This is a genomic window from Devosia neptuniae (assembly GCF_025452235.1).
GTDB lineage: Bacteria > Pseudomonadota > Alphaproteobacteria > Rhizobiales > Devosiaceae > Devosia.
Window position 1 is genome coordinate 2,302,539 of sequence record NZ_CP104965.1, and the last position, 56,808, is coordinate 2,359,346.

Here is a 56,808-nt window from a genome sequence, read left to right on the forward strand (position 1 = left end):
AATATGGGGCGACTATTGCTGACAACGTGGCCGAGATTGCCGATGCGCTCTCCGCTGCGTGGGATGCTGATGATGGCACGGCCGCGCATTTGATGGCGCCGAATGAAGCTTTTGCCGATTATCGGACCAAGACCGAGGCGGTGGAGGCGCTGGTCGGGCTGGTCTCGCACGGCATCGAAGGACTGCGCGATACGCGGATCAATCCGTTCATCGGGCAAGGCGGCAAGGCTGCGGCACCCAAACAGGCCTTGTTCTGGCGCTCGGGGCTGACCATGGCGATGGCGCAGGCCAATGTGGAGGGGTTGGAACAGCTGTTCAGCGTTTCGGGCATGGCGCGGATTGGTGGGGCGGCGGATAGCGGATTGGACAATTCGATCCGCTTTGAATTTTCCAATGCCAAGCGGGCGATCGGGCTGGTCAATGCGCCGGTGGAAGAGGCCGTGGCCGATCCCAAACAGGCGCAGGCGCTGGCTTATCTGGTGATCGTCACCCAATCGCTGCAGACGCTGGTGGGCGAGCAATTGTCCGCTGCGCTGGGGCTGAGCGTCGGGTTTTCCTCGCTGGACGGAGACTGAGCATGTGGCAGCGGCGCGCTTTCCTCAAGGCGGCGGGCGTTGGCTTTGCCGCGAGCCTGATGCCGCGGCAATTGGTGGCGTTGGAGCGGAATGAACTGGTGTTTGCCTCCTCGGTGCAGACCAGTTCGGGCGGCTATGGCGCGGTGCTGCTGGGCGAGCGCGGCGATCTGATCGCGCAGATCGCGCTGCCCGATCGGGGGCATGACATTACGATTAGTCCCGAGGCGGGGCGCGGCGTGGTGTTTGCGCGCCAGCCGGGGACGTTTGCATTGGTGTTCGACCCGGCCGGGCGGGAAGCGCCGGTGACGCTGACCTCGATCGAGGGGCGGCACTTTTTTGGTCACGGGGTGTTCTCGCCGGATGGGCGGCTGCTTTATGCGACCGAGAGCGATTTCGAGGCGGCCAAGGGTGTCATCGGCATTTACGACGCGACTGACGACTATAAGCGTGTCGGGGAATTTCCGACCTATGGCACGGGGCCGCATGAAATGCTGCTGATGCCTGATGGGGTGACTTTCGTTATCGCCAATGGCGGCATCGAGACCCATCCCGATTATGGCCGGGCCGAGTTGAACCTGGATACGATGGACCCTTCGGTGGCTTTCGTCGACCGCCGGGACGGGCATTTGGTGGGGCAATTGCGGCTCGATGCGGGGCTACATCAGCTCTCGATCCGCCACATGGCGATCGATGCGCGCAGCCGGGTGTGGTTCGGCTGCCAATATCGCGGCGCGCCCAGCGATAGCCCGCAATTGGTCGGCTATGCCACGGCCGATGGCGAGATCAGATTGATCGAATTGCCGCTCGATACGCTGCGCGACCTGCGCAATTATGTCGGCTCGGTTGCGGTTTCTGCCGATGGGACGAGCGTTGCGGTGTCATCGCCGGAGGGGGATCTGCTGGTGGCCATCGACGCCGAAGGCGGGCGGCCGGTATTGGTTGAGACGCTGCGCAATGGCTGCGGGTTGGCGGCTGATGGCGCGGGGTTTGTAGCCACCAGTGGGATGGGGGAGATGATCGGGCTGGCGGGGGCGGAGCGGGACCGGCAGAAGTTCGATTTTGCGTTTGATAATCATGTGTTGCGGGTGGGGTGACCTGGCCGCTGTTCTTACTCCGGTATCTGTAAACAGAGGTTCCCGCTTTCGCGGGAATGACATTGTGGGGGAGGGTGGTTTGGGTGCAGAAACGCAGCCTCTCGGTGTCATTGTTCACTCGATACTGCCCCCACTCGGTGTCATTCCCGCGAAAGCGGGAACCTCCGTTTCGCAGGGCTAACCAAGCAAATCCGAATAGAGATCATGCCACTCTGGATTGGCTTGCTCGATCAGATCGATCTTCCACTGTCGCCGCCATTTCTTGAGGCGTTTTTCGCGGGTGATCGCCGCATCAATGTCGTCGTGCTACTCGAAATAGACCAGATTATGGATAGCGCGAGGATTGGCCGGGCAGGATGTCTTCGCGATGGATATAGGTGCGGGCGATTAGGTCATTGGTGACGCCGATATAGAGCGCACCATATTTGCGGCTGGCGAGGATGTAGACGAAATAGCGGCCGAGGGTGCTCATGGCTGAGTTTTGCAGCTCATCGTGGGTCAGTAAACAGAGGTTCCCGCTTTCGCGGGAATGACATTGTAGGGTCAATGGCATGGTGGGTGGCCACGGTCAGCCTCAGGCCCCGCGCCCCTTGATCAGATAATCCGCGCGAATGCTTGGATTGGTCTGCAGGTAGAGCTCGACGCTGGGCATGAACAGGTCGCGCCATTCGTGTTCCCAGTCGCCGACGCCGCGCTCGAGTGTGGCGGTGAGGGTGGTGGAGGCATCGCTTTGCACCCAGAGGCGCAGGTCGTAGAGCGGAGCGAGGGCGGGGTGGAGAGATGACACGCCTTCGATGATGATGGGCCGATCCCGGGTGATGGTTCGAGCGGTGGCGCTGGCTTGGCCTGTTGCCCAGTCGTAGGGGTAGTAGGTGCAGTGTCCGTGCTGTGCGAGGCTGGTCACGGCGGCCAGAAAATCGTCGTAGCGGATATAGGCGAAGGGGAATGACGGCAGCACCTTGCCGCGCCAGTCCGCTTCGGGCCGCACGAAATCATCGAGGGAGATGGTTTGGGCGCCGGTGGTTTGCTCCAGCCGCTCGGCGAGCGTTGACTTGCCGCTGACGGGCAGGCCGTCGATGGCGATGAAACGGGCGCTGGTTTGGGTGACCAGGGTTATGGTTGCGTCGAAGTCGAGAGTTGGCGGGGTCATTTCGGTGCTGGTCCTAGCCGGTCAAGCAAGCTGAGCACATTGCAATGGCGGTGTCATTGCGGCGAGAGGGGGCGCTGTTTTTTAGCGGGTGGTAGAAAAAACAGAGGTTCCCGCCTTCGCGGGAATGACATTGTGGGGAGGTGGGCGAGCGCGTTGAGGCTTGGATGCCACGACCTCGTCCTTCGACAAGCTCAGGATGAGGTCTACTGGGGGAGGGTGGATGTCGGCGGCGTTTAGAGCGCGGGCGCCGGGCCTGAACTCTCGCGCAGCACCAGTTCTACCGGCCATAGCTCATGCACGTCTTCGATGGGTTTGCCGGCGAGGATTTGCAGGATGAGTTCGGCCATGCGGGTGCCGGCCTGGCGCATGGAGGAGCGGGTGGTGGACATGGAGGGGTACATGTTGTCGGCGTTGAGATAGGGGAAGACGTCGTCATGGGCGATCATGGAGACGTCTTTGCCCAACTCAAGGCCGGCCTGGCGGATGGCGCGGAAGATGCCGAGCGCGGTCATCATTGAGCCGGCGAGGAAGGCGGTGGGGCGGGGGCGCAGTTCGAGCATGGCCTGGGTCATGCGGAAGGCGATTTCGTCGGTGAAGACGGAATTGCCCATCAGGGCGGGATCGAAGGAGACGCCCCGCGCCGAGAGGGCGGCGAGGTAGCCGATTTCGCGGTGCTCGGCAAAGGTGCGGCCCTTGATGCCATTGAGCAGGGCGATGCGGCGATGGCCCAGATCGAGCAGATGGCTGGTGGCGCGCTCGACGGCGCCGGTATTGTCGATATCGAGCCAGGCGACGGGCTTGCCGATATTGGTGCGGCCATGCAGCACGAAGGGCACTTTGAGATCGAGCAGCAGTTCGGCGCGTTCGTCATGCAGGGTGGGGGAATGGAGGATGAAGGCATCCACTTTCTGGCTGGCAGCGCCGCGCTTATAGGCGGCCACTTCATCCTCGTAGCTCTCGACGGTGGTGAGCAGAATATCGATTTCCTCATCGGCCAGGCGTTCGCCAATGCCGCCGAGAAATTCGCTGGTATGAGGACCGAATTCATAGGAGCCGCGCAGCACCATGCCGATGGCGCCCGAGCGGCCGGTGGCGAGCCGCAGCGCGCTGGCATTGGGGCGGTAGCCCAGCCGCTTGGCGGTTTCGGCGACGCGCAGGCGCGTGGCTTCGTTGACCTCGGGATAGCCATTGAGCGCGCGGCTGACAGTGGTTTGCGACAGGCCGAGATGTTCGGCGAGGTCTTTCAGTCTCATTGGCGTTCTGGCCCGGGGCAAAATACGGCAGCCTGGGCCGGACAAATCCGGCGCAAAGCCTTAAGCCGCATAGGCTTTAGGGCGAGCAGGCCGCTTTGACCAGCGGTTCCTGCGATCCTCCTCCAATGGCATTCAAAGCGATTTCAAATTTTGATGCAAGAGTGGATTTTTTCGCGTCTTGCGATGAGGTGCGTACATCAAAGCAAATTGGGGTGTTAAAAGCCTCTTACGCATTTCACTTGGTTCAACCCATTGAATAATAACGGATAAATATATTTCAGTTCGCAAAGTCGTGCGAATCTGGCGCGGGGCTGCTTGACAGAAGTCCGGGCCTCTGGTTGTTTTTCATTCAAAGCGCTTTGAAAATCATGCGGTTCAGCCGCTGGCGAAGAGCTTTTCGGGGGAGGAATGGACTGGGCGGCGCGTCAGGCGTGGGCCCGGTTGGCATGCTTCCTCATGAATCTGGTTTCATTCGGGAGGATTGTAATGAAAATCAACACACTGCTCGTTGGTCTGCTGACGAGCGTGACGCTGGTCGTGGGCTCGGCCCAGGCGGCCGACTTGTCGATCGTGTCGGGCGATACCGGCAATGGCCTGGCATTCCTGCGCAGCCAGCTCGACAAGTTCGAGGCCGAGACGGGCAACAAGGTCACCGTGGTGCCGATGCCCTCGTCGACCTCCGATCAGTTCGGGCAATATCGCCTGTGGCTCGCCGCCGGCAATACCGATATCGACGTGTACCAGACCGACGTGATCTGGGCGCCGCAGCTGGCCGATCAATTTCTCGATCTGACCGATGCGGCCAAGGATGTGGTGGGCGCGCATTTCCCATCGATCATCGAGTCGCAGACGGTGGACGGCAAGCTCGTTGCCCTGCCGGCCTTTACCGACGCGCCGGCGCTGTTCTACCGCAAGGACCTGCTGGAAAAGTACAGCAAGCCCGTGCCCACCACCTGGGACGAAATGGCGGCGACCGCCAAGGAAATCATGGATGCCGAACGCACGGCCGGGAATCCGGACATGTATGGCTTCGTGTTCCAGGGCAATGCCTATGAAGGGCTGACCTGCAACGCCTTGGAATGGGTCAAGTCCAGCGGCGGCGGGCAGATCGTGGAGGCCGATGGCACGATTTCGATCAACAATCCGCAGGCTGCGGCCGCCATCGATCGTGCGGCGACCTGGATCGGCACGATCTCGCCGGAAGGCAATCTGGCCTATCAGGAAGAAGAAAGCCGCGGCGTGTGGCAGCTGGGCAATTCGGTGTTCATGCGCAACTGGCCCTATGCCTATGCACTGAGCGGTGGTGACGATTCCGCCGTGAAGGGCAAGTTCGACGTGGCGCCGCTTCCCGCCGGTGAAGGCGAAGGCGCGGGCTCGGCGGCAACGCTGGGCGGCTGGAATGTCGCGGTTTCCAAGTATTCGCCGGACCCGGAAGAGGCGATCAAGCTCGCTTTGTTCCTGGCTTCGCCCGAAGTGCAGAAGGAACGCGCGATCAACCAGTCCAACCTCCCCACGATCGAAGCGCTCTATGATGACGCCGACGTGCTGAAGGCTTCGCCCTTCATGGCCAACTGGAAAGAGATCTTCCAGAATGCGGTGCCGCGTCCGTCCGCGCCCACGAAGGTGAAGTATAACGAAGTGTCCTCGCTGTTCTGGAGCGCCGTCCACAATACCCTGTCGGGCAATGGCACTGCCGCCGAGAACCTCGAAGTTCTCGAGGCCGACCTGTCCGACCTCAAGGGCGACGCCTGGTAAGACCTCCCGATAGCGCCATGGCACGGACGGCGGTTTGCCCCGCCGCCCGTGCCGCTGAAGGACCCAGAGAAACGGGAGGAGTAGTGGATGGCTACCGATACCATCGCGTCCGCGGCCAGCGTGGGCCGGCCCAAGATCAAATCCGAATTGATGCAGCAGAGGGTGCGCGCCGCGCGCTGGTTCCTGCTGCCCATGATGATCGCGCTGGCTGTGGTGGCCGGCTGGCCGCTGCTTCGCTCGATCTATTTTTCGTTCACCGATGCCTCGCTGACCAATCTTTATGGCGCGGAATGGGTGGGCTTTACCAATTACCTGAGCTGGCGCACGCTCGATAGCGGCCGCACCATCTACCGGGGCCTGCTGGTCGATCCGGCCTGGTGGAATGCGGTGTGGAACACGGTGCGCTTCGCGTTCTGGTCGGTGCTGTGGGAGACCGTGCTGGGCATGATCGTCGCCCTGGTGCTGAATGCCGAATTCAAGGGACGCGGCCTGGTGCGGGCGGCCATTCTCATTCCCTGGGCTATCCCCACCATCGTTTCGGCCCGCATGTGGAGCTGGATGCTGAACGACCAGTTCGGCATTCTCAACGATCTGGGGATGCGGCTGGGTCTGCTCAGCCAGAAGGTCGCCTGGACCGCTACGGCGGAGACGGCGATGACCGCGGTGCTGGTGGTGGATATCTGGAAGACCACGCCGTTCATGGCGCTGCTGATCCTGGCCGGATTGCAGATGATCCCCAAGGATATCTATGAGGCCGCCGAAATCGATGGCGTGCATCCCATCAAGCAGTTCTTCAAGATCACGCTGCCGCTGGTGCGGCCGGCGCTGATGGTGGCGATCATCTTCCGCGTGCTCGATGCGTTGCGCATTTTCGACCTGATCTATGTGCTGACGCCCAATAGCGCGGCGACCAAGACGATGAGTGTGCTGGCGCGGGAGAACCTGTTCGATTTCGACAAGTTCGCCTATGGCTCGGCGCAATCGACGCTGCTGTTCCTGATCATCGCCGCCTTCACCATCCTCTATATCTGGCTGGGCAAGGTGAATTTCGACGGGGGAGACCGCTAATGGTTGGCACGCTCAATCTATGGGGCCTCACCAAGACGGTGCTGTTCTATGCGCTGGTGGTGTTCATCGTCGTGGTGTCGGTGTTCCCGTTCTACTACGCGATCCTGACCAGCTTCAAATCGGGTACGGATCTGTTCCGCATCACCTATTGGCCCACCTCGTTCAGCTGGAACAATTACCTGGCGGTGCTCAATACCGGCAGCTTCCCGCGTAACCTGCTGAACTCCATCTTCGTGGCGTCGGTTACGGTGCTGTTGGCGCTGTTCCTGGCGGTGACGGCTGCGTTTGCGCTGAGCCGGGTGCGGTTCCGGGGCCGGAGCCTGTTGCTGATGACGATCCTGGCCGTGTCGATGTTCCCGCAGATCGCGGTGCTGGCGGGGCTGTTCGAGGTGATCCGTGCGCTGGGTATCTACAATACGCCCTGGGCGCTGATCTTCTCCTACACCATCTTTACGCTGCCCTTTACCGTGTGGGTCCTGACCACCTTCATGCGGGACCTGCCAGTGGAGATCGAGGAAGCGGCCATTGTCGATGGGGCCTCGCCCTGGGTGATCATCACCCGCGTCTTCCTGCCGCTGATGTGGCCGGCTTTGGTGACCACGGGGCTGCTCGCCTTTATCGGGGCGTGGAACGAGTTCCTGTTCGCGCTGACCTTCACCTCGTCCAACAATACCCGCACCGTGCCGGTGGCCATCGCGCTGCTGTCGGGTGGGTCGCAATATGAAACGCCGTGGGGCCTGATCATGGCTGCCTCGGTCATCGTTACCGTGCCGCTGGTGATCCTGGTTCTGATCTTCCAGCGCAAGATCGTGTCTGGCCTGACGGCCGGCGGCGTCAAGGGTTAGGGAGAAAAACAATGGCAAGCATCGAGCTTCGCAAAATCCGCAAGGCCTTTGGCGCGGTGGAAGTCATCAAGGGGGTGGACCTGGAGGTCCGCTCCGGCGAATTCATGGTGTTCGTCGGCCCTTCGGGTTGCGGCAAATCTACGCTTCTCAGGCTGATTTCGGGGCTGGAGGACATTACCTCGGGCGAAATGCTGTTTGACGGCAAACTGGTCAACGCACTGGCGCCGTCCAAGCGGGGCATCGCCATGGTGTTCCAGTCCTACGCGCTTTATCCGCATATGACGGTCTACGAAAATATGGCGTTCGGGCTAACGCTCGAAAAGGGCCATGGCAAGGAAGAGATCCGCCAGCGGGTGGAAAAGGCCGCCGACATGCTGCAGATCCGGCAATATCTGGACCGGCTGCCCAAGCAGCTGTCGGGCGGGCAGCGCCAGCGCGTGGCCATTGGCCGCGCCATTACGCGCGACCCCAAAGTGTTCCTGTTCGACGAGCCGCTGTCGAACCTCGACGCGGCTTTGCGTGTGGCGACCCGGATCGAAATCGCCAAGCTGCATGAGAGCATGAACAACGTCACCATGATCTATGTGACGCATGATCAGGTGGAGGCCATGACGCTGGCCGACCGTATCTGCGTGCTGCGCGACGGGGTGATCGAGCAGGTCGGCACGCCGATGGAGCTTTATGAAAAGCCCAATTCGGTGTTCGTGGCCGGCTTTATCGGTAGCCCCAAGATGAATTTCATCTCCGGCGAAAAGGCCGCTTCCTTCGGCGCCGACACGGTGGGTATTCGCGGCGAACACATTACCATCGTGCCGGACAATGGCACCTGGAGCGGTACGGTGATCCATACGGAAAACCTGGGCGCGGATAGTTATGTTTATCTGGAAATGGGCACCGAGGAGCCGGTCGTGGTGCGGCTCGATGGGGCCAACACCTATCACAGCGGCGACGTGGTCCACATTTCGCCGATGGACGACAAAATCCACCGCTTTGACGGCGCGGGCAAGCCGCTCGCCTGAATCATAAAAAGGCCGGATAGAAGTCCGACCTTTTTCCATCCACTGCTGCGTCATTCCCGCGAAAGCGGGAACCTCCGTTTCGGCAAACAGGGGTTCCCGCTTTCGCGGGAATGACGCAGGGTCAAGCCAAACCATCGGGTCCGCACCAGCGACCCGGACTTTTAGGAGACTACAAATGCCGATCCGTACCCTGGTGTGGGGTGAAAATGTCCACGAGCAGAAGAACAAGATCGTGGCCGACAATTATCCCACCGGCATGCACAACCAGATCGCCAAGCTGCTGTCGAGCGACAGCAATATCGTGACCAAGACCACGACGCTGCAGGAGCCCGAGCATGGCTGCAGTGTCGAGGCGCTGGCCGAGACCGATGTGCTGGTGTGGTGGGGCCATGCGGCGCATGGCGAGGTGAAGGACGAGATCGTCGAGCGCATTGCCAAGCGGGTCTGGGAGGGCATGGGCCTGATCGTGCTGCATTCGGGCCATTTCTCCAAGATTTTCAAGCGCCTGATGGGTTCGCCCTGCGCGCTGCATTGGCGGGAAGCCGGTGAGCGCGAGCGGCTGTGGGTCACCAATCCAGGCCACCCGATCGCCAAGGGCCTGCCGGCCTATTTCGAACTCGAAATGGAAGAAATGTATGGCGAGCCCTTCAGCGTGCCTGAGCCGCTGGAAACCGTGTTCGTTTCCTGGTTCCAGGGCGGGGAAGTGTTCCGCTCGGGCCTGACCTATCGCCGCGGCGCGGGCAATATTTTCTACTTCCGCCCCGGCCACGAAACCTATCCGACCTATCATGACGACACGGTCGGCCTGGTGCTGCGCAATGCGGTCAACTGGGCGTATAACGCCAATCAGTTCCCGCAATTGCTGGATGCGCCGAATACGCCGGTGGATGAGGCGATCGAAAAGATCGTGGAACGCGGGCCGAAATTGCACCACGGCCGCGAAGAAGGCTTTAAATAACAGAGCGCCAGACGCCGTTATCTACCACTGGGTCATTCCCGCGAAAGCGGGAACCTCCGTTGTGCGATGGCGCAGTCAAACAGGGGTTCCCGCTTTCGCGGGAATGACCTGGTGAATTGATAGTGACTCAGCGATCACCGCGGTGATCCATCAAGGAATAACGAAGATGCGGTTGCTCATTCTGGGTACCGGCGGCATGGCCAATCAACATGCCAAGCATTTTGCTGCCATCGAGGGCGTGACCCTGGCGGGTGGCGTGGACGTGGACCCGGCGCGGGTCGAGGCGTTCTGCGCGGCGCATAATATGGAGCGCAGCTTTGGCTCGCTCGACGCGGCGCTCGCCTGGGGCGAATTCGACGCGGTGGCCAATGTGACGCCCGATAGCGTGCACCATCCGACGACCATGGCCGCGCTCAAGGGCGGCAAGCACGTGTTCTGCGAAAAGCCGCTGGCGACCGACCATGCCAAGGCCATGGAAATGACCGAGACGGCCGAACGGCTTGGGCTGGTCAACATGGTCAACCTGACCTATCGCAATGTCAGCCAATTGCAGAAGGCGCGCGAAATCGTGGCTTCGGGCGCCGTCGGCAAGGTCAAGCATTTCGAGGCGAGTTACCTCCAGAGCTGGTTGGTGAGCAAAGCCTGGGGCGATTGGCGCACCGAGAGCCAGTGGCTGTGGCGGCTGAGCAAAAAGCACGGCTCCAATGGCGTTTTGGGCGATATCGGCGTGCATATTCTCGATTTTGCGGCCTATGGGGCGGGCAGCGATTTTTCCAAGGTGTTCTGCCGCCTGGAAACGTTCGACAAGGCCGAGAATAACCGTATCGGGGAATATGACCTGGACGCTAATGACAGCTTTGCCATGACGGCACAGCTGGAAAACGGCGCGCTGGGCGTGATCCACGCCACGCGTTGGGCCACCGGGCATTTCAACGAATTGCGGCTGCGCGTTTATGGCGAGCTGGGGTCGGTGGAAGTGCAGCACCGGCACGATTGGTCCAAGCTGTTCACCTGCCTCGGCGCGGATGCCGAAACCGGCACCTGGACCGAGGTCGAGGTCGATACTGTGCCGACCAATTACATGCGGTTCGTGGAAGCGGTGCGGGCGGGGAAGAATCTCGAGCCCAGCTTCCGGCACGCCACCAATATCCAGAAGGTGCTGGACCTGGCGGTGGTGACGGACCGGGACCGGAGCGAGCATAAGGTTTGAGGGGTCGGTTCTCGATGAGGTGAGGGGCCAGAGCCAGTTCCTTCCTCAAGGGAATTGTTCATCTCATCCCAACCACGGCGTCATTCCGGCGCAGGCCGGAATCCATGCTGTGTTCTCTCCGCGCATAGGGCGTTCGGATAGCCTTCAGCATGGATCCCGGCCTGCGCCGGGATGACACCGCATTCTTGAACGCGTGCGGGGTGAACACTGCCCCTCAAAAGGGGGAGGGAGGCGGATCGGCTCTGACCCTTTCCTTTGCGGCAGACTCCCCATCTTGCAACCGGAGCCCGTTCATACAACTTATGCTCCTAGCCAAATATGGAGCGTCGTCATGAGTATTGTCTGGGCCATTATCATCGGGTTTTTTGCGGGGCTGATTGCCAAGTGGATTACGCCGGGGGATCGCAAGCCGAGCGGGTTTATTCTGACCACAGTGCTGGGCATTGTCGGCTCGGTGCTGGCGACGTGGCTGGGGCAGGCCATGGGCTGGTATGGGCCCGGCGATGGCGCCAATTTCATCGGGGCCATTGTGGGCGCGGTGATTATTCTTTTGGCCTGGGGGCAGTTGGCAAAGCGGGTTTAGTGGCAATTTACCCACCCCACGGTGTCATTCCCGCGAAAGCGGAAACCTCCGTTTCCCGGGCTCTCCAAGCAAACAGAGGTCCCCGCTTTCGCGGGGATGACATTGTGGTTGGGGGCGAGCATTGAAGCGATGGGCGGGTGCAGCACCCCTCACCCTGATCATTCTTCTGAACGAAGAATGATCGGTCCCTCTCCCTCAAGGGGAGAGGGGAGGGCGTCTCAGCTGGCTAATAAAAAGGGGCACCCAATGGGTGCCCCTTCCTCGTTCATAACCACGAAACCTACTTGATTTCGGTGATGCGGCCGTCGGTGTAAGGGGTGTATTCGCCGCCCAGTTTGGCGATGTAGTCGGCGACGACTTCTTCGAGCGGGGGGCCGAAATCGTAGGGGTTTTCGCCGTTGGCGAAGGCTTCGTAGCCGTCGCCGCCGCCGCGGACGTAATTGTTGGTGACCACGGTGTAGTTGGCCTCTTCGTCGATCGGCACCCAGGCGTCGCCATCCTTGACCTGCACGTCGCTGACGCGGCTGCCGGCGGGTTGCTTGAGGTCGAAGGAATATTTGAGGCCTGATACCTGGGCGAAGCGGCCGGCGCCGTTTTCGACATCGCTGACGCCGTTTTCGAGCGCTTCGATGACGTCGCCGCCCGAGACCTGCACGGTGGCCAGCGTGTTGGAGAAGGGCAGCACGGTGATGACATCGCCCACGGTGATTTCGCCGGCATCGATGGAGGCGCGGATGCCGCCGCCATTCTGGAAGGCGATGGTGGCGCCCTGGTCGGCGACACGGTCAAGAATGGCGTCGGCAAGCAGATTGCCCATCGAGCATTCCATGGCGCGGCAGACTTCGCGGGAACCTTCGAGCGGGGCGGTGGCGGAGCCGATGACCTCGCCCATGGCCTCTTCGATCGGGCCGGCCAGTTCGGCCAATTGACCCTTGAAGTCCTCATTGCCCTTGACCGAAGCGTCGATCAGGAAGGGTTCGCCCTCGGCCTTGGTGACCACGCCATTGTCGTCCCAGGTGATGGCGATATCGCCCAGATATTTGCCGTATTGGTTGGCCTGCACCACGGGGACTTCGACGCCCTCGGGATTGGTGACCATGGTGGGATAGGGGCCGGCAGCGCCCTCGGCGGTGTTGGAGAGCAGGGTATGGGAATGCCCGCCCACGATCACGTCCACCAGCGGCAGGGCGGCGGCGACCTGCTGGTCTACCGTGTAGCCGATATGGCTGAGCAGGATGATCTTGTTGACGCCGGCGGCGTCGAGCGCTTCGGAGGCGCCGCGCACATATTGGATCACGTCGGTGAATTCGATATTGGGGCCGGGCGAGGCGATATCGGGCGTGTCCTCGGTGGTGGCGCCGATAATGCCGATCTTTTCGCCGCCCACTTCGATGACGAAGGAGCCCTTGATCTTGCCGCGCAGGTTTTCATCGCGGCTGACGTCGAAATTGCCGCCAATGATGGGGAATTTGGCCGCTTCGATGAATTTGAGGAATTCTTCGGGGCCATCGTCGAATTCGTGATTGCCGGTGGCGACCACGTCAAAGCCCATCTGGTTGAAGAAGTCGGAGACGACCTTGGACTTGTAGGTGGTGTAATAGAGCGAGCCCTGGAAATTGTCGCCGGCCGAGAGCAGCAGCGAATTGCCGGCGGCGTATTTGGCGCGGGTGTCATCGATAATGGTCTTGAGGCGCGCAATGCCGCCAAAGCATTCCCCGGCGGCGTCGGTTTCGGCGTCGCAATTGGAATCGGTGCCGGTGATCGGGTCGAACCGGGAGTGGAAATCGTTGATGTGCAAGATATTGAGCGTGAAATCGGCATAGGCCGCGCTGGAAAAACCGGCGCAGAGGGTTAGCGCCGTGGCGCCCAGAAGTAGCTTTTTCATCCCTGTTGTCCCTTTGATTGCTTTTGACGGCGACCCCGCGACCGCCTTCCCGCCGGCCGCGATGAGAGAGCAGTTAAACAGGTCTTCGTGACGGGCGAAAGTGGACCTTTTGGTCAATTTTCGGCGGCGTTGCCGAGGGTTCCAATCAGAACGCATTGCGATAAGCTCCGCCGCGTTTTGATTTGCGGGGAATTGGCTATGCGGAGTGCTTTGATTGTCTATGGCGGCTGGGAAGGCCATGATCCGGAGGAATGCGCGGCCATCTATCGCCGTTGGCTGCACGAGGATGGCTATTCGGTGCGCACCGCCACCGAAACCAGCGCCTTTGCCGATCCGTCGATCCACGATCTGTCGCTGATCATTCCGATCTACACGATGAGCAAGATCGCGGCCGAAGAGGTGGCGAACCTGACCAAGGCGGTGGAAGGCGGCGTGGGTCTGGCGGGGCACCATGGCGGGATGAGCGACGCGTTCCGCGAGGCGGTGGATTATCAATTCATGGTGGGCGGGCAATGGGTGGCTCATCCCGGCAATATCATCGATTTCAAGGTGGATGTGACCAAGCCGGACGATCCGATCATGGCCGGGATCAGCTCATTTCCCTATACGTCCGAGCAATATTACATGCATGTCGATCCCTCCAACGAGGTACTGGCGACCACGACGTTTACCGGTGAACATGCGCCGTGGATCGATGGGGTGGTGATGCCCGTGGTGTGGAAGCGCCGGCATGGAGCGGGGCGGGTGTTTCATTCGACGCTCGGCCATTCGGCAAAGGAATTCGACGTGCCAGAAATGGCGACGATCCTGCGCCGGGGCATGAACTGGGCGGCGCGCGAGGAGTAGTGCTCTACCAACGCAGCAGGAAGCGTCCGAGTAGCGCGCCCAGGCCGCCGACCAGCACAATGCCCAGCGTGTAGAACAGCGCCACGAACATCATGCCGTTTTCGGCGCAGGCGAAGGAATAGACCCAGGCGCCGGTGCCGCCGGCCATGATACCGGCGGCAAAGCCAGCCAAGGTCGGATTGGCCGGCGCCAGGCGGCGCAGCACGAAGATGGCGGCTAACAGCACCGGCAGTGACAGCACCACAATGCGCCATGGGCAGACCAGGGAGGTGCCGCCCACAATCAGCGGCATCATCTCGCCGGGTTCGGCGCGGGCGAGCTGGAATACCGCGCCGACGAGCAACAGGCCCAGTAGAGCCAGCGCCGCCAGCCAGGGCCAGCGGGTGCGGCCATCGGGCCGGGCCAATACCAGCGTGGCGCAGAAGCCGAACACGGCGAGTGCCAGCGTATAGGTGAACTTGCTCCAGAACATCATCGTGCCCGGCGCGGTGTCCATGTCCGGGCGCATGCCCAGCCACATGACCATGGCGAGGATGGCGATGATGCCGCTCAGCAGGACGGCGCCGAGCAGCAGACGCTGTATGGCCGTGCGGCGCACGGGCTTGAGGTCGGCGGCGAGGCGGGCGATCAGCTCGTCGGTCATTTCGGACCTCCCGCAAAGCGCATGGCGAGGGCCTTGAGCCCGCGATGGATGGACACCTTGGCGGCCGTTTCGGTCATGCCGTGGGCGGCGGCGGCCTCGGCGACGGAGGCGCCATCGACCTTGGTGCGATAAATGAGATCGCTGGTGCGGGCGGGGACGGTTTCCAGCACCACGTTGAGATCGCGGCGGGCGAGGGCGTCGGCGCTGTCGTCATGGGCGATAATCGGGGCGTCGTCCTCGAGCGGCACGGTCAGACGGATCGACTGGCGGCGCACATGATCGACGAATTTGTGGTGCGCCACCGCATGCAGCCATGCCGTGAAGGGCCGGTTGCGATCATAGGTCAGGCGGCGGGCGTGAATGGCCAGCAGGGTCTCCTGCACGAGATCCTCCGCGTGCGCGGCAAAGGCGGGGGTGAGCCGCCGGGTGAAATAGGGGCGCAGATGACGGCCGAGTTCGGCCAGCAGCGACCGATAGGCCGCAGCATCGCCGTCAAGCGAAGCGAGCATCAGGCTGCGCAATCGCATCTCGGTGGGATCAGTCTGCATTGCCCATTCATTCGCTCCCTTGGGCCGTATTGTTACATCGGCAACGGCACTAAGGAATGCAGAATTCGGAATCACGACGGAGTGACCGCGTAACGTCGGGACCAGACATGGCGAATGGCAGGCATGAACCGCGCGATGGGGCGTGGTCAAAATTCTGGAGACAGCTCGTGACACACACTCTGCGTACACTTTCCCTCGCGGCTATTGCCGCCTTCACCTTTGCCGCAGTGCCAAGCTTTGCCGAGGACGCCATGGCTCCGGCGGGCGGCGCTATGGCTCCGGCAGGTGCTATGGGCGCCATGGCTCCGGCAGATGCCATGGGTCCGATGACGCCGATCAGCGACGCAGACTATAAGCTGTGTAACGAACAGGCCGCGACCATGACCTTCCCCGAAGCCATGCAGGCGGCGATGGCGGCCTGTCACGGATTGCACCAGGGCATGGACGTGATGGGCGCCATGAAGTCGATGGGCATGGAAACCGGTGCCATGGCGCCAGCTGCGCAATAACGTTTAAGTGATGTTCGACGCTTTCCCCGCGCGGTACCGTTGCTACGGACTGCGCGGGGCAGCTGCGCGGAGGGGTATGGATGAGCGAGCAGACAATTTCGGATCGGGCGGGCAAAGGCCCACTGATCTATCGCCAATCGATCTGGACGCGGGTGACCCATTGGCTATGGGCCATCTGCCTGTTCGTCCTGCTGCTGTCGGGATTGCAGATCTTCAATGCGCATCCCGCGCTGTATATCGGGCAGCAATCGGGCTTTGAGTTCGACAATGCGGTGCTCGAGATCGGCGCGGTTAACACCGATGCTGGGGCGCGTGGGCAGACGACTTTGTTCGGGCAGACATTCGACACGACGGGCGTGCTGGGCATGAGCGGGTCGGCGGAGCAGCCGCAATTCACGGCGTTCCCCGGTGCTGTGACCATTCCCTCCTATCGCGATCTGGCGACGGGGCGGGTGGTGCATTTCTTTTTTGGCTGGGTGTTCGTTTTCACCATGTTCGTCTGGTTTCTGGCCAGCTTCATCAATGGGCATATTCGCCGCGATATCGTGCCGGTGGGTGACGATCTCAAAGGGGTGCCCAAGGATGTGGCTGATCATGCGCGGCTGCGGTTTCACCATGGCCGCAGCTATGGGCCGCTGCAGAAGCTGAGCTATTTCGGGGTGTTCTTCGTTCTCTTCCCGTTGATCGTTTTGACGGGGCTGACCATGTCGCCGGGCATGAATTCCATTGCGCCCTTCCTGCTCGATATTTTTGGCGGGCGGCAGACGGCGCGGACGATCCATTTCGTGGTCATGGTGCTGCTGGTGGGGTTCTTCATCATCCATATCGCCATGGTGCTGGCGGCCGGACCACTCAATGAGCTGCGCTCGATGATTACCGGTTGGTATCGCGCCAGCCCCGGCACGCCGGCCAGCGGAGGAGACAAGCCATGAGCGGGTTCAAGCTCAATCGCCGCAAGTTTCTGGGCGCCTCGGCTGCGGCTGGGTCGGGGTTGATCCTGTCGGGGTGTGACCAGTTCGACTTTTTGGGGCAGCGGGATAATCAGGTAAGGGCGGTGCTCGAACAGGCCAATGTGCTGACCTATCAGGTGCAGCGGCGGCTGATCGGGGCGCAGACGCTGGCGCGGGAATATTCGCCCAGCGAAATCCGCCAGGGCCAGCGGCCCAATGGTTCGACCAATCCGAGCACGGCGGAATATTCCGCGCTGCGGGCGGCGGATTTTGCCAATTACAAGCTGACCATCAAGGGCATGGTGGAGCAGGAAGTCAGCTTCTCGCTGGCCGAATTGCGCAATATGCCGGCGCGCAGCCAGATCACGCGGCATGATTGCGTGGAGGGCTGGAGTTGTATCGCCAAGTGGACCGGTACGCGGCTGGGGGCGGTGCTGGACATGGCGCGGGTGAAGCCGGAGGCGCGGTTCTGCGTCTATCACTGCTACGACAATATCCAGACGTCGCTGGCTGGCGACATTCTCTATTATGAGAGTTCGGACCTGATCGACGCGTACCATCCGCAGACTATTTTGGCCTATGGGCTGAATGACCAGACCCTGCCGGTGGCCAATGGCGCGCCGATCCGGGTGCGGATCGAGCGGGCGCTGGGCTATAAGCAGCCTAAATATGTGCACACGATCGAGCTGGTGGATGACCTGTCGCCGTTCGGGCAGGGCAAGGGCGGGTATTGGCCGGATAATGGGTATGATTGGTATGGCGGGATTTGAAGGGGGAGTGCCTTGGCGCTGTGGCTCTCGTTACCCCCACCCGCGGTGTCATTCCGGCGCAGGCCGGAATCCATGCTGAAGGCTATCCCGGCGCTGGTGCGGATCGCCACGGACATGGATTCCGGCCTGCGCCGGAATGACACCGCATTCTTGAATGCGCCCAGAGTAAACACTCCTCCTGTGGGAAGGACAGGGGTAACGAGAGCCCCAATCCCGCATACGCAACCCCGCCATGCATCCGCAAAACACGAATTGCCTTGCTATTTCATCCCTCTTCCCCCATTTAGGCAGTATCGTCGCGGCTGGACATTGCCAGCAAGCCTATCAGCGACGGACTTCTCTTCTTATCGATCCTAGCGGTGAGCGGCGAAGTCAGCCCGGAAACAGTATGTCCGGGTTCGAGCCAGCACCCGCGCGATATCTCCCTTTTATCGCCCGATTGCGTTTGTTGACCCTCGCCACCGCAGGTGCGGCTGGCGACATGCGCGCTGCATTGTTCTGCGCGCCGCCATGCGCTTGATGCGCAGAAAGACTAAACATTGACTGATTTTACTTCTCTCGGCCTTCCCGCCGTTCTGACCGACAGCCTGACCGCTGGCGGTTTCACCGTGCCCACCAAGATCCAGGCCCAGGCCATTCCCAAGCTGCTGGAAGGCAAGGACCTGATGGGCATTGCCCAGACCGGTTCGGGCAAGACCGCTGCTTTCGGCCTGCCGATCCTGGCGGGTCTGCTGACCCTGACCGGCAAGGCCCGGCCGATGACCACCCGCGCGCTGATCCTGGCGCCGACGCGTGAACTGGCCGTGCAGATCGACGAGAACATCCGCAAATTTGCCGGCTCCAAGATGGCGCTGTCGACCGTGCTCGTGCTGGGCGGCGTGTCGCGCTACCACCAGGTGCAGAAGATTGCCAAGGGTGTCGACGTTGTTGTTGCTACCCCCGGTCGTCTCAAGGACCTGATGGATGACGGCAAGATCAAGCTGAACGAAACCCGTTGGCTGGTGCTCGACGAGGCCGATCGCATGCTCGACATGGGCTTCATCGCCCCGGTCAAGCACATTGCCAAGGCCATCGGCCAGCGCCGCCAGACCATGCTGTTCTCCGCCACGATGGCGCCTGAGATCGCGGATCTCGCCAAGGGCCTGCTGAATGATCCGGTGCGGGTTGACGCTTCGGTTGCCGGCTCCACCGTGGTCAAGATCGACCAGCGCGTGATCCTGTCTGGCGCCAAGGCCAAGCGCGGCGTGCTCAATGAGCTGCTGGCCAGCGAAACCGAAAACATGGAACGCGTGATCATTTTCTCGCGCACCAAGCATGGCGCCGACCGCGTCGCCAAGAATCTCGATCTCGATGGCCACAAGGCCGCAGCGATCCACGGCAATAAGAGCCAGAATGCGCGCCAGAATGCGCTCAAGGGCTTCTCCTCCGGCGATGTCCGTATTCTGGTGGCGACCGATATTGCCGCCCGCGGTATCGACGTGCCCGGCATCACCCATGTGGTGAATTACGAGCTGCCTGATGACCCGGAAAACTATGTGCACCGTATTGGCCGCACCGGCCGTAACGGGGCTTCGGGCATTGCCATCACCCTGTGCGATGGCACCGAGCGCGGCAAGCTGCGCGATGTGGAACGCCTGATCCGCCGCACGCTGCCGGTGTCGGGTGACCTGCATCTGGGCAATGATACCGGCGTCAATGAAGCACCGCGTTCGGCTTACAAGAAGCCCTCTGGTGGCCGTCCTGGCCCGCGTTCGGCCAAGAACCCGCGCCAGCAGGTGGATCGTCGTTCGCCTGCCGAGCGTCGTCCCTTTGCCGAATTCTCCAATGAGGGCAAGAGCCAGCCCCATCACCAGCCGTCGGAAACGCCGCGTGCGCGTCCTGCTGAAGGCGCTCGCACGCGTCCGGTGGAAGCGGCCCGCACCCGTCCGGCCGAGGCGCCTCGCGCTGCCCGGCCTGAAGGCCAGGTCAATCGCGTGCGCCGCGATCTTGAAACCGGCAAGCCGATCGGCGCCAAGCCAGACGCCAAGAAGCAGCGCTGGGGCAAGGCCCAGAAGGATGCAGCCCGCACCAATGGCCGCTCCAATGTGGATCGCCAGCGCGGCCGCGCATAAACAGCACGGAATCGGATATGAAGAGGGCGGCCCCAGTGGCCGCCCTTTTGCTTTTGGAGACAGCCATGACGAGGATCGCCATTATCGGACCGGGCGCGATCGGGGGGACGCTGGCCGCGTGGCTGGCGCAGGATGCGGCGCATTCGGTGACGGTCTGCGCACGGACACCGTTTGACGGATTGCGGGTCGAAACGCCAGAAGGCGTGATCACGGCCCAGCCCGAGATTCTTACCGATCCGTTCCAGGCCGGGCTCGTCGATTGGGTTCTGGTTTGCACCAAGACCTATGATGCCGATGCCACAGGGCCCTGGCTCGAACGGCTGGCGGGGCCGCAGACGCGCGTGGCGATCGTGCAGAATGGTGTTGAACATGTGCAGCTGTTCGCCCATCTAGTACCCACCCAGACGATCGTGCCGGTGATGATCAACCTGCCGGCCGTGCGCAATGCGCCGGGGCAGATCGTGCAGCACCGGCATGGCATTATCGCGGTGCCGGCAGGACCGAATGGGCAGGCTTTCGCGGCGCTGTTTGCCAAGACCGAGATCGAAGCGGCGGCGCATGAGGATTTTACATCGCAGCTGTGGATCAAGCTGACCGGCAATAGCCACACCATCGTGCCGACGCTGACCCTGCGGGCGACGGGGCCGGTGTGGAACGCGGCGCTCGAAAGCATTGTGCGGGGCGTGGTGGAAGAATGCGCGGCGGTGGGACGGGCCGAGGGGGCGACGATCCCGCAATCGGTCATCGACAATGCGGTCGAAGCGGCAAAGGCCATGCGGGAGGGCGCCGTGGCCGGCTCCTTCCACGCCGACCGGCTGGCTGGTCACCAGCTCGAGGTGGACGCCCGCAATGGGGTGATCGTGCGGCTGGGCCGCAAGCACGGGATTCCGACGCCGATGAATGGGGTGCTGGTGACGCTGCTGGAGGCTTCGGGGAGCCCCTGGATTTCGGGGTAGGGCTGGGGTCTCTTTCGATCACGCTACCGATGCAAGATAGAGAATATCCCTGGTGCCGCTGCCGGCGGTAGTGGCGGGGGCGAGGCGGTCGAGGAAGCGGGCGGCCCAGGCTTCGACATTGTGTTCGCGGGCGGCTGCCATGAGTGAGGTCCAGCGGGCGATGCGTTCGTCGAGCGGCATGTCCAGCGCGATGCGCAGGGCTTCGGCGGTTTCGTCGGTGTCGAAAGGATTGACCTCGATGGCGCCATCGAAAATCTCGGCGGCGCCGGCAAAGCGCGACAAGACCAGGACGCCCGGATCGGCGGGGTTTTGCGAGCCGATATATTCGTGGGCGACCAGGTTCATGCCGTCGCGCAGCGGGGTGACGAGGGCCACTTTGGCCAGGCGATAGAGCCCGGCAAGGCTGGGTTGGCCATAGGCGCGTTTGACATAGGTCAGGGGTTGCCAATCGGGTTCGGCAAAGCGGCCCATGACGCGGCCGCACATGGCGTCGAGGGCGTCGCTGGTTTCCTGATATTCCTTGATGGTGTCGCGCGAGGGCGGCGCCACCTGCAGCATGTGCACATGGCGGCGGAAGCGGGCATTGTTGGCGAGCAGCTTTTCATAGGCTTCGACGCGTTGCGGCAGGCCCTTGGAATAGTCGAGCCGGTCGACGCCTAGGATCAGCTTCTGCTCGCGCAGCACGCGCTCCATGCGCTTGACCATCTTGGTCGCGGCGGGGCTGACCGAGAGCTTGGCAAAGGCGTGGGGGTCCGAGCCGATGGGGAAGGAATCCACTTCCGTGCGGCTGAAATCCACCGTTTTGAGCGGATTGCCCGAGAGCGAGGAGGGCGATTGGTGATCGGCGAATTCGGTGAAGGCGGCGACATCGCGCCTGGCCTGCATGCCGACCAGATCATAGCGCGACAGGTCGCGCATCAGATCATTGTGGTGGGGGATGGCGTAGAGCGCGTCGGAGGTGGGGAAGGGGATGTGGAGGTAAAATCCGATGCGGTTGCGGGCGCCCAGGTTGCGCAATTCGCTGGCCAGCGGGATCAGGTGATAATCATGCACCCAGATGACGTCATCGGGCTTGAGCAGGGGCAGCAGGGCGCGGGCGAATTGTACATTGACGCGGCGATAGCCCTCATACCAATGGGCCTCGATGGTGGCGAGATCGAGCCGCAGGTGGAAGCTGGGCCACAGGATCGAGTTGGAAAACCCGGCATAGTAATCGTGGTGATCATCGCGCGTCAGGTCGAGCTGGGCGACGGAGAGGCCATCGATATCCTCGAAGCGCGCCTCGCGCTCGGGTTGCTCGACCAGGCGCCCCGACCAGCCGAACCAGAAGCCTTCGCGTTCGCTGAGGGTCTTGCGCAAGGCAACAGCCAATCCGCCCGCGGCGGGGCCTTTTCCCGGCGTGCGATTGGAAACGACGATCAAACGGCTCATATGTTTTTGCCCCTATTTTAGTCCAGACGCCGAACTGCAGCTCCGCAAAGGGGATGCAGTTCGGGCGCTTTAATGCGTTCGTTCATATTCCCGGTCGCGGGCGACGATGTCGCCCAAGCCCTGCAGCAAGGCGTGGACCGAGGCGACATTGGCGATGCGCATGCGGGCCGAGGTTTCCCCCTCGCCCAGCTTGATGCCGACGCCGCCCAATTCCTGGGCGGCGATGAAGCCGTCTTCGTCGGTGGTGTCATCGCCGATGAAGATCGGCAGGCGCCCGAGGAACGGCTCTTCCTGCATGAAGGCGCGCAGCGCGGTGCCCTTGCTCATGCTGCGGGGGCGGGCCTCGATCACCATCTTGCCGGCGACCAGAGTGAAATCGGGAATGCCATTGACGGCTTCTTCCATGGCGTGGCGGCAGACGTCTTCGAGCTCGGGCGCCTGGCGATAATGCAGGGCAACGGCGCCTTCCTTGGCTTCGAGCACCAGATCGGGATGGGTTTCGATCAGTGGTTCGATGGCATGGGCGATTTCCTCGGCGGCGAGGACAGCGGCGGGATCGACGGTTTCAACGAAGCCGTCGGCGCGGCGGCGCTGGGTGCCGTGGGCGCCGGCGACAGGCAGCGTGAGCGGGGCCAGATATTTATCGATATCCTCGATCTCGCGGCCGGTGAGCACGGCAAAGGCGCTATCGAGTTCGCGCGCGGTGCGCTCAAGCTGATGGGCCAGCGATACGGGAACATCGATGCCGTCGGGCGTTTCGGCCAGCTCGACCAATGTGCCGTCGAAGTCGGTGAAGATGGCCAGACGCGGGATGGCGTGCGGCTCTACCTGGTCGATCTGGGACATGACGTGCCTCGGAAGGGAACAATTCTGAAGCATCAACGCATGGTGCGGCGATTGGTTCGGCATGGCTGGTATGTGGGGAGTGTTGTTCCTCCCTCAGGCCAGCGGAATGCCTTTGTTGCCCTTGTCCTTCTGGTATGCCGCGGAGAGATCGGCATAGAGGGCGTTCACGTCGTCGAAGCGGGCCAGCAGGGTTTCGCGGTGGCCACGGTCGAGGCCCGCGATCATGCGGGCGATGTTGTGGCTGGTCCAATATTGGTTGGTGGCGTTGTAGAGCGGGCGGTCAGGGGAGACGGTGCCGGTTTCAGGATCGGGAGTGGCGTAGACCGCCTTGAGGATCTGGATGTCGTAGGGGATGGCGAAGCTGTCGCGGCTGTCTTCGTGGCTGAACAGGAAATAGAAATTGTCGAAGCCCGACCAGGTGATGCCCGAGAGGCAGAGCGAGCAGGGCTCGTGGGTGGCGAGGAAGAGGCAATCCTTGGTGTCGGGGCGCTGGTCGGCGGGGAGTTCGAAGAAGCGCTTGATGGCGTGCATTTCGCCATGCCAGAGCGGGTTTTCGATCTCGTTATTGGTTTCGGCCACGACGACCGAGAGATCGGATTTGCGCAGGATGGCCGCTCCGAACAGCTTGTTGCCGCGCGCTACGCCCGCTTGAGTGACAGGGGCGATGTCCTGCTCGATGACGTCGAGCAGGCGATCAATGAGACCGGCAGAATCCATCTTTAGCTTTCTATTGGGCGGCGTGCAGCACGACCAGCGCGGTGCCGCCGGCGTCGTTGAGGTGGAGGATATTGCCCTTGATCTCGTAGCCGGCGGTGGCGGCGAGGGCGGCGAAGAGGGCGGCTTCCTGGGCCATGATGTCGGGGGCGCAGGCCATGCGGGTGCCGGCAACGGGGCCGAATTTGAGCCCGTTATCGGCAAAGGCGGCTTCGCTGAAATAGCTGTTGCAGCTGCCATGGCCGCCGGCGCGGCCTTCGGGGGCGATGGACAGGGTTGGCATGGCAGTCGCCAGCACGGGCGTGCCGCCGATGCTGTCGACGACCCATTCGGTTTCAAAGATGGTGGGCATGATATCGAGTGTGGCGACCGGATCGGCGGGGACGGGCAGGGGCTGTACGATAATGGTCACCGGGGCGATGGCTTGCAGGTTCACCGGCACGGGGGCAGCGTCGCGGAACACCACGGTGTTGCCGGAGAGGATTTCCGCGGAAAGGCCATAGTTCCCGCCGGCCGCCACCACATTGGAGCGCACGTCGAAGGCAAAGGAGAGCGGCACCTGGCCGGGGGCGGCGAGCAGGGCGGTGGCGCCGGCAATGGGCTTGGGTCCATCGGCGGTGAGCGAGACCAGCGTCACGCGCAGCTGGGCATTTTCCGGCAGGGCGATGCGTTGGCGATAGGTCACTTCGCCGGAAAAGGTCAGGTCTTCGGCCGCAAGGGCGGAGCCAAATCCGGTGGTGAGCAGCAGCAGGGTCAGCACGATCTTGAGCATGGTGTCCTCCCTCTCAAGCTATCGATCCCAAGGTAACGCCTTGGCAGCATTATGGATGCTCGCCCGTCCGGGTTTCAATCGGCGTGTTTGACGATGAATGGCGCGGGGTAAAGATATTCCTCCAGATTGTTGCCATCGCCGCCGCGATCGACCACGAGGAAATCGCTGTCGCGCTCCAGCGGCGTCAGCACGCCATGCCAGGTGTTCATCGCTATGTTGACGCCTTGCCCCGGTCCGGTGAGGAAGGCGCGGGGCGTGCCCGGGATGCCGTCCATGTCAGGCGCGACAATGACCAGGAATGGTCGGTCGGAGAGAGGATAGAAGGCCTGGCTACCCAGGGGGTGGCGCTCGACCAGCTTCAGGCTGAGCGGAATGGCATAGGGCTGGCCGCGAAAGATCGAGATCAGCGGGCGGGGATTATCCCCGCCCAATTGCACATTGGCCAGATCGTGGAAGCGCTCGGTCATGCCCGCATTGATGGGGTAGTGATGGGCGCCGGCCGTCTGGATCACCTGGCCGAAGGGCGCGAAGGCTTCCGGGGTCAACGGCTCGATGAGGATGGCCGGGGCGCTCATCAGCGCAGGCTCAGCTGCATGTGGCGGTTGACGTCCTTATAGAGCAGATAGCGGAACCGGCCGGGGCCGCCGGCGTAGCAGGCCTGAGGGCAGAAGGCGCGCAGCCACATGAAATCGCCGGCCTCGACCTCGACCCAGTCGCGATTGAGCCGATAGACCGCCTTGCCCTCGAGCACGTAAAGCCCGTGTTCCATGACGTGGGTTTCCTCGAACGGGATCGAGGCGCCGGGTTCGAGCGTGACGATATTGACATGCATGTCGTGGCGCAGGTCGGTGGGCTCGACAAAGCGGGTGGTGCCCCAGCGATCGTCGGTGCCGGGCATCCAGCGGATGGGGGTATCGCGTTCATTGGCGACGAAGGCGGTGGGAGCGTCGATCCCCTCGACGGCCTCATAGCGCTTGCGCACCCAGTGGAAACGGGCGGATGCGGCGCTCTTGTTGAGCAGGGTCCAGACGCAGCCGGGGGGCAGGAAGGCATAGCCGCCGGGGCTGAGCAGGTGGGGCTGGCCGTCGATGGTGAGGCTGACTTCACCCTCGACCACGAAGAGTACGCCTTCTGCTCCCGCATCGGGCTCGGGCCTGTCGCTGCCGCCGCCGGGCAGCACTTCCATGATGTATTGCGAAAAGGTCTCGGAAAAGCCCGAGAGCGGGCGGGCGATGACCCAGGCGCGGGTGTTCTGCCAATGCGGCAAATAGCTGGTGACGATGTCGCGCATCACCCCATGCGGGATGACCGCATAGGCCTCGGTGAAGACGGCGCGGCCGGTGTGGAGGGCGGTCTGCGCGGGCAGGCCAGCAGACGGGGTGGCGTAGGTTGAATCGGCCATAATATTCCCAGCGTTCAGGCAGTCTGGCGATAATCGGCGACGATGCGGCCGGCGGCAAGGGCTTCCCGCTCATAGAGTGCCTTGCGCCAGGTTTCCTTGAGCGCTGCGGCATACCAATCCTGCATCGAGGGCAGGGCCAGCAGGCCCTGGGCATAGGCAGCAGCAGGGGCGCTGAGCTTGAGATCGTAGATCTGCACGCGGAAGGCGACGGCGCTGAAGAAGGCGTCAACGGCGGTGAATCTCTCGCCGGCAAGGAAGGGTCCGCCGAAGCGGGTGAGGCCGTCGTTCCATAGCGCGTCGATGCGGGCGATGTCATTGGCGAGGCCGTCAGGGATGGCCGAGAGTTCGACCCGGATGCCGACATTCATGCCGCAGATATTGCGCAAATGAGGAAAGCCAGAATGCATTTCGGCGGCAGCCGAACGCGCAAAGGCGCGGGCGATTTTGTCGGCCGGCCAGACCTGGTCATGGCTTTCGGCCAGGTATTCGGCGATGGCGAGCGAGTCCCAGACCAGGGTGTCGCCATCGATGAGGCAGGGGAAGCGGCCGCTGGGCGAAACATCGCCAAAAGCCAGGGTTGGGCCATCGTTGAAGGGTCGCAGCTGTTCGTCGAAGGGGATGCCGAGTTCGCGCATCAGCACCCAGGGACGCAGCGACCAGGACGAGTAATTCTTGTTGGCGATGTAGAGCTTGAACATGGGACCCTCCAATGGCCGTGGCGTAGCGTCTCGGCAGAGTCGAAGCAAGTCAGGCTGGCGTCTCCACCTGCCGTTTGAGCTTGCTCAGCATGGCGGCGGCATAGGTGGCGTAGGGACCGATCCAGCGCTCGTGCAGGGCGTGGATGGGCAGGGCGTCGAGATGGTTCCAGCGCTCGCGGCCGCGCCGTTCGACCACGATCAGTCCAGCGTCTTCCAGCACCTTGAGATGCTGCATCACGGTGCAGCGATCCAGCTCCGGCAGCAGATCGCAGAGCATGCCGGTGGTGCGGGATTCATCCTTGAGCAGATCGAGGATGTGCCGACGGGCGCGGTGGCTCAGGGCCTTGAAGATGCTGTCGTTTTCGTCTTCAGTTGACATGTTATATTTTTATAACATATCGTAAGTGCAGTCAAGCATGAGGAGAGACGAAATGGCTTATGATTTCAGGGTCAGCGGGCGCATCGCCAAGCCGGTGCATGAAGTGTTCGAGGCGGTGGCCGACCCCAAGCAGCTATCGGGCTATTTCACCACGGGCGGCGCCAAGGGGCGGCTGGAGACTGGCGCGACGGTGAGCTGGGACTTTGCCGATTTCCCCGGGGCCTTTCCGGTGAAGGTCGAGCGGGTCGAGAAAGACAAGGAAATCGTGTTGCATTGGCAGGCGGCCGACGATGGCGGGCCGGCCTATGACACGACGGTCACCATGAGCTTTTCCGGGCTCGATGATGGCCGGACGCTGGTGACCATCGCGGAAAAAGGCTGGCGCGACGGCGACGCCGGGCTCAAGGCGGCCTTGGGCAATTGCGAGGGGTGGACCGGCATGCTGTGCGCGCTCAAGGCCTATATCGAGCACGGCATCAATCTGCGCGAGGGATTTTATAAGTGAGCGCGGAGATCGGCGGCGGCATCAATATTGCCATGAAGGTGCCGACCCATTGCTACGAGGCCACCGTGGCGTTCTACCGGGATACGCTCAAGCTGCAGCGCGTTCCGGAGAAGCCGGATGTGGTCGGCTTCATCTATGGACCGAACCGGCTATGGATCGACCATGTGCCGCAATTGTCGCAAGCCGAGGTGTGGCTGGAGCTGTTCACGCCGGATTTCCCCGCCGCAGCCAATGCGTTGGAGGAAGCGGGTGTGGTTCGCAATGATGGCATCGAGCCATTGGGCAAGGGTTTCGCGGGCGGGTGGTTCTTCAACCCGGCCGGTATCGTGCATCTGGTGCGCACGCCGGACGCCTGGTAACGCGGCGTTAGGCTTACCAAATCATCAACTATTGGCGCGCATGATGGTGCTCATGAGTGAACATGAGCACCAAAGCGGGCGGCAAACGGCGGATTGGCTGCGGCACAATGTGCCCTGGCTTGGGCTGTTGGCCTTGCTGGCCACCCTGTTGCGGGAAGCCGATTTGCCGGATTTACGGCAGGATCGCCTTTAGCCGCAGCAGCGCAATGCGTTCGACCTGCGCGCAGGCCGCCTTGAACTCTTCGGCGGCGCTGTTGGTGATGCGCGTCTCGAAGGCGGCCAGGATCGAGGCCTTGGTATTGTCCTTGACCGCGATGATGAACGGGAAGCCGAATTTTTCGACATAGGTTTTGTTGAGCGCGGTGAACTTTTCGCGCTCGGCATCGGTCAGGGCGTCGAGCCCGGCTGAGGCCTGTTCTTCGGTCGAGGCTGCGGTGAGCCGCTTGGCGGCGGCCAGCTTGCCGGCCAGGTCGGGGTGGGCGCGCAGCACGGCGAGGCGTTCTTCGTCAGTGGCGAGGCGGAACTGGGTGCGCAGGGCGAATTGCAGGCCGATGGCGGTGTCGTTGACCGGGGCCAGTTCGCCCTCCCAGGCGCGTTCGGCAATCCAGGGAGAGTGCTCGAAGATGGAGCCGAATTTTTCGACGAACTCGGCTTTGGGCAGCTGGGACGGGATGAATTCGGGCGCCTGGTAAGGATGCTCTTTGGCCCAGTGCTGGGCGATCTCGAGGCGGGTGGGCACCCAGACTTTGTCGAAGCTTTTGATGTAGTCGACGAACTTTTTGAGCCCTTGGAAGCGGCCGGGCTGGCCGACGAGGCGGCAATGCAGGCCAATCGACATCATCTTGGGTGAGCCGGCTTGGCCCTCGGCATAGAGGCAGTCGAAGCTGTCCTTGAGGAACTGGAAATATTCCTCGCCATTGTCAAAGCCCGAGGCGGTGACGAAGCGCATGTCATTGGCCGAAAGCGTATAGGGAATGATCAGTTGCGGATTGCCCTGATGCACGCGCCAATAGGGCAGGTCGTCGTCATAGGTGTCCGAGATATAGGCAAAGCCACCGGCCTCTGAGACCAGATCGACCGTGTTGAGTGAGCAGCGGCCGGTGTACCAGCCCAGGGGGCGCTCGCCCGTCGCGATGGTGTGGAGGCGGATTGCCTCGGCGATCTGCTGGCGCTCGACTTCGGGCGTCATGTCCTTGTGTTCGACCCATTTATAGCCGTGGCTGGCGATTTCCCAGCCGGCGTCCTGCATGGCGGCAAGCTGGGTGGGGGCGCGCATCAGGGCGGTGGCGACGCCATAGATGGTGACGGGCAGGGCGGCTTCGGTAAACAGGCGGTGCAGCCGCCAGAAGCCGGCCCGCGCGCCATATTCATACATGGACTCAACATTCCAATGGCGCTTGTCGGGCCAGGGCGCAGCGCCCACCACGTCGACGAGGAAGGCCTCGGACGCGGCATCGCCATGCAGGATATTGTTTTCCCCACCCTCTTCGTAATTGAGCACGAATTGCACCGCCACATGCGCGCCGCCGGGCCAATTGGCATTGGGCGGAGTGGGGCCGTGGCCGTGCATGTCGCGGGGGTAACGCATTGGACTGTCTCGTGGAAAGGTCGGAGGGAGGCGGTAAGGTAAGCAGATGTGGGGGTGCTGCGCTAGGTGGGATATGCGGGGGAATAGCTGCTACCCACTGGGGGATTCTGGTGTGGGCGGGAGGCTCTGCTTGCCGTCCCTCCCACGTGCGGCATCGAGGTGTTCGCCCTCCCTCCCCCTTGAGGGGAGGGCCGGGGTGGGGGTCGTTGGGGCATTTGCGCTAGCGCCCGCCGACCCCCACCCTCAATCCCTCCCCTCAAGGGGGAGGGAGGCGACGGCTACCGGCACCTGCTCACTATGAGATCTACTGCGCTACCGCCCCCGGCAGCGAAACGCCTTCGAAATAGCCCTTGGCGTGGTCGAAAAATATTGCGGGGGCCAGGTGCAGGGCGCTGCCGCCGCGGACCATGATGCCGAAGCGGTTGGTGGGCAGGCCGCTATCTTCGAGCGGGCGGAAGACCAGCGTGCCGCGTTCGATTTCGTTCTGGGCGCCGATCGGCGTCATGATCGAGGCATAGTGGCCGCCCAGAGCCAGTTCCACCATGAGGCGGATCGAATCGACTTCGACCAGCGGGGGCAGGATGGTGGCTGAGCCGCGCAGGAAGGGCTCGATGACTTCGCGGATGGAGATTTCGGGCTTGGCCACGGCCAGCGGGTGCTCGATGCATTGGCGGAAGGTGAGGTGTTTGCTGGCGGCCAGCGGGTGGTCGGGCGCCATTACCGCGCCGATCCGCACATCGCGGCGGAAGGCAACGTCGATCTGGCGGGGTGGCTTGGCGATGAAGCCCAGCCCGATATCGACGCGTTCGTCTAGCAGCCGTTCGATGACGCCGGAGGAGGAGGTGAGCGAAACATCGAGGTTCAGCCGGGGATAACGCCGGCCGAAATCGGTGATGAGGCGGGGCAGGAAGGACAGGCCAATGCTTTCGGCCGCCGCGATGCGGACCGAACCCGATTTGATGCCGCGCAGCATCTCGATTTCGGACACTGCCGCCTCGATGGGCGCGGCCAGCCGGCGCGAGTGACGGAACAGGATTTCGCCGGCGGGAGAGAGGCGCAGGCGCCGCTTTTCGCGGATGAAGAGGGCAATTCCCAAGGCATCTTCAAGCTGGGCGACCTGCCTTGTGATGGCCGAGGAGGCGATATCGAGCCGTCGCGCGGCCTCGCGGATCGACAAGTGGGTCGCCACGGCGTTGAAATAGATCAGCGATGGCTGGTGGAACACCCGCGCCAAAAGGCCCGTGGAAAGGGCGTGTTCGCGGGGACGGTCCTGTGGCTTTGGTTTGGAATCCATGATCTTACACTGCTGCCGATCTGGCAGCATAATGCTCCCAAATTGAGAGTATCAAGAACAATTCCACGCGCGCTATGGTTTGTGCGGGGACGACGCAAGGAGCAGCTTATGGCGGGTATTGGACGCCTGACGACGCACGTATTGGATACGATGCATGGCAAGCCGGCCAAGGGGATGCGGCTTGAGCTGCTCTATGTGCATGGCGATCATACGCATCACATTGCCGATAGCTATACCAATGGGGATGGTCGGGTCGATCAGCCGCTGCTGGACGAGCAGCAGTTCCAGCATGGCGAATATGAAATCCATTTCCATGTCGGGCAATATTTCGAGCGCCTGGGCGTGGAGCTGGAGGCGCAATTCCTCGACGTCGTGCCGATCCGGTTCACGATTTCCGAGGACAAGCATTATCACGTGCCGCTGCTGGTCAGCCCCTTTGCTTATTCGACCTATCGGGGGAGCTAGGGCATGGCCGAGATCGCCAACGCCATCCGCTTCATCCTCAATGACGAGGAAATTGCGCTGACCGATGTGGCGGCGGACCAGACGCTGCTCGATTTCCTGCGGCTGGCAAAGCGGCTGCGTGGCAGCAAGGAAGGCTGCGCCGAGGGCGATTGCGGGGCTTGCACCGTGTTGGTCGGGCGGCTTGCCGGCGATGAGATGATCTATGACTCGGTCACCGCCTGCATTCGCTTCGTGGGGAGCCTGCACGGCACCCATGTGGTGACGGTGGAGCATTTGCGGGCCAAGGATGGCACGCTGCATCCCGTGCAGCAGGCCATGGTCGATCAGCATGGCAGCCAGTGCGGGTTTTGTACGCCCGGTTTTGTGATGAGCCTTTATGGGCTGTGGATGCGCGATCCTCATCCGAGCCAGCCGGCGATTGAAAAGGCATTGCAGGGCAATCTTTGTCGCTGCACTGGCTATGCGCCGATCATCCGCGCGGCCAAGGCGATTTCCTCCTATGGCGCGCCGGAAGCCGATCCGCTGCGGGCCGAGCGCATTGCGCTCAAGGGCAAGATCAAGGCGATCCATGATGGGCGCCGGGTCGAGATTGCCGATCAGATTATTGTGCCGGCGAGCCTTGATGATTTCGCTGCTGTTTACGAAGCCAATCCCACCGCGACCATCGTGGCCGGCTCGACCGATGTGGGCCTGTGGGTCACCAAATTCATGCGCCGCATTGGCCCGGTGATTTTCATCGGCCATCTGCAGGAGCTCAAGCGCATTGCGGAAAACGACAGCGAATTGCGGCTCTATGCTGGGGTCAGCTATTCGGAAGCCCTGCCGTCCATTGCCGCCAATTTCCCGCAGCTGGGCGAATTGTGGGATCGCATTGCGGGCGAACAGATCCGCAATATGGGCACGATCGGGGGCAACATCGCCAATGGCTCGCCGATTGGCGACACGCCGCCGCCGCTGATCGCGCTGGGGGCCAAGCTGCATCTACGGCGCGGCGAGCATCGTCGCGAGATCAGATTGGAGGATTATTTCCTCGCCTATGGCAAGCAGGATCGCCAGCCGGGCGAGTTCGTCGAAAGCGTCACCATTCCCTATCTGCCGGCGGGCGAGCATTTCGCCACCTACAAGATTTCCAAGCGGCGCGAAGAGGATATCTCGGCGCTGTGCGGGGCGTTCCGGGTTTTCGTGAGTGATGCCGGCGTGGTCGGCATGGCCCGCATCGCCTTCGGCGGCATGGCGGCGACGCCAAAGCGTGCCAAGGCCGTGGAAGCGGCTTTGGTGGGCAAGCCATGGACGCTGGAAACGGTTGAAGCGGCGATGGCTGTGTTTGGCGAGGATTATCAGCCGATTTCCGATATGCGCGCTTCGGCCGAATATCGACTGCTAACGGCGCAGAACCTGCTGCTGCGGTTTTTCCATGAGACGACTGGTCATGGACAAAGATTGCGGCGGGAGGTGGCGTGATGAACAAGCACCCGACCATCTCCCGCTCGACGCTGCACGAACCCACCCGTCACGATAGCGGGCCCAAGCATGTCTCCGGCTCGGCCGAATATATCGATGACATGATCGAGCCAGCCGGCACGATGCATGCCTATCTCGCGCTCTCGACCAAGCCGCATGCCGAGATTGTTGCTATCGACTATGCGGCGGTCAAAGCCGCGCCCGGCGTGATTGGCGTGCTCACCGCCGAGGACATTCCCGGCGAGAATGATGTTTCGCCCAGCCACAAGCATGACGAGCCGATCTTTGCCGCGGGCAAGGTGCATTTCTGGGGCCAGCCGCTGTTTGCCGTGATCGCGGAAACCCGTGATCAGGCGCGGCGGGCGGCGCATCTCGCCAAGGTTAAGTACAAGGATTTGCCGTTCGCCCTTGATGTCCGCGCCGCACAGGCCGCGGGTGGGCAATTGGTGACTGAGCCGCTTAAGCTCGAGCGGGGGGATGTCGCGGCGGGCTTTGAAAAATCGCCGCGCCGGGTCAAGGGCAGCGTCACTATTGGCGGGCAGGACCACTTCTATCTCGAGGGCCAGATCGCTATGGCAGTGCCGGGGGAGGATGAGGACGTGACGGTCTATTCCTCCACCCAGCACCCCAGCGAAGTGCAGCTGATGGTGGCTCATGTGCTCAATTCTCAGCAGCATGCGGTCACGGTGAATGTGCGCCGCATGGGCGGCGGTTTTGGCGGCAAGGAAACGCAGGGCAATCTGTTCGCGGTGGTCGCGGCCATTGCGGCCAAGAAGTGGAACCGCGCCTGCAAAATCCGCCCCGACCGCGATGACGATATGACTGCCACCGGCAAGCGGCACGATTTCGTGGTCGATTATGATGTCGGCTATGACGAGACGGGCAAAATTCAGGCGGTTGACGCCGTTTATGGCGCCCGCGCCGGATTTTCCTCGGACCTTTCCGGCCCCGTCACCGACCGGGCCTTGTTCCACGCCGACAATGCCTATTGGTATCCCGCTGTGCGGGTGCGGTCCGAGCCGCTTTATACCAATACCGTGTCCAACACGGCTTTTCGCGGCTTTGGTGGCCCGCAGGGCATGATGGCCTGCGAGCGCTGGATCGAGGATATAGCCTATGATCTGGGGCGCGATCCGCTCGATATCCGCAAGGCCAATTTCTACGGCACTGACAGCGAGAACGTGACGCCCTATCACCAGGTGGTGGAGGACAATGTCATCCATCGCGTGGTGGATGAGCTCGAGCAGTCCTCGGATTATCAGGCCCGGCGCAAGGCGATCCTTGAGTACAATGCGGGCAGCGCGATCCTCAAAAAGGGTATTGCGCTGACGCCGGTCAAGTTCGGCATTTCCTTCACCGCCACCTGGTACAATCAGGCCGGCGCCTTGGTGCATATCTATAAGGATGGCTCGATCCATCTCAGCCATGGCGGCACCGAAATGGGGCAGGGGCTCTATATCAAGGTGGCGCAGGTTTTGGCCGATGCCTTCTGCGTTGGGCTCGATGCCATCAAGATCATGGCGACCTCCACAGGCAAGGTGCCCAATACTTCGGCCACGGCTGCTTCATCGGGTTCGGATCTTAACGGCATGGCGGCCTGGGATGCGGCCAATCAGATCAAGGCGCGGCTCGTGACTCATGCGGCCAAGCTTTATCAATGTGATGAAGCGGCGGTGGAGTTTGTGCGCGGCGGCGTTCAGGCGGGCGAGCAATTCGTGGAATTTGCCGAGCTGATTGCCTCGGCGTATCTGAACCGCGTGCAGCTTTCCGCCGCCGGTTTCTATCAGACGCCGAAAATCCATTGGGATCGGGCGACCGGGCGCGGGCATCCGTTCTATTATTTCGCTTATGGCGCTTCGGTCAGCGAGGTGACGATCGATACGCTGACGGGCGAATATGTGGTGGACCGCGTCGATATCCTCCATGATGTCGGGCGCTCGCTCAATCCGGCTATCGATATCGGGCAGGTCGAGGGTGGGTTCGTGCAGGGCATGGGGTGGCTGACCACCGAGGAACTAGTGTGGGACGACAAGGGCCAGCTGCGCACCAAGGCGCCGTCGACCTACAAGATTCCGGTGGCGAGCGATGTGCCGCCGATTTTCAACGTGCGGCTGGCGGAATGGTCGGTCAACAAGGAGCCGACGATTGGCCGCTCCAAGGCGGTGGGCGAGCCGCCGTTCATGCTGGCGATGAGTGTGGTCGAGGCACTGTCCATGGCGGTGGCGAGCGTGGCGGATTACAAAATTGCGCCGAGGCTGGATACGCCGGTGACGCCCGAGCGGGTGTTGATGGGGTGCGAGCGGCTGAAGCGGGAGGCGCGGGGGTGAGATTGGTGGTCATCCCCACTGCAGAACCCCCACCCTGTCCCTCCCCTCAAGGGGGAGGGGACGCTCTCGATCACCACGCCTCATTTAGCCTCCATATTGGCGGTTTCGTCGCCTCCCTCCCCCTGAGGGGAGGGAACGAGGGTGGGGGTTCTGCGCGGCGGTTAATCTCGACCGTGGGGAGGCCACCCTATGACCCGCTCCGCCGAACTCGCCGATTTCCTCGCCGCGCACCGCACCATTATTGCCTGCGAACTGACCTCCGTACGGGGCTCGTCGCCGCGTGAGCAGGGCACGTTCATGCTGGTCAGCATGGGCTCCATCTTCGGCACGATTGGCGGTGGGGCGCTCGAATATATGGTCATTGACCATGCGCGGCGCCTGATTGCCGAGGGGCGGGCCGAGGAGGCGATGGATGTGCCGTTGGGGCCGGAAATCGGGCAATGCTGTGGGGGGCGGGTCGGCGTTAGCCTGCGCCATGCCGATGCGGGCGTGCGCGCCAATCTGGTCGGGCGCATTGCTGCCGAAGAGGCCAAGGAACCGCAGATCTATATTTTCGGTGCCGGACATGTCGGAAGGGCGCTGGCGCAGATTTTGGCGTTACTGCCGGTGCGGTCCGAAGTGATCGATACGCGGCAGGAAGAATTGAGCACTTTGCCGGCGGGTGTGGCGTGGCGGCGGGTGGCTATGCCCGAGGCTGTGGTGCGGTCGGCGCCGCAGGGAAGCAGCTATGTCGTGCTTACCCATGATCATGCGCTGGACTTCCTGATCGTCGCCGAAGCGCTCAAGCGCAGTGACAGTCCCTATGTCGGCATGGTGGGGTCGCAGACCAAGCGCGCCAAATTCTCCAGCTGGTTTCGCGGGGAAGGGGGCGATCCGGCTTTGCTCGCGCGGCTGATTTCTCCCATTGGCCGCCAAGGGCTTGGGGATAAAAGGCCTTCGGTCATTGCGGCACTGGCGGCGGCAGAAATTATGGTCCACATTGGGCAGTGGGAAGCTGAAACTGCGCGGGCACGCGCCCCCACGAAACTGGGGGCGGTGATTGGACGCTAGTATGCCGTATCGGCTGGAATTGACCGGTATCACCAAGCGCTTTCCCGGCGTGCTCGCCAACGACAATGTCAGTTTTGCGGTCAAGCCGGGCGAAATCCATGCGCTGCTGGGCGAGAATGGCGCGGGCAAATCCACCCTGGTCAAGATGATCTATGGGATCATGCAGCCTGATGCCGGCGAAATCCGCTGGGACGGGCAGGTGGTGAGCGTCGCTAATCCCAAGGCCGCGCGCAAACTCGGCATCGGCATGGTGTTCCAGCATTTCTCGCTGTTTGAAGCGCTGACGGTGCTCGAAAACATCGCGCTGGGCATGGACGCCAAAATTCCGGCGCGCGATCTGGAAGCCCGCATCCGCGAGGTGATGAGCACTTACGGCCTGCTGCTTGATCCGCATCGCACCGTGGCGACGCTGTCGGTGGGTGAGCGCCAACGCATCGAAATCGTGCGGGCGCTATTGCTCGATCCGAAATTGCTGATCATGGATGAGCCCACTTCGGTGCTGACACCGCAGGAGGTCGAGCAATTGTTCGACGTGTTGCGCAAGCTCGCGGCGCAGGGCTGTTCCATTCTCTACATTTCCCACAAGCTGCATGAAATCAAAGCCTTGTGTGATACGGCGACGATCCTGCGCGGCGGCAAGCTGGTCGATACCTGCGACCCCAAGCAGGAGACATCGCGCTCCATGGCGGAGAAGATGATCGGCGCGGGTCTCAAGGATATTGTGCGTCAGCCGGGCCGGTCCATGGGCCTGCCCAAGCTGGTCGTGTCGCGACTTTCCACCAAGAAGACCGGGCATTTCGATGTGCCGGTCGACAATGTGAGCTTTACCGTGCGGGCTGGCGAGATTTTCGGCATTGCCGGGGTTGCCGGCAATGGGCAGAACGCGCTGCTCGATGCGCTGAGTGGCGAGATCATTGGTGATGACAAGGATGCTGTGACCATTGATGGCTATCCGCTAGGCCTGCTCGATACGACGGGCCGGCGCAAACGTGGCCTCTGTGCGGTGCCCGAAGAGCGCAATGGCCATGCGGCGGTGGGCGATTTTTCGCTGAGCGATAATTCGGTGCTGACGGCGCGCGACCGGCTGGGCATGGTCATGCTGGGGCTGATCAATTCGGGCGCCGCCAAGACCTATACCGGCAAGGTGATTGCCGATTTCGCCGTCAAGGCGCTGGGGCCGGGCTCGACTGCGGGTTCGCTCTCGGGCGGGAATTTGCAAAAATACATTATGGGCCGCGAAATCCTGCAAAAGCCCAGCGTGCTGGTGGTCAGCCAGCCAACCTGGGGTGTTGATGCGGGCGCTGCTGCGGCGATCCATCAGGCGCTGGTTGATCTGGCGGCGGCGGGTTCGGCCATTGTGGTGATCAGCCAGGATCTCGATGAACTGCTGGCGCTCTGCGACACGCTGGCGGTGATCAATCTGGGGCGGCTATCGGCGTCCCAGCCGGTGGGCGAGGTGTCGGTGGAAGAGATTGGCCTGTTGATGGGCGGAGTGCATGGCACGATGGAGGTCGCCGATGCAGTTCCGGCTTGAAAAGCGCCAGGAGCCGTCGCGGCTCATGCTTTATACGACCCCGATTGCGGCCGTGCTGCTGACCATGCTGGTGGGCGCGATCATCTTTTCGCTGATCGGCTATGACGGCATTGGTGCGGTGCGCGAAATCTTCTTCACCCCGCTGACCAATGCCTACAAATGGCAGGACCTGGGCGTAAAAGCCGCGCCGCTGATCATTATCGGGGTGGGGCTCTCCATCGCCTACCGCGCCAATGTCTGGAATATCGGCGCGGAGGGGCAATACATTATCGGGGGCCTGGCCGGCACCTGGGTGGCGCTGGCCACTTACGGCATGACCGGCCCGTGGATTTTGCCGCTGATGATCCTGGCGGGGGTTGTGGGCGGGGCGTTGTATGCGGCCATTCCGGCGCTGCTCAAGACGCGGCTCAACGTCAATGAAATCCTGACGTCGCTGATGCTCACCTATGCCTCAGTGCAACTGATCTATTATCTGATCCGCGCGCCCTGGAAGGACCCGATGGGCATGGGTTTTCCGCAGACGCGGCTCTTCTCCGAGGCGGCGCGCCTGCCCAATATCATTCCCGGTACGATCGTGCATCTGGGCGTGCCCATCGCCATTGTGGTGGCGCTGGTCGCCTGGTTCATCATGTCGCGTTCGGTGTTCGGCTATCAGATGCGGGTGGTCGGCGCTGCGCCCCACGCTGCGCGCTATGGCGGGTTTTCCGAGAACAAGACGATCTGGCTGGCCATGCTGGTCAGTGGCGCGCTTGCTGGGTTGGCGGGTGTGCTCGAAGTGGCGGGGCCGTTCCAGCGCATGGTGCCGGGCTTTCCCACCAATTATGGGTTCACCGCCATCATCGTGGCGTTTCTGGGCCGGCTCAATCCGCTGGGCGTGATCTTTGCAGGCATTGTCATGGCCATCACCTTTGTCGGTGGCGAAGTGGCGCAGACCACGATTGGCCTGCCCAATGCCGCCACCGGGATTTTCCAGGCGATGGTGCTGTTCTTCCTGCTGGCGGGCGACATTCTGGTGCGCTACCGGCTCAAGCGCGTGGTCAATCAACCGGCGGCGGGGGCAGCATAGATGGATATCTATATCGCCATCATCGTCACCCTGGTTGGCGCGGCCACCCCGATCCTGATCGCGGCTTTGGGTGAATTGGTCGTCGAAAAGAGCGGCGTGCTCAATCTGGGCGTCGAGGGCATGATGCTGGTCGGCGCCATCGCCGGCTTTGCCGGGCAGTTCTATACGGGTAATCCCTATTTCGCGCTGCTGTGCGGGGCCTTTGCCGGGGCGGCCGCCTCGCTGATCTTCGGGTTCTTGACGCTGAGCCTCTCCGCCAACCAGACCGCGACTGGTCTGGCGCTGACGATTTTCGGCACCGGGTTTTCGGCGCTGGCGGGCGCGCCGTTCTCGGCCAAGCCGGTGCAGTTGATGCGGCCGCTGTTTCCGGCGGAACTGGCCACCCACCCGGTCTGGCGGGTGCTGTTCGGCTATTCATTTCCGGTCTATTTTTCGTTCTTCATGGTGGCGGCGATCTGGTGGTTCCTGCACCGTACCCGCTCGGGCCTGATCCTGCGCGCTGTGGGGGAGAATGATCTATCGGCCCATTCCATCGGCTATTCGGTCAAGGGCGTGCGCTATGCGGCGGTCATGTTCGGCGGCGCCATGGCCGGCATTGCTGGGGCCTGTTTCCCGCTGCTGCTCACGCCACAATGGGCCGAGCGCATGACGGCGGGCCGGGGCTGGATCGCGGTGGCGCTGGTGGTTTTCGCCTCGTGGAAGCCGTTCCGCCTCTTGGCCGGCGCTTATCTGTTCGGGCTGGTGATGACCATGGAGCTTTATGCCAAGGCCGGCGGCGGACCGCTTTCAGTCATTCCGTCCGAGCTCTGGGCGGCTCTGCCCTATCTCGCTACCATTATCGTGCTGGTCCTGATTTCGATCCGGCGCGACGCAACCAGCAATGCACCGGCCTGCCTCGGCAAGCCGTTTCTGCCCAGCAATTGAGCCGGCACCAATGACCGGCTCAATCGAATATCAAGACGTCAATCAGGAGAAACGAATGACCCTTTCACGGCGTAATATTCTGAAGATCGGCGGGGCAGCCGCAGCCCTGCCGCTGCTCGGCTCCAAGGCTTTCGCCCAGACCGAGCCGCTCAAGATCGGCTTCATCTATGTCGGCACCATCAACGACAATGGCTATAACTACGCCCACAACCAGGGCCGCATCTATGTCGAGGAGCAACTGGGCGACGCGGTCGAGACGACCTATGTCGAGAACGTTCCGGAAGGTCCGGATTGCGAGCGCGTGCTGCGCGAACTGGCCCAGCAGGGCAACAAGTTGATTTTCGCCACCAGCTTCGGCTTTGGTGACTCCGTGATCAAGGTTGCTCCGCAATTCCCCGACGTGAAGTTCGAGCATGCCACCGGCTATATGAAGGCCGACAATGTCGGGCTCTACAATGCGCGCTTCTATGAAGGGCGCGCGGTTTGCGGCACCATTGCCGGCCATATGTCCAAGACCGGCAAGGCGGGCTATATCGGCTCCTTCCCGATCCCGGAAGTGGTGATGGGTATCAATGCGCTGGCGCTGAGCGGCCGCCGCATCAACCCCAACTTCACCGTCAAGCCGGTCTATATCTCGACCTGGAACGACCCGGCCAAGGAAGCTGACGCCGCGCGCGCCATGATCGATCAGGGCATCGACATCATCGCCCAGCATACCGACGGTCCGGCCGCCCTGCAGGTTGCCCAGGAACGCGGCATTATCGGTGGCTTCGGCCAGGGCGCCGACATGAGCGCCTTTGCTCCGGAAACCCAGCTGACCGCCATTATCGACCATTGGGGCCCGCACTACCTGGCCTCCGCCAAGGCGGTGATCGATGGCACCTGGGTGGCCGGCGATACCTGGGAAGGTCTCAAGGAAGACGTGGTTCAGATGGGCCCCTATAACGAGAAGGTGCCGGCCGACGTCGTGGCCGATGCCGAGAAGATCCGCACCGGCCAGATCGACGGCTCGTTCCACATCTTCACCGGCCCGATCAAGGACAATACCGGTGCCGAACGCGTCGCCGCCGGCGTGACCATGACCGATGCCGAACTGCTCAGCATGGACTGGTATGTCGAAGGCGTTGAACAGCCGGTTTAAGGGTTGTTTGACTGAGTTGAGGGGGCGGGCCTGCGCCCGCCCCTTTTCACGACCACCAAGTAGACCTCATCCTGATGCTTCGACAGGCTCACCATGTCGAAGGACGAGGTCGTGGCGCGGTCGGTGGCACGACCTCGTGGTTCGACAGGCTCACCATGAGGTCTACTAAGAGGACTGGTTGATGGGCGATTTTGCAATTTTTTATGAATGGCTGATGTTTGCGGTCCGGTGGCTGCATGTCATCACGGCCATCGCCTGGATCGGCTCGTCGTTTTATTTCATCGCGCTCGACCTTGGCCTGCGCAAGACGCCGAGCCTGCCCCCGCTGGCCCATGGCGAGGAATGGCAGGTGCATGGCGGCGGCTTTTATCACATCCAGAAATATCTGGTGGCGCCCGAATTCCTGCCCGAGCACCTGACCTGGTTCAAATGGGAAAGCTATTGGACGTGGCTGAGCGGTTTCATGCTGCTGGTGCTGGTCTATTATGTCGGCGCCGATATCTATCTCATCGATCGCAACGTGCTGGACGTGCCCAATTGGGCGGCGATCCTGATCTCGATGGGCTCCATCGTGCTGGGCTTCGTGGTCTATAACCGGCTCTGCAAGTCCCCACTGGGCGAGAGCCAGAACGGGCTGATGCTGGTGCTGTTCGTGATCCTGACGGCGATGGCGTGGGGCTATACCCAGCTCTTCACCGGCAGGGCGGCAATGCTGCATATGGGGGCGTTCACCGGCTCGATCATGGCGGCCAATGTGGCCATGATCATCATTCCCAACCAGAAGATCGTGGTGGCCGATCTCAAGGCCGGCCGCGTGCCTGACGCCAAATATGGCAAGATCGCCAAGCAGCGCAGCCTGCACAATAACTACCTGACCCTGCCCGTCATTTTCTTCATGCTCTCGTCCCACTATCCGCTGGCCTTTGCCACGCAGTGGAACTGGATCATCGCCTCGCTGATCTTTTTGGTCGGCGTGGTTATCCGGCATTATTTCAACACGCGCCACGCCCGCAAGGGCAATCCGCACTGGACCTGGGCGGTGGCCGTGGTGCTGTTCCTGATCATTGCGTGGCTTTCCACCGCGCCCAAGCTGCCGGGTTCGGCGGGAGAGGAGGTGGCGTCTCGGGCGGCCGAACCCTTTCTCGCAGCCAGCCATTTCAAGGATGCCAGCCTGACCGTGCAGACCCGCTGCGCCATGTGCCACACGGCCGAGCCGGTTTGGCCGGGCATTTATGAAGCGCCCAAGAATGTCATTCTCGACAATGACATCGCGGTGGCCAATCACGCCAAGGACATTGCCATTCAGGCGGGCTATTCGCATGCCATGCCGCCGGGCAATGCCACTGAAATGACGACGGCGGAACGCGCCTTGCTGGTCGAGTGGTTCCGCGAAGGTTCGGGCCAATGAGCCGGACTATTCTACGCGGGCGGGTGCTGAGCTTTGTCAGCGAACCGCAGGGCATCGATGACACCGCGAGCTATCGCTATTTCGCCGATGGCATGGTGGTGATTGCCGATGGCAAGGTGCAGAGCGTCGGCGATTTCGATGCCGGCGTGGCGGGCGATGCCGAGATCATCGATCATCGGCCGCATCTGATCCTGCCCGGCTTTATCGATCTGCATCTGCATTATGTGCAGAGCCAGATGATTGCTTCTTATGCCGGTTCGCTGCTGGAATGGCTCAATACCTACACTTTTGTGGAGGAACAAAAGTTCAGCCAGCAGGGACATGCGGGCGCGGTGGCTGCGGCGTTTTATGACGAGCTGATCCGCAATGGCACGACGAGTGCCGTGGCATATTGCTCGAGCCATCCTCGAAGCGTCGATGCCTATTTCGCCGAGGCCGAAAAGCGCAACATGCTGATGGTGGGCGGCAAGGTGATGATGGATCGCAATGCGCCCGAAGCGCTGCGCGATAGTGCCCAATCCGGCTATGACGACACCAAGGCTTTGATCGAGCGCTGGCATGGGCGAGGCCGCGGTCTCTATGCCATCTCGCCGCGTTTTGCCATCACCTCGACCCCAGCGCAGCTGGAGGCGTCGCGCGTGCTCGTGGCCGAGCATCCCGAGTGTTATGTGCAGACGCATCTGAGCGAGAATGCCGCCGAAATCAGCTTCTCGATGGAGTTGTACCCGGATTCCCCGGACTATGCCGGCATCTACGAGGATTATGGACTGCTCGGCCCCAAGACGCTGTTGGGTCACTCCATCCATCTCAATCATCGCGAAACGCAGGTGCTGGCCGAAACGCAATCGGTGGCGGTGTTCTGCCCGACATCGAACCTGTTTCTGGGCAGCGGGCTGTTCGATCGCGAGCGGCTGGCCAAGGCCGGGGTGCGGATCGGCATTGCCACTGACATCGGCGGGGGCACCAATTACGGCATGCTGGCGACGCTGGACGAAGGCTACAAGGTGCTGCAATTGCGCGGCCAGCGGCTGACCCCGCTCAACTCCTTCTACATGGCGACGCTGGGCAATTCCCGGGCGCTGTCGCTTGAAGGCATTATCGGTTCGATCGAGCCAGGTTGTGCGGCGGATCTGGTGGTGCTCGACGCCAGCGCCACGCCGGCCATGCGGCTGCGCATGGAGACGGTGACCAGTCTGGTCGAAGAGCTCTTCCTGCTGCAGACGCTGGGCGACGATCGTTCGATTGCCGAGGTCTATGTTGCTGGCGCACGGGCGAAGTCAACTTTAGGCGGGTTGTGAGGACGCTGGCCTTGTCTTAGGGTCGGCGTGGTTTTAGCGCTGAATCTCCTGCCTGTGCCGGGCTGTCCGTTCGCTCCCTTGAGGGGCCGCGGGAAAGATCGCGCCCTATGCAATTACCTCCGACAAGGAGGAGACGAAGAAGGAACGACAATGACCTACGCGACAAAATCCGGCCTTTCAGTTCATCCCCTGCTGGTCGATTTTGTTGAGAAAGAAGCGCTCCCTGGGCTCTCCGTATCGGCCGAGCAATTCTGGAGCGGGTTTGCCGCGCTGGTGGCCGAGCATGGCCCGACCAATGCGACGCTACTGGCCAAGCGCGAGGATTTGCAGGGCCGGATCGATGATTGGCATCGCCGCTATGGCCCGGTTGCCAACAATCCGCAGGGCTACGAATTCTTCCTCCGAGATATCGGCTATGTGGTGCCCGAGCCGGCTGATTTCACCATCGAAACCACCGGGCTCGACCCCGAAATCACCACTCTTTGTGGGCCGCAACTGGTGGTGCCGGTCAGCAATGCGCGCTATGCGCTTAACGCCGCCAATGCACGCTGGGGCAGCCTTTACGACGCGCTTTATGGCACCGACGTTATCGAGCGCAGCGGCGACCTGGCGCCCGGCAAGGGCTATAATGCGGCGCGCGGGGCAGCGGTGGTCGATCGGGCCGCGAGCTTCCTCGACGAGGCTTTCCCGCTGGAAAGCGGCAGCCATCGTGACGCCACCGGCTATCATGTGATCAAGGAAGACGGCGTCCGCCGCCTGGTCGTTGATACGGCAGCAGGCCGCACGGTGCTCAAGGATCAGGCCGCGTTTGTCGGCTACGGCGGCACCGAGACCAAGGGCGAACTGGTGCTGCGCCACCATGGGCTGCATGTCATTCTGGTGATCGAGCCGGGCAGTGTGATCGGCGGATCGCATAAGGCGGGGCTCAGCGACATCATTGTCGAAGCCGCGCTGACGACGATTCAGGACTGCGAGGATTCGGTTGCGGCGGTCGATGCCGAGGACAAGGTCGGGGTCTATCGCAATTGGCTGGGCCTGATGAATGGCAGCCTGGAAGACACGTTCGAAAAGGGCGGGCGGCAGGTGACGCGCAAGCTCAATGCCGATCGCAGCTACAAGGACGTGAACGGTGCGCCGCTGGTGCTCAAGGGGCGTTCGCTGCTGCTGGTGCGCAATGTGGGCCATCTGATGACGACGGATGCTGTGCTGGCCGATGGCAGGCCGATTGGCGAAGGGCTGATGGATGCGGCGCTCACCGTGCTCTGCGCCATGCATGACACGCTCAACAGCACGACGGGCGCGATCTATATCGTCAAGCCGAAGATGCATGGGCCCGAGGAAGTGGCCTTTGCCTGCGCGATTTTCGCCTCGGTGGAAAAGATGCTGGAGCTCAAGCCGCTGACCATCAAGATCGGCATCATGGACGAAGAGCGGCGCACTTCGGCTAACCTCAAGGCCGCGATCCATGCGGCGCGGGAGCGGGTGTTTTTCATCAATACCGGGTTTCTTGATCGCACGGGCGACGAGATCCACACCTCGATGGAAGCCGGGGCGGTGCTGCGCAAGGACGAGATCAAGTCCGAGCGCTGGATCGCCTCCTATGAGGATCGCAATGTGCTGATCGGGCTGGCTTGTGGTCTTTCCGGCAAGGCGCAGATCGGCAAGGGCATGTGGGCGCGGCCCGACGATATGGCGGCGATGATGGCGGCCAAGTCCGGCCATCCCAATGCCGGGGCCAATACGGCCTGGGTGCCTTCGCCGACGGCGGCGACGCTACATGCCTTGCACTATCACCAGATCGACGTGTTCGAGGCGCAGCAGCGCCGCCACAACCAGCCGGTGCCGCCGCTTTCGGAGCTGTTCTCCATGCCGGTGCAGGCATCTTATTCGCTCAGCCGCGAGGAGATTACCCGCGAGCTGGAGAATAATGCGCAGGGTATTCTGGGCTATGTGGTGCGCTGGGTGCAGCAGGGCGTGGGCTGTTCCAAAGTGCCCGACATCAACAATGTGGGCCTGATGGAAGACCGCGCCACCTGCCGGATTTCCTCGCAGGCCGTGGCCAATTGGCTGCGCCATGGGCTGGTGTCAAAGGACGAAGTGACCTCGGTGTTCGAGCGCATGGCGGCGGTGGTCGATCAGCAGAATGCGGATGACCCCATCTACCGGCCGATGGCGGAGAATTTCCAATCGGTGGCGTTCCAGGCCGCGCTCGATCTGGCGCTGCATGGCGCCGATCAGCCCTCCGGCTATACCGAGCCGCTGCTGCACGCGGCCCGGCGCAAGGTCAAGGCGCGCGAGGTGCATTGATCAGCTGACGAAGTCGAACTTATCGACGTCGAACAGGCCGCGGTCGGTCATCTTCAAATGCGGGATGACCGGCAGCGCCAGGAAGGCGACTTGCAGGAACGGCTCCGGCAGCACGCAGCCCAGGGCGAGGGCGGCGTCGCGCAGGTGATGCAGATCTTGGGCGACGGTTTCGAAGGGGTTGAGGCTCATCAGCCCGGCGATGGGCAAAGCCAGCTCGGCTGATATTTTGCCGCCGTCGGCTACCGCGAAGCCGCCTTGCAATTGTATCAGCCGGTTGACGGCCAGGGCCATGTCTTCGTCATTGGCGCCGATGACGGTGATGTTGTGGCTATCGTGGCCGACCGAGGAGGCGATGGCGCCGCGTTGCAGGCCGAACCCTTTGACGAAGCTGCGGCCGATATTGCCGTTGCGGCCATGGCGCTCGATCACCACGCATTTGAGCACGTCCTGGGCGATGTCGGCCTGGGTGCCGCGTTCGCCAATTTCCAATGCTGCGGATTCGCGGAAGGTGAGGATGAGGCCCGGCTTGACGCCGATCACCGGGGTTTGGTTGCGGTCGGGGCGGGCGGGGATGATGAAATCGTCGGCCACGATCGTGCGGGATTTGACTGAGGTCAGGCCCACCGGCGCCACGGGTTTGCGCGCGGCAAACAGCTCAGGACGCACCAGGCGGCCGGCGGTGAGCACATCGGAAACGCGACAATCCTCAAGGCTATCGAGCAGGGCGATATCGGCGCGCCAGCCGGGGGCGAGGAGGCCGCGATCCGTAAGGCCGAAAATCCGGGCGGCGGAGTGGCTGGCGGCGCGATAGACGTGGTGCAGGGGCCGTCCCATGGCGATGAGGCGGCGGATGGAGCTATCGAGGTGCCCTTCTTCGGCAATGTCGAGCGGGTTGCGATCGTCGGTGCAAAGGGCGACGAAGCTGGAAGTGTTTTCGTCGAGGATTTCGGCCAGCGCCTTGAGATCCTTGGAGACCGAGCCTTCGCGGATCAGGATCGCCATGCCCTTGGCGAGCTTTTCGCGGGCTTCGGCGGCACTGGTCGCCTCATGGTCGGTGCGAATGCCGGCGGCGAGATAGCCGTTGAGGCTCTGACCGAGCAGCAGCGGGGCGTGGCCATCGATATGGCCATCCTGGAAGGCGACGAGCTTGGCGATGATGCCCGGATCGGCCGATAGCACGCCGGGAAAGTTCATCATTTCGGCCAGGCCAATGACCTTGGGATGGTTGCGGAAGGGCTCGAGGTCTTCGATTTCCAGCGCTGCGCCATTGGTTTCAAAACCGGTGGCCGGGACACAGGAGGAGAGGTTTACCCGTACATCCATGATGGTTTGTTCGGCGCTATCGAGGAAATAGCGAATGCCTTCGGCGCCCAGCACATTGGCGATTTCATGGGGATCGCAGATGGCGGTGGTGACGCCATGCGGCAGCACGCAGCGGTCGAATTCGAACGGGGTGACCAGGGAGGATTCGATATGCAGATGAGTATCGATGAAGCCGGGCACGGCAAAGCGGCCGGCGCCGTCGATGATGGTTTCGCTCTCGTAGCTGGCATGGGTGCCCACGATGCGGTCGCCGACAATGGCGATGTCGGTCAGCGTGACAGTGCCGGTGATAACATCGAGCAATTGCACATTCTTGATGACGAGATCGGCTGGCGCCTTGCCCTGTCCGGCCATGATCATGCGGGTGAGAAGTGCGGCAGAGGTCATCAAAATATCCTGGAATGGGCAATGGCCGAGAGTCGGCCGCTGGCCCTGCGGCGTCAAGTCCCGGCTGTGGCCGGAACCACGGCGAAGGGCGCACGTTTGCCCTAAAGCGCCAAAAGGGGAGAACCAGTTTGGAAACCTATGATCCACACAAGAACAAGACCGAGGTCCGGCAGGGCAGCCCGCGCAAGATGAATATGCGCGTGCTGGTCATTTCGCTGATCGGCATCGTTATCCTGTTCGCCATCATCTATCTCGTCTTTACCATGAGCCAGCCGAACCCGACCTGATGGCCCGCCTGATCAGAGCCAGCCGCGAGGATTTGACCATTGTCCGGCAGCGGCGCGGCAAGGGCTTCACTTATGTCGATGCCGATGGCGCCGTCATTAGCGACCGGCTGACCCGGTTGCGCGTGGCGGCTTTGGGCATTCCGCCAGCCTGGCAGCAGGTGCGGATTGCCAGTGACCCGCGGGCGCATATCCAGGCGCTGGGGGTCGATGAGGCGGGGCGCGATCAATATATCTATCACCCCGATTGGGAGCTGAAGCGCAATGGCCGCAAGCTGAAGCGGCTGGCGACGTTCCCCGTCGTCCTGCCCAAAGTGCGGCGCAAGGTGCGGGCGGGGCTGAATGCGCAAACCGGCAGCCGTGAACTGGCGCTGGCCATCGCGGTGGCGTTGATCGACAAGACGGCAATGCGAGTGGGGCGCGAGAAATATCTCGAAACCAGCGGTACACGGGGCGCGGGAACATTGTTTGCGCGCGACGTGAAGGTGGTTGGGGACGAAATCAGCGTGAGTTTTGCGGCTAAGGGCGGCAAGCGGGCGGATTATCGCTTTACCGACAAGGCGCTGGCTGCGGCCCTGAGCCGGATCCAGCAATTGCCGGGCAAGCGTCTTCTGGTCTATCGCGGCGAGAGCGGCACGGTCCGGCCGATCCAGACCGGCGCCATCAATGACTATCTGCGCGAGCTGGCAGGGGTGGATATTTCGGCCAAGGATTTCCGCACCTTCCATGCCAGCGTCATGGCCGCAGAGGCGCTGGCCCGCATGGAGAGCGGGGGCTCGATGTCGGCGCGGCGGCGGCAGATGGCGCAGGTGGCGCGTGAGGTTGCCGAGCAATTGCGCAATACGCCGGCGATTTGCCGGAAATCCTATATCGCGCCGTGCCTGTTCAAGCTGTTCGACCAGGGCAAGCTGCAGGCCCTGTGGCTCGAAGCCGGCAAGGGCCGGCCCGGGCTTTCCACGCGCGAGAAGCGGCTGGGTGTCGTGCTAGCGGCCGTCGGGTAAGTCCCTCAGGCCGCGCGGTTGCGGGCGCGACGGCGGCGTTCGGGCGTATTGAGCGGATCGGCGAAAATGCCGGCAATCTTGGCAGGAATGACGGCGCCCGAGAACAGGAAGCCCTGCAGGGTATTGCAGCCCATCTTGCCCAGAATGGTCGCCTGCTTTTCCGATTCCACGCCCTCGGCGGTGACTTCGATATCCATGGCATGGGCCAGCGTGACGATAGCCTGGGTGATGGCCACCGAGACATGGCCCTCGGCCAGCTGGCTGACAAAGGAGCGGTCGATCTTGATGCGATCGACGGGGTAGCGCTTGAGATAGCTCAGCGAGGAATAGCCGGTGCCGAAATCGTCCAGCGCGATCTGAATGCCGGCGGCGCGGAAGGTGCGCAGGTTCTGGGCCGAAATATTCTCGTCGTCGAGCAGGATGGATTCGGTGATTTCGAGTTCCAGATCAATCGGGCGCATGCCGGTTTGATGCAGGATGTCGAAGACCTGGTTGGAGAAATACGGGTTGCGCAACTGGGTCGGGGAAATGTTGACCGCGATGGTGCGACCGGGCGCGCTGGCGCCGATTTCGCAGGCGCGCCGCAGCACGAATTCGCCCAGCTCTTCGATCAGCCCGGTATTTTCCGCCACGGGAATGAAGCGCGCCGGGGAAATCTGGCCATACTTCGGGTGATACCAGCGCGCCAGAGCCTCGGCGCCGATGACCTTGCGCGTCTTTTGATCGACCAATGGCTGGAAGGCGACCGAGAGCTGGTCGTTGCGATTGAGCGCCGCGCGCAGCTCGCCTTCGATCGTGTGCTGGAGCTGTAGCAGCTCGTTCATATGCTCTTCGTAGACCATGGCGCGATTACGTCCGCTCGCCTTGGCCTCGTAGAGGGCAATATCCGCCTTGCGCACCAGCTCGCGCGGTTCGGCCGAACTGGCATCGGCTTCCACAATGCCGATGCTGACCCCGACATGGGCCTTGAAATGGCCGAGATCGAAGGGCCGGCCGATGGCTTCGATGATGCGCCCGGATACCGCCATGGCGTCGAAGGGGCGATTGTGGGTGACGGCGAGAATGGCAAATTCGTCGCCGCCGAGGCGGGCCACCATCACCTCATTGCCCACGACCAGGCGGATGCGTTCGCCAACGCTGCGGATCAGATCGTCGCCGGCCTGATGGCCCAGCGTGTCATTGACCTGCTTGAAGCGGTCCAGATCAAGCATCAGCAGCACGATATTGGTGCTGGGGGCTTTCTGCTCACGCAGTATGCGCGCCAGATGGGTATCGAAATTGGTGCGGTTGGGCAGGCCGGTCAGCCGGTCATGGGCGGCTTCATGTTCGGCAATCCGCCGCCCCTCCTTCAGGGCAGCCGAGGAGCCGCGCAGCTTGCGCAGCAACAGTATGAAGAGCAGGGCGCCGGCCAGGATGACGAAGATCAGCACCGGCACGGTGTGACCCAGCATCAGCCGACCGGGACGGTCGCCGGTCCATTCGAAGAAGGCCACGAAGCGCCCGGCGTCGTTGATCACCGGGTATGAGACCCGATCGGGGCTGGCGGAGGGCACGAGCACGAAAGCTGCATCCTCGATCAGGTATTGGTGCATCATCTCGGTGACGGCCTGCTCGCCGAGAAAACGCACCGACACCATCAGGCTCGCCGTGCCGGGCGTGTGCGTTAGGGTGCGGGTGTGGCTGACAATGGGAGTGACGCCCACAATGGCGGGCTTGCCATCGACCAGCGCGAAATCGCAGACGGTGGGCGGAGCCTCGGCCCTGCCGCTGACGAAATCGGCCATTCGTCCGGCGCCGATCAGGGTCCGCAATTGCTGAACGAGAGGCATGACACCGCTGGCCATGTCGCGGAAGCTGGTCGTGGCCGCGGCTTGCCCGTCTTCCATCACGTAGAGCGGCTGGTCCTGGGCATCGAGCACCATGGTGCGGTCATGCCCAAAGAAATTGTGCATCCACAGGCCCATATTGGCATGGACCCAATCATGATCGAAGGTCTGGCCGGTATGGATCACCGCCTCGTCCCAGATGGCAATGCCGCCCTGGTCCTTGAGCATGAGGTCGCGCTTGCCCTGCAGTACCTGGGTGACCATGGTGGTCTGGCGCTCGATGGCGCGCTGGTCGATGGTGCTGGTCGACCAGAAGACAAAGCCGATCACAGCGGCAGCCGTTGCAACCAACGCCAGGACGACGGGCAGCAGGACAGCCGTTATGAAGTGCCAACGTTCGGTCGTCGAAGTTTGCGCCTGCATGAATAGGAACCGGGCCGATTACCGGCTTAACCTAGACCGGGTAAACTTGCAGACTGGTTACTAGATTTCGCATAAATCCGCAGAGCGATCTTAATCAGCTGTTTTCTTTGAACAGCACTTCGCGGTCCTGCGTGAAGTTGGCCAGAAGCGGCAGGCAGGCGCCGCCAACCTCGCGGGCGCCGAAGCCGATCGTGCCCTCGGCGATGTCGAAGGGGGCGAGGCCCTGGCGGTCGAATTGGGCGAAAGCCGCCCGCGTTGCCTCCACCAGACGTGCCCGCACTGCGGTGGGGAAGGCGCCATCGAGCACGATTGTTCGGAAATCGATGATCGAGACGGCGGTGACGCAGGCAATCGCCAGGCTCTGGGCGGCTTCGGCGATCCAGTCATCAAGCGGGGCGCCAAGCGCGCCCCAATCGCTGGGATCGAGCCAGAGCACTTGCGGGTCGATCCCGGCCGATTTCAGCCGATCGGCCAGCACATAGATGGAGGCGCTGCGCAGCAGCTGCTGGAAGCCGCCGGGAACGGGGACGGGCAGGGGGGCGAGTGCGCCGGCATAGCCGGTGCGGCCGGGAAACAAATGCCCATTGAGCACCACGCCGCCGCCCAGAAACGAGCCGAGGAAAATGTAGAGGAAATCCTCGCCATGCTGGCCATTGCCCAGCACCAGTTCGGCGGCGCAGGCGGCCGTGCCGTCATTGTGCAGATAGACCGGCCAGGTGCTGATACCAGCGATATCGCGGCGAATATCGGCATGGCGCCAGGATTCGAGCACGTCGGGGGGCGCCGCGAGCTGGGCTTCCCAGTTCCACAATTCGAACGGCGAGGCGATGCCGAAGCCGGCAATGCGGGCGCGCTCGGCGGGATTGAGCTGGGCGGTCAGTTCGGTAATGCCGCGTTGGGCCAAAGCCAGCGCGATTTGCGGCGTGGGATAGGGATGCGGCTCGTGGATGCGGCCGAGCACATTGCCGGTAAAATCGAGCAGCACCACATCGGAGGAACGCCGGCCGATCTTGAGTCCCAGGAAAAACGCGCCACGCGGATTGAGCGCATAGGGCACGAGCGGCTGGCCGACCTTGCCGCGCAAGGGCGACTGGCGCGTGATCAGCCCATCGCGCTCCAGCGCATTGGCGATGGTGGAAATGGTCTGCGGCGACAGGCCGGTGCGGCGGGCGATATCGGCCTTGGGCAGGGCGCCATGGCGGCGGATCAGCGAGAGCAGCAGCCGCTCATTGTAGAGGCGGACGCCGGTCTGGTTGGTGCCGCGGCTCAGATCGTCCGAACGGGCCCGACCGCCGTCTGCCTCAACCATCCACCCGCCCCTGTTTTCTTAATCAGGCCAATAATTTGCCATAGCGCAGCTAGCCCGAACGGGCGCGAATTCGCAATCGTTTTCATTGGCTTGCAGCTCCTCCCGGCAAACTAGTGGCGCCGAACGGGTGGCTCTGTCAATTAATAAATCAGTTGGATTAATTTATTGACAGGAGCGGAATGTGCGGCTGATATGGCGGCAAGGACGGGTGGCCGGAGGAGAGCGCCGCACGGACTATCGACCCGCTGCGCCCATCAGGGCGACGGCAATTCTCGGGAGGAGACATTATGGGTAGGTTTATCAAGATCGCGGCCGCAGGGGCCGTGATGCTGGGTCTGATGGGCGGCACGGCGGCCATGGCGCAGGAGGCCATTGTCGGGCTGATCACCAAGACGGAAGGCAATCCCTTCTTCGTCAAGATGCGCGAAGGCGCCCAGGCCAAGGCCGACGAGCTGGGCATTGAATTGCGCACTTTTGCCGGCAAGTTCGATGGCGACAATGACAGCCAGATCGCGGCCATCGAAAATCTGATCGCCTCGGGCGCCAAGGGCTTTGCTATCGTGCCTTCGGATTCCAGCGCCATCGTGCCGACCATTCAGCAGGCGCGTGATGCGGGCCTGCTGGTGATCGTGCTGGATACCCCGCTTGATCCGATCGACGCGGCCGACGCCACCTTTGCCACCGACAATCGCAAGGCCGGTGAATTGATCGGCGCCTGGGCCAAGGGCACGCTGGGCGACAAGGCAGCCGATGCCAAGATCGCCTTTCTCGATCTGGCGGTGAACCAGCCAACCGTCGATTATCTGCGCGACCAGGGCTTCATGGCCGGCTTCGGGATCGATGTGAAAGACCCCAATAAATATGGCGACGAAGACGATGCGCGCATTTGCGGGCACGAAATGACCGGCGGCGCCGAAGATGGCGGCCGCACGGCCATGGAAACGTTGCTGCAGAAATGCCCCGATATCAACGTGGTCTATACGATCAACGAGCCGGCTGCTGCCGGTGCCTTCGAAGCGCTCAAGGCCATCGGCAAGGATGATGGCTCGGTGCTGATCGTGTCGGTCGATGGCGGCTGCCCGGGCGTTGCCAACGTCAAGGCCGGCGTGATCGGCGCCACCAGCCAGCAATATCCGCTCAAAATGGCCGCCATGGCCATGGAAGCGATCAAGAAGTTCGCTGACACGGGCGAAAAGCCGGCGGCAACGCCGGGCCTCGACTTCTTTGACACCGGCGCCGCGCTGGTGACCGACAAGCCGGTGGCGGGCGTTGAGTCCATCGACACGGCCAAGGGCGCTGAACTCTGCTGGGGCTAAGCTGATCTAACCACCGGAGAATGGTTCGACCTCATCCTGAGCTTGTCGAAGGACGAGGTTGAACTATCCCCGGTGCCACGCCCTCGTGGTTCGACAAGCTCACCATGAGGCCTACTGAAATATACCCTGGGGAGGGGCGTTGATGAGTGATGACGCAAGCGGTTCGGCCGTAGCGGAAAAGGGATTGGCTGGGGCCGCGCAGGCGGTGGCCAGCTTTGAGGAGGACGCGCCCGGCCCGGTCCGGCGGCTCCAGGCGTTCCTGCACAGCTATCCGACGGCCATTCCCTTCATCGTGCTGATCGTGGCCATTGCGATCTTTTCGGTGGCGGCGGGCAGCAAATTTTTCGCGCCCTTCAACCTGTCGCTGGTGCTCCAGCAGGTGACCATTATCGGCGTGCTGGGCATTGCCCAGACCCTGATCATCCTCACCGCGGGCATCGATCTGTCGGTCGGGGCGATCATGATCCTGAGCTCCATCGTCATGGGGCGGCTGTCGGTCGTCGCGGGCGTGCCGGTGGAAATCTCCTTCGTGCTGGGCATCGCCACCGGCATTCTGTGCGGGCTGATCAATGGCGTGCTGGTGGCATTGGTAAAGCTGCCGCCCTTTATCGTGACGCTGGGCACCTGGTCGATCTATGGCGCCATGATCATTTTCATCTCGCAATCGGAAACCATCCGCAGCCAGGATATCGCGGCGATAGCGCCCATGCTGCAATGGATGGGGGCCAGGGTCGCGTTGGGCGGTGGAGCGATCCTCACGGCCGGCTCGATGGTGATGATCCTGATCGCCGCCACGGTCTGGTACATTCTCAACCGCACCGCCTTTGGCCGGCATATCTACGCCACGGGCGATGATCCGGAAGCCGCGCGCCTGGCGGGTATCAATACCAAGATGACGCTGATCGGCGTCTATACCTTGGCCGGGTTTATCTGCGCCCTGGCGAGTTGGGTGCTGATCGGCCGCGTCGGCGCGGTGTCCCCGCTCGGCAGCCAGACGGCGAACCTTGATTCCATCACCGCGGTCGTCATCGGGGGCACCTCGCTGTTCGGCGGGCGTGGCTCCATCGTCGGCACGCTGCTCGGCGCGCTTATCGTGGGCATGTTCCGCAATGGTTTGGCGCTGGCAGGCGTCGACGTGCTCTGGCAGGAATTTGCCGTGGGCGCCCTCATCATCATCGCTGTTACCACCGACCAGTGGATCAGGAAGATTTCCGCATGAGCCTTGATCAAACGGCCGCGGGCCTTACCGCAACTCCCATCGACGGCCCCCAGCCCATCCTCAGCGCGCAAGGCTTGCAGAAGCGCTATGGCAAGGTGGTGGCGCTCGACAATGCCGATTTCGAGCTGATGCCGGGGGAAATCCTGGCGGTCATTGGCGACAATGGCGCAGGCAAATCAACCCTGATCAAGGCGCTGTGCGGCGCCGTGATCCCCGATGCGGGTGTGATCAAGCTCGATGGCTCGCCGGTGCAGTTCAAGTCGCCAATGGAGGCCCGGTTGGCCGGCATCGAAACGGTCTACCAAAATCTGGCTCTGTCGCCGGCGCTGTCGATTGCCGACAATCTGTTCCTCGGTCGTGAAATGCGCAAATCTGGCCCGCTTGGCAATATCTTCCGGCTGCTCGACCGCTCGACCATGAACCGGCTGGCCCGCGAAAAGCTCAGCGAATTGGGGCTGATGACCATCCAGAACATCAACCAGTCGGTGGAAACGCTGTCGGGCGGCCAGCGGCAGGGCGTTGCCGTGGCCCGTGCGGCAGCCTTCGGCTCGCGCGTGGTGATCATGGACGAGCCCACGGCCGCCCTGGGCGTCAAGGAAAGCCGCCGCGTGCTGGAATTGATGCTCGATGTGAAGCGGCGCGGCCTGCCCATCGTGCTGATCAGTCACAATATGCCGCACGTGTTCGAGGTGGCGGATCGCATTCATATCCACCGGCTTGGCAAGCGGATCGCGGTGATCAATCCCAAGGATTATTCCATGTCCGATGCAGTCGCGATTATGACCGGCGCGATGCAGCCTCCCTCCTGACGCTTCTCCCACGGTGTCATTCCCGCGAAAGGGGAACCTCTGTTTGCTGTCTAACATCCCGAAACGGAGGTTCCCGCTTTCGCGGGAATGACATCGTGGGTTAGGAATAGGACCGTGCCGCTTCGGGCATCGACCCTCTAAGCATTTTGGATATGACCATGACCAAAGTCCGCGCCCTTGTCCTTGAACGCCAGCATGAACTGGCGCTGCGCGATATCGATCTGCCGCTCGAAGTGGGGCCGGGCATGGTCAAGATTGCCATTCACACCGTGGGTGTCTGCGGCTCGGATGTGCATTATTATACCCATGGCAAGATCGGGCCATTCGTCGTCAATGCGCCCATGGTGCTGGGGCATGAGGCGGCCGGGACCGTCACCGAAATCGGCGTGGGCGTGACCAATCTCAAGATTGGAGACCGGGTCTGCATGGAGCCGGGCATACCCGATGCCAACTCGCGGGCGAGCCGGCTGGGCATGTATAATGTCGATCCGGCCGTGCGCTTCTGGGCCACCCCGCCCATTCATGGCGTGCTGACGTCCGATGTGGTTCATCCCGCCAATTACACGTTCAAGCTGCCCGACAATGTCAGCTTTGCCGAAGGCGCCATGGTCGAGCCCTTCGCCGTGGGCATGCAGGCGGCGGCCAAGGCCAGGATCACGCCCGGCGATACTGCGGTAGTGCTGGGCGCCGGGCCGATCGGCACCATGGTGGCGATTGCCGCGCTTGCCGGCGGCTGTGCGCGGGTGATCGTGGCCGACCTGGCCCAGCCCAAGCTCGATATTGCGGCGCGCTATCAGGGTATCATTTCGGTCAATATCCGCGAGAAGAATATCGTCGAGGAAGTTGCCCGACTGACCGAGGGCTGGGGCGCCGATGTGGTATTCGAATGCTCGGGTTCGCCTCATGCCTGGAAGACCATTATGGACCTGCCGCGCCCGGGCGGCGCTATCGTCGTGGTCGGGCTGCCGGTCGATCCGGTGGCGGTGGATATTGCTGGCGCATCGACCAAGGAGCTGCGGATCGAAAACGTGTTCCGCTATGCCCATCAATATGACCGCGCCATCGCGCTCATCGCCTCGGGCAAGGTGGATCTCAAGCCGCTGATTTCCGAGACCTTTGCGTTCGAGGATTCGATTGCCGCGTTTGATCGGGCCGTCGAGGCGCGGCCGAGCGATGTGAAGCTGCAGATCAAGGTGGCTAAGTAGCCAAATAGA

Annotated in this window: 54 protein-coding genes (1 of these 54 cut by a window edge); 35 read left to right on the plus strand and 19 right to left on the minus strand. The window is 62.4% G+C overall.

Annotation, left to right across the window (positions count from 1 at the left end):
- On the plus strand, positions 1–575 hold the 3' portion of the coding sequence (locus tag N8A98_RS14035; protein WP_262166211.1) for an imelysin family protein. 493 nt of this gene lie to the left of the window's left edge; 575 of the gene's 1,068 nt are visible here — the last part of the coding sequence; the start codon falls outside the window, past its left edge; it ends in the stop codon at positions 573–575.
- Positions 576–577: 2 nt separating this feature from the next.
- Complete coding sequence (locus N8A98_RS14040; protein ID WP_262166213.1) at positions 578–1,669, plus strand: DUF1513 domain-containing protein; 1,092 nt, start codon at positions 578–580, stop codon at positions 1,667–1,669.
- Between the two features lie 325 nt (positions 1,670–1,994).
- On the opposite strand, the gene N8A98_RS23380 is transcribed toward N8A98_RS14040, so the two are convergent.
- From N8A98_RS23380 to N8A98_RS14055, 3 genes are all read right to left on the minus strand, one after another.
- Complete coding sequence (locus N8A98_RS23380; RefSeq protein WP_390888766.1) at positions 1,995–2,141, minus strand: GIY-YIG nuclease family protein; 147 nt, start codon at positions 2,139–2,141, stop codon at positions 1,995–1,997.
- A 102-nt stretch (positions 2,142–2,243) separates the two neighbouring features.
- Positions 2,244–2,819, minus strand: coding sequence for a uridine kinase family protein (locus N8A98_RS14050; RefSeq protein ID WP_262166215.1), 576 nt, complete (start codon positions 2,817–2,819; stop codon positions 2,244–2,246).
- A 233-nt stretch (positions 2,820–3,052) separates the two neighbouring features.
- On the minus strand, positions 3,053–4,072 hold the full coding sequence (locus N8A98_RS14055; protein ID WP_390888767.1) for a substrate-binding domain-containing protein: 1,020 nt from the start codon (positions 4,070–4,072) through the stop codon (positions 3,053–3,055).
- Between the two features lie 486 nt (positions 4,073–4,558).
- Here N8A98_RS14055 and N8A98_RS14060 point away from each other — a divergent pair, with 486 nt between their 5' ends.
- From N8A98_RS14060 to N8A98_RS14090, 7 genes are all read left to right on the plus strand, one after another.
- Entirely contained in the window at positions 4,559–5,827 is a 1,269-nt protein-coding gene (locus N8A98_RS14060; protein ID WP_262166219.1) for an ABC transporter substrate-binding protein, read from the plus strand.
- A gap of 150 nt (positions 5,828–5,977) precedes the next feature.
- Positions 5,978–6,895 carry a carbohydrate ABC transporter permease gene (locus N8A98_RS14065; RefSeq protein WP_390888843.1) on the plus strand — a complete coding sequence of 306 codons (918 nt, stop codon included), beginning with the start codon at positions 5,978–5,980 and terminating at the stop codon, positions 6,893–6,895.
- Positions 6,895–7,740, plus strand: coding sequence for a carbohydrate ABC transporter permease (locus tag N8A98_RS14070; RefSeq protein ID WP_262166222.1), 846 nt, complete (start codon positions 6,895–6,897; stop codon positions 7,738–7,740). Before N8A98_RS14065 ends, N8A98_RS14070 begins: the two co-directional genes overlap by 1 nt.
- Before the next feature lie 11 nt (positions 7,741–7,751).
- Entirely contained in the window at positions 7,752–8,759 is a 1,008-nt protein-coding gene (locus tag N8A98_RS14075) for an ABC transporter ATP-binding protein (RefSeq protein ID WP_113123707.1), read from the plus strand.
- Between the two features lie 175 nt (positions 8,760–8,934).
- Positions 8,935–9,717, plus strand: coding sequence for a ThuA domain-containing protein (locus tag N8A98_RS14080; RefSeq protein ID WP_262166226.1), 783 nt, complete (start codon positions 8,935–8,937; stop codon positions 9,715–9,717).
- 166 nt (positions 9,718–9,883) lie between these two features.
- The gene (locus tag N8A98_RS14085; protein ID WP_113123705.1) at positions 9,884–10,927 is read left to right on the plus strand and encodes a Gfo/Idh/MocA family protein; all 1,044 of its coding nucleotides are present in this window, start codon (positions 9,884–9,886) and stop codon (positions 10,925–10,927) included.
- 331 nt (positions 10,928–11,258) lie between these two features.
- Positions 11,259–11,510 carry a GlsB/YeaQ/YmgE family stress response membrane protein gene (locus tag N8A98_RS14090; protein WP_262166228.1) on the plus strand — a complete coding sequence of 84 codons (252 nt, stop codon included), beginning with the start codon at positions 11,259–11,261 and terminating at the stop codon, positions 11,508–11,510.
- A gap of 280 nt (positions 11,511–11,790) precedes the next feature.
- Here the strand turns inward: N8A98_RS14090 and N8A98_RS14095 are convergent, their stop codons facing one another.
- Positions 11,791–13,395 carry a bifunctional metallophosphatase/5'-nucleotidase gene (locus tag N8A98_RS14095; RefSeq protein WP_262166230.1) on the minus strand — a complete coding sequence of 535 codons (1,605 nt, stop codon included), beginning with the start codon at positions 13,393–13,395 and terminating at the stop codon, positions 11,791–11,793.
- A 198-nt stretch (positions 13,396–13,593) separates the two neighbouring features.
- Between N8A98_RS14095 and N8A98_RS14100 the strand changes: the two genes are divergently transcribed.
- Positions 13,594–14,241: a ThuA domain-containing protein gene (locus N8A98_RS14100; protein WP_262166232.1), complete on the plus strand. Its 648-nt coding sequence runs from the start codon at positions 13,594–13,596 to the stop codon at positions 14,239–14,241.
- 4 nt (positions 14,242–14,245) lie between these two features.
- Here N8A98_RS14100 and N8A98_RS14105 read toward each other — a convergent pair whose 3' ends face one another.
- A complete protein-coding gene (locus N8A98_RS14105; RefSeq protein WP_262166234.1) occupies positions 14,246–14,884 on the minus strand; it encodes a DUF1109 domain-containing protein in 639 nt (212 codons plus the stop codon).
- Positions 14,881–15,432, minus strand: coding sequence for a sigma-70 family RNA polymerase sigma factor (locus tag N8A98_RS14110; protein ID WP_262166236.1), 552 nt, complete (start codon positions 15,430–15,432; stop codon positions 14,881–14,883). The genes N8A98_RS14105 and N8A98_RS14110 overlap by 4 nt, the downstream gene beginning before the upstream one ends.
- 167 nt (positions 15,433–15,599) lie before the next feature.
- Here N8A98_RS14110 and N8A98_RS14115 point away from each other — a divergent pair, with 167 nt between their 5' ends.
- From N8A98_RS14115 to N8A98_RS14135, 5 genes are all read left to right on the plus strand, one after another.
- Positions 15,600–15,941, plus strand: coding sequence for a hypothetical protein (locus N8A98_RS14115; RefSeq protein ID WP_262166238.1), 342 nt, complete (start codon positions 15,600–15,602; stop codon positions 15,939–15,941).
- Positions 15,942–16,021: 80 nt separating this feature from the next.
- Positions 16,022–16,873: a cytochrome b/b6 domain-containing protein gene (locus N8A98_RS14120; protein WP_262166240.1), complete on the plus strand. Its 852-nt coding sequence runs from the start codon at positions 16,022–16,024 to the stop codon at positions 16,871–16,873.
- Positions 16,870–17,661, plus strand: a complete 792-nt coding sequence (locus tag N8A98_RS14125) for a molybdopterin-dependent oxidoreductase (RefSeq protein ID WP_113120846.1) — start codon at positions 16,870–16,872, stop codon at positions 17,659–17,661. The genes N8A98_RS14120 and N8A98_RS14125 overlap by 4 nt, the downstream gene beginning before the upstream one ends.
- 539 nt (positions 17,662–18,200) lie before the next feature.
- Entirely contained in the window at positions 18,201–19,772 is a 1,572-nt protein-coding gene (locus N8A98_RS14130; protein WP_262166245.1) for a DEAD/DEAH box helicase, read from the plus strand.
- Between the two features lie 65 nt (positions 19,773–19,837).
- The gene (locus tag N8A98_RS14135; RefSeq protein ID WP_262166247.1) at positions 19,838–20,728 is read left to right on the plus strand and encodes a 2-dehydropantoate 2-reductase; all 891 of its coding nucleotides are present in this window, start codon (positions 19,838–19,840) and stop codon (positions 20,726–20,728) included.
- Between the two features lie 18 nt (positions 20,729–20,746).
- On the opposite strand, the gene N8A98_RS14140 is transcribed toward N8A98_RS14135, so the two are convergent.
- From N8A98_RS14140 to N8A98_RS14175, 8 genes are all read right to left on the minus strand, one after another.
- Entirely contained in the window at positions 20,747–22,159 is a 1,413-nt protein-coding gene (locus tag N8A98_RS14140; RefSeq protein WP_262166249.1) for an alpha,alpha-trehalose-phosphate synthase (UDP-forming), read from the minus strand.
- Between the two features lie 69 nt (positions 22,160–22,228).
- Positions 22,229–23,005: a trehalose-phosphatase gene (gene otsB, locus N8A98_RS14145; protein ID WP_113120850.1), complete on the minus strand. Its 777-nt coding sequence runs from the start codon at positions 23,003–23,005 to the stop codon at positions 22,229–22,231.
- Positions 23,006–23,098: 93 nt separating this feature from the next.
- Complete coding sequence (locus N8A98_RS14150) at positions 23,099–23,722, minus strand: nucleoside deaminase (RefSeq protein ID WP_113120851.1); 624 nt, start codon at positions 23,720–23,722, stop codon at positions 23,099–23,101.
- Between the two features lie 10 nt (positions 23,723–23,732).
- Complete coding sequence (locus tag N8A98_RS14155; protein ID WP_262166256.1) at positions 23,733–24,491, minus strand: META domain-containing protein; 759 nt, start codon at positions 24,489–24,491, stop codon at positions 23,733–23,735.
- 74 nt (positions 24,492–24,565) lie between these two features.
- Complete coding sequence (locus tag N8A98_RS14160; protein ID WP_262166257.1) at positions 24,566–25,066, minus strand: ureidoglycolate lyase; 501 nt, start codon at positions 25,064–25,066, stop codon at positions 24,566–24,568.
- Positions 25,066–25,893, minus strand: coding sequence for a bifunctional allantoicase/(S)-ureidoglycine aminohydrolase (locus tag N8A98_RS14165; protein WP_262166260.1), 828 nt, complete (start codon positions 25,891–25,893; stop codon positions 25,066–25,068). Before N8A98_RS14165 ends, N8A98_RS14160 begins: the two co-directional genes overlap by 1 nt.
- Positions 25,894–25,907: 14 nt before the next feature.
- Positions 25,908–26,591: a glutathione S-transferase family protein gene (locus N8A98_RS14170; protein WP_262166261.1), complete on the minus strand. Its 684-nt coding sequence runs from the start codon at positions 26,589–26,591 to the stop codon at positions 25,908–25,910.
- Between the two features lie 49 nt (positions 26,592–26,640).
- A complete protein-coding gene (locus N8A98_RS14175) occupies positions 26,641–26,970 on the minus strand; it encodes an ArsR/SmtB family transcription factor (protein WP_262166264.1) in 330 nt (109 codons plus the stop codon).
- A 52-nt stretch (positions 26,971–27,022) separates the two neighbouring features.
- On the opposite strand from N8A98_RS14175, the gene N8A98_RS14180 reads away from it, so the two are divergent.
- The 3 genes from N8A98_RS14180 to N8A98_RS14190 are packed head-to-tail and all read left to right on the plus strand — an operon-like array spanning position 27,023 to position 28,027.
- Complete coding sequence (locus tag N8A98_RS14180; protein WP_262166266.1) at positions 27,023–27,475, plus strand: SRPBCC family protein; 453 nt, start codon at positions 27,023–27,025, stop codon at positions 27,473–27,475.
- Positions 27,472–27,834, plus strand: coding sequence for a VOC family protein (locus tag N8A98_RS14185; protein WP_262166267.1), 363 nt, complete (start codon positions 27,472–27,474; stop codon positions 27,832–27,834). The genes N8A98_RS14180 and N8A98_RS14185 overlap by 4 nt, the downstream gene beginning before the upstream one ends.
- Before the next feature lie 52 nt (positions 27,835–27,886).
- Positions 27,887–28,027, plus strand: coding sequence for a hypothetical protein (locus tag N8A98_RS14190; RefSeq protein WP_262166269.1), 141 nt, complete (start codon positions 27,887–27,889; stop codon positions 28,025–28,027).
- Here the strand turns inward: N8A98_RS14190 and puuE are convergent.
- Positions 28,007–29,422 (minus strand): allantoinase PuuE, encoded by a 1,416-nt coding sequence (puuE, locus tag N8A98_RS14195; RefSeq protein WP_262166271.1) that lies wholly within the window; start codon positions 29,420–29,422, stop codon positions 28,007–28,009. The genes N8A98_RS14190 and puuE overlap by 21 nt on opposite strands.
- Positions 29,423–29,726: 304 nt before the next feature.
- The gene (locus N8A98_RS14200; protein WP_262166273.1) at positions 29,727–30,716 is read right to left on the minus strand and encodes a LysR family transcriptional regulator; all 990 of its coding nucleotides are present in this window, start codon (positions 30,714–30,716) and stop codon (positions 29,727–29,729) included.
- Positions 30,717–30,824: 108 nt separating this feature from the next.
- On the opposite strand from N8A98_RS14200, the gene uraH reads away from it, so the two are divergent.
- The 11 genes from uraH to N8A98_RS14255 all read left to right on the plus strand — a co-directional run bounded on the left by uraH (position 30,825) and on the right by N8A98_RS14255 (position 45,697).
- Positions 30,825–31,181, plus strand: a complete 357-nt coding sequence (uraH, locus tag N8A98_RS14205) for a hydroxyisourate hydrolase (protein WP_262166275.1) — start codon at positions 30,825–30,827, stop codon at positions 31,179–31,181.
- Positions 31,182–31,184: 3 nt separating this feature from the next.
- Positions 31,185–32,642: a xanthine dehydrogenase small subunit gene (gene xdhA, locus N8A98_RS14210; protein ID WP_262166277.1), complete on the plus strand. Its 1,458-nt coding sequence runs from the start codon at positions 31,185–31,187 to the stop codon at positions 32,640–32,642.
- Positions 32,642–34,969, plus strand: a complete 2,328-nt coding sequence (gene xdhB, locus N8A98_RS14215; protein ID WP_262166279.1) for a xanthine dehydrogenase molybdopterin binding subunit — start codon at positions 32,642–32,644, stop codon at positions 34,967–34,969. The genes xdhA and xdhB overlap by 1 nt, the downstream gene beginning before the upstream one ends.
- Before the next feature lie 189 nt (positions 34,970–35,158).
- Positions 35,159–36,019, plus strand: coding sequence for a xanthine dehydrogenase accessory protein XdhC (gene xdhC, locus N8A98_RS14220; protein WP_262166281.1), 861 nt, complete (start codon positions 35,159–35,161; stop codon positions 36,017–36,019).
- 1 nt (position 36,020) lies between these two features.
- Complete coding sequence (locus tag N8A98_RS14225) at positions 36,021–37,553, plus strand: ABC transporter ATP-binding protein (RefSeq protein WP_262166282.1); 1,533 nt, start codon at positions 36,021–36,023, stop codon at positions 37,551–37,553.
- Positions 37,537–38,619 (plus strand): ABC transporter permease, encoded by a 1,083-nt coding sequence (locus N8A98_RS14230; RefSeq protein ID WP_113120866.1) that lies wholly within the window; start codon positions 37,537–37,539, stop codon positions 38,617–38,619. Before N8A98_RS14225 ends, N8A98_RS14230 begins: the two co-directional genes overlap by 17 nt.
- Positions 38,620–39,543, plus strand: a complete 924-nt coding sequence (locus N8A98_RS14235; protein WP_113120867.1) for an ABC transporter permease — start codon at positions 38,620–38,622, stop codon at positions 39,541–39,543.
- Between the two features lie 55 nt (positions 39,544–39,598).
- Complete coding sequence (locus N8A98_RS14240; RefSeq protein ID WP_113120966.1) at positions 39,599–40,684, plus strand: BMP family ABC transporter substrate-binding protein; 1,086 nt, start codon at positions 39,599–39,601, stop codon at positions 40,682–40,684.
- A 181-nt stretch (positions 40,685–40,865) separates the two neighbouring features.
- Positions 40,866–42,092, plus strand: a complete 1,227-nt coding sequence (locus tag N8A98_RS14245) for a urate hydroxylase PuuD (RefSeq protein ID WP_262166286.1) — start codon at positions 40,866–40,868, stop codon at positions 42,090–42,092.
- Positions 42,089–43,390 (plus strand): guanine deaminase, encoded by a 1,302-nt coding sequence (guaD, locus tag N8A98_RS14250; protein ID WP_262166288.1) that lies wholly within the window; start codon positions 42,089–42,091, stop codon positions 43,388–43,390. The genes N8A98_RS14245 and guaD overlap by 4 nt, the downstream gene beginning before the upstream one ends.
- A 150-nt stretch (positions 43,391–43,540) precedes the next feature.
- Positions 43,541–45,697, plus strand: coding sequence for a malate synthase G (locus N8A98_RS14255; RefSeq protein WP_262166289.1), 2,157 nt, complete (start codon positions 43,541–43,543; stop codon positions 45,695–45,697).
- Here N8A98_RS14255 and ade read toward each other — a convergent pair whose 3' ends face one another.
- A complete protein-coding gene (gene ade, locus N8A98_RS14260; RefSeq protein WP_262166291.1) occupies positions 45,698–47,407 on the minus strand; it encodes an adenine deaminase in 1,710 nt (569 codons plus the stop codon).
- 128 nt (positions 47,408–47,535) lie between these two features.
- Here ade and N8A98_RS14265 point away from each other — a divergent pair, with 128 nt between their 5' ends.
- Both N8A98_RS14265 and N8A98_RS14270 read left to right on the plus strand, forming a co-directional pair.
- A complete protein-coding gene (locus tag N8A98_RS14265) occupies positions 47,536–47,694 on the plus strand; it encodes a hypothetical protein (protein ID WP_262166293.1) in 159 nt (52 codons plus the stop codon).
- Positions 47,694–48,692 (plus strand): DNA topoisomerase IB, encoded by a 999-nt coding sequence (locus N8A98_RS14270; RefSeq protein WP_262166294.1) that lies wholly within the window; start codon positions 47,694–47,696, stop codon positions 48,690–48,692. Before N8A98_RS14265 ends, N8A98_RS14270 begins: the two co-directional genes overlap by 1 nt.
- Positions 48,693–48,697: 5 nt before the next feature.
- Here N8A98_RS14270 and N8A98_RS14275 read toward each other — a convergent pair whose 3' ends face one another.
- Both N8A98_RS14275 and N8A98_RS14280 read right to left on the minus strand, forming a co-directional pair.
- Entirely contained in the window at positions 48,698–50,941 is a 2,244-nt protein-coding gene (locus N8A98_RS14275; protein ID WP_262166296.1) for a putative bifunctional diguanylate cyclase/phosphodiesterase, read from the minus strand.
- Between the two features lie 94 nt (positions 50,942–51,035).
- Complete coding sequence (locus tag N8A98_RS14280; RefSeq protein WP_262166298.1) at positions 51,036–52,250, minus strand: ROK family transcriptional regulator; 1,215 nt, start codon at positions 52,248–52,250, stop codon at positions 51,036–51,038.
- Between the two features lie 287 nt (positions 52,251–52,537).
- Between N8A98_RS14280 and N8A98_RS14285 the strand changes: the two genes are divergently transcribed.
- From N8A98_RS14285 to N8A98_RS14300, 4 genes are all read left to right on the plus strand, one after another.
- Entirely contained in the window at positions 52,538–53,566 is a 1,029-nt protein-coding gene (locus N8A98_RS14285) for a sugar ABC transporter substrate-binding protein (protein ID WP_113120875.1), read from the plus strand.
- A 142-nt stretch (positions 53,567–53,708) separates the two neighbouring features.
- Positions 53,709–54,785 carry an ABC transporter permease gene (locus N8A98_RS14290; protein WP_262166300.1) on the plus strand — a complete coding sequence of 359 codons (1,077 nt, stop codon included), beginning with the start codon at positions 53,709–53,711 and terminating at the stop codon, positions 54,783–54,785.
- Complete coding sequence (locus N8A98_RS14295) at positions 54,782–55,594, plus strand: ATP-binding cassette domain-containing protein (protein ID WP_262166302.1); 813 nt, start codon at positions 54,782–54,784, stop codon at positions 55,592–55,594. Before N8A98_RS14290 ends, N8A98_RS14295 begins: the two co-directional genes overlap by 4 nt.
- Positions 55,595–55,752: 158 nt before the next feature.
- On the plus strand, positions 55,753–56,799 hold the full coding sequence (locus N8A98_RS14300) for an NAD(P)-dependent alcohol dehydrogenase (RefSeq protein ID WP_262166303.1): 1,047 nt from the start codon (positions 55,753–55,755) through the stop codon (positions 56,797–56,799).
- Positions 56,800–56,808 lie beyond the last annotated feature (9 nt).

Bases quoted from the DNA above. Each gene is read 5' to 3' on its own strand.
- N8A98_RS14170 (WP_262166261.1), bottom strand. From the start codon at position 26,591: ATGTTCAAGCTCTACATCGCCAACAAGAATTACTCGTCCTGGTCGCTG.
- N8A98_RS14085 (WP_113123705.1), top strand. From the start codon at position 9,884: ATGCGGTTGCTCATTCTGGGTACCGGCGGCATGGCCAATCAACATGCC.
- xdhB (WP_262166279.1), top strand. From the start codon at position 32,642: ATGAACAAGCACCCGACCATCTCCCGCTCGACGCTGCACGAACCCACC.
- N8A98_RS14155 (WP_262166256.1), bottom strand. From the start codon at position 24,491: ATGCTCAAGATCGTGCTGACCCTGCTGCTGCTCACCACCGGATTTGGC.
- N8A98_RS14200 (WP_262166273.1), bottom strand. From the start codon at position 30,716: ATGGATTCCAAACCAAAGCCACAGGACCGTCCCCGCGAACACGCCCTT.
- N8A98_RS14110 (WP_262166236.1), bottom strand. From the start codon at position 15,432: ATGCAGACTGATCCCACCGAGATGCGATTGCGCAGCCTGATGCTCGCT.
- N8A98_RS14150 (WP_113120851.1), bottom strand. From the start codon at position 23,722: ATGGATTCTGCCGGTCTCATTGATCGCCTGCTCGACGTCATCGAGCAG.
- xdhA (WP_262166277.1), top strand. From the start codon at position 31,185: ATGGCCGAGATCGCCAACGCCATCCGCTTCATCCTCAATGACGAGGAA.
- puuE (WP_262166271.1), bottom strand. From the start codon at position 29,422: ATGCGTTACCCCCGCGACATGCACGGCCACGGCCCCACTCCGCCCAAT.
- N8A98_RS14075 (WP_113123707.1), top strand. From the start codon at position 7,752: ATGGCAAGCATCGAGCTTCGCAAAATCCGCAAGGCCTTTGGCGCGGTG.
- N8A98_RS14095 (WP_262166230.1), bottom strand. From the start codon at position 13,395: ATGAAAAAGCTACTTCTGGGCGCCACGGCGCTAACCCTCTGCGCCGGT.
- N8A98_RS14165 (WP_262166260.1), bottom strand. From the start codon at position 25,893: ATGGCCGATTCAACCTACGCCACCCCGTCTGCTGGCCTGCCCGCGCAG.
- N8A98_RS14055 (WP_390888767.1), bottom strand. From the start codon at position 4,072: ATGAGACTGAAAGACCTCGCCGAACATCTCGGCCTGTCGCAAACCACT.
- N8A98_RS14080 (WP_262166226.1), top strand. From the start codon at position 8,935: ATGCCGATCCGTACCCTGGTGTGGGGTGAAAATGTCCACGAGCAGAAG.
- N8A98_RS23380 (WP_390888766.1), bottom strand. From the start codon at position 2,141: ATGAGCACCCTCGGCCGCTATTTCGTCTACATCCTCGCCAGCCGCAAA.
- uraH (WP_262166275.1), top strand. From the start codon at position 30,825: ATGGCGGGTATTGGACGCCTGACGACGCACGTATTGGATACGATGCAT.
- N8A98_RS14270 (WP_262166294.1), top strand. From the start codon at position 47,694: ATGGCCCGCCTGATCAGAGCCAGCCGCGAGGATTTGACCATTGTCCGG.
- N8A98_RS14290 (WP_262166300.1), top strand. From the start codon at position 53,709: ATGAGTGATGACGCAAGCGGTTCGGCCGTAGCGGAAAAGGGATTGGCT.
- N8A98_RS14065 (WP_390888843.1), top strand. From the start codon at position 5,978: ATGCAGCAGAGGGTGCGCGCCGCGCGCTGGTTCCTGCTGCCCATGATG.
- N8A98_RS14135 (WP_262166247.1), top strand. From the start codon at position 19,838: ATGACGAGGATCGCCATTATCGGACCGGGCGCGATCGGGGGGACGCTG.
- N8A98_RS14190 (WP_262166269.1), top strand. From the start codon at position 27,887: ATGAGTGAACATGAGCACCAAAGCGGGCGGCAAACGGCGGATTGGCTG.
- N8A98_RS14040 (WP_262166213.1), top strand. From the start codon at position 578: ATGTGGCAGCGGCGCGCTTTCCTCAAGGCGGCGGGCGTTGGCTTTGCC.
- N8A98_RS14060 (WP_262166219.1), top strand. From the start codon at position 4,559: ATGAAAATCAACACACTGCTCGTTGGTCTGCTGACGAGCGTGACGCTG.
- N8A98_RS14175 (WP_262166264.1), bottom strand. From the start codon at position 26,970: ATGTCAACTGAAGACGAAAACGACAGCATCTTCAAGGCCCTGAGCCAC.
- N8A98_RS14180 (WP_262166266.1), top strand. From the start codon at position 27,023: ATGGCTTATGATTTCAGGGTCAGCGGGCGCATCGCCAAGCCGGTGCAT.
- N8A98_RS14090 (WP_262166228.1), top strand. From the start codon at position 11,259: ATGAGTATTGTCTGGGCCATTATCATCGGGTTTTTTGCGGGGCTGATT.
- N8A98_RS14100 (WP_262166232.1), top strand. From the start codon at position 13,594: ATGCGGAGTGCTTTGATTGTCTATGGCGGCTGGGAAGGCCATGATCCG.
- guaD (WP_262166288.1), top strand. From the start codon at position 42,089: ATGAGCCGGACTATTCTACGCGGGCGGGTGCTGAGCTTTGTCAGCGAA.
- otsB (WP_113120850.1), bottom strand. From the start codon at position 23,005: ATGTCCCAGATCGACCAGGTAGAGCCGCACGCCATCCCGCGTCTGGCC.
- N8A98_RS14120 (WP_262166240.1), top strand. From the start codon at position 16,022: ATGAGCGAGCAGACAATTTCGGATCGGGCGGGCAAAGGCCCACTGATC.
- N8A98_RS14285 (WP_113120875.1), top strand. From the start codon at position 52,538: ATGGGTAGGTTTATCAAGATCGCGGCCGCAGGGGCCGTGATGCTGGGT.
- N8A98_RS14275 (WP_262166296.1), bottom strand. From the start codon at position 50,941: ATGCAGGCGCAAACTTCGACGACCGAACGTTGGCACTTCATAACGGCT.
- N8A98_RS14105 (WP_262166234.1), bottom strand. From the start codon at position 14,884: ATGACCGACGAGCTGATCGCCCGCCTCGCCGCCGACCTCAAGCCCGTG.
- N8A98_RS14280 (WP_262166298.1), bottom strand. From the start codon at position 52,250: ATGGTTGAGGCAGACGGCGGTCGGGCCCGTTCGGACGATCTGAGCCGC.
- N8A98_RS14240 (WP_113120966.1), top strand. From the start codon at position 39,599: ATGACCCTTTCACGGCGTAATATTCTGAAGATCGGCGGGGCAGCCGCA.
- N8A98_RS14235 (WP_113120867.1), top strand. From the start codon at position 38,620: ATGGATATCTATATCGCCATCATCGTCACCCTGGTTGGCGCGGCCACC.
- N8A98_RS14245 (WP_262166286.1), top strand. From the start codon at position 40,866: ATGGGCGATTTTGCAATTTTTTATGAATGGCTGATGTTTGCGGTCCGG.
- xdhC (WP_262166281.1), top strand. From the start codon at position 35,159: ATGACCCGCTCCGCCGAACTCGCCGATTTCCTCGCCGCGCACCGCACC.
- N8A98_RS14050 (WP_262166215.1), bottom strand. From the start codon at position 2,819: ATGACCCCGCCAACTCTCGACTTCGACGCAACCATAACCCTGGTCACC.
- N8A98_RS14160 (WP_262166257.1), bottom strand. From the start codon at position 25,066: ATGAGCGCCCCGGCCATCCTCATCGAGCCGTTGACCCCGGAAGCCTTC.
- N8A98_RS14295 (WP_262166302.1), top strand. From the start codon at position 54,782: ATGAGCCTTGATCAAACGGCCGCGGGCCTTACCGCAACTCCCATCGAC.
- N8A98_RS14225 (WP_262166282.1), top strand. From the start codon at position 36,021: ATGCCGTATCGGCTGGAATTGACCGGTATCACCAAGCGCTTTCCCGGC.
- ade (WP_262166291.1), bottom strand. From the start codon at position 47,407: ATGACCTCTGCCGCACTTCTCACCCGCATGATCATGGCCGGACAGGGC.
- N8A98_RS14140 (WP_262166249.1), bottom strand. From the start codon at position 22,159: ATGAGCCGTTTGATCGTCGTTTCCAATCGCACGCCGGGAAAAGGCCCC.
- N8A98_RS14255 (WP_262166289.1), top strand. From the start codon at position 43,541: ATGACCTACGCGACAAAATCCGGCCTTTCAGTTCATCCCCTGCTGGTC.
- N8A98_RS14300 (WP_262166303.1), top strand. From the start codon at position 55,753: ATGACCAAAGTCCGCGCCCTTGTCCTTGAACGCCAGCATGAACTGGCG.
- N8A98_RS14125 (WP_113120846.1), top strand. From the start codon at position 16,870: ATGAGCGGGTTCAAGCTCAATCGCCGCAAGTTTCTGGGCGCCTCGGCT.
- N8A98_RS14070 (WP_262166222.1), top strand. From the start codon at position 6,895: ATGGTTGGCACGCTCAATCTATGGGGCCTCACCAAGACGGTGCTGTTC.
- N8A98_RS14230 (WP_113120866.1), top strand. From the start codon at position 37,537: ATGCAGTTCCGGCTTGAAAAGCGCCAGGAGCCGTCGCGGCTCATGCTT.